This is a genomic window from Pseudomonas serbica (assembly GCF_028823535.1).
GTDB lineage: Bacteria > Pseudomonadota > Gammaproteobacteria > Pseudomonadales > Pseudomonadaceae > Aquipseudomonas > Aquipseudomonas serbica.
This window is the reverse complement of sequence record NZ_JAQIYM010000022.1, coordinates 1-55,827: the sequence shown is the minus strand read 5'-3', so window position 1 is coordinate 55,827 and position 55,827 is coordinate 1. Positions and strand designations below refer to the sequence as shown.

The window sequence follows — 55,827 nt, the reverse complement described above, 5'->3', positions numbered from 1 at the left end:
CATGCTCGGGCCGATCTTGCTGTTGGCAGGTTTTCTACAACTGGTCGCCGGTCGGTTGAAACTGGGCTGCTGGTTTCGCGTGACCGCACCCGCCGTTGTCTACGGCATGCTCGCCGGGATCGGGGTATTGATCGTCTTGTCACAAATACACGTGATGCTGGACGCCACGCCCAAACCCTCGGGGCTGGATAACCTGGCAGCTTTCCCGGCCGCAGTGGCTCAGGCGTTGCCATCCTTTGGCTGGCAGGCCGGTTTGCTCGGGCTGGGAACGATCGCAGTTATGTGGCTGTGGGAAAAGCTGCGCCCTCATTCCCTGCGCTTCGTGCCCGGCGCGCTGCTCGGCGTAGGGATGGCCACCGTCGTCAGCCTGGCCTTGGCGCTGCAAGTCAAACGAGTGGAAGTGCCGGCCAACCTGGCCGAGGCCATCGACTGGCTGAAACCTGCAGACTTGCTGAACCTGGCTGACCCCACGCTGCTGATCGCTGCCTTCGCGGTAGCCTTCATCGCCAGCGCCGAAACCTTGCTGTCCGCCGCCGCAGTCGACCGCATGCACAGCGGTCAACGTTCGGACTTCGATCGCGAACTGTCTGCCCAAGGCGTCGGCAACATGCTTTGTGGATTGCTCGGTGCGCTGCCGATGACCGGGGTGATAGTCCGTAGCTCGGCCAACGTCCAGGCCGGTGCCACCACCCGCTACTCGACGATTTTCCACGGATTGTGGCTGTTGGCCTTCGTGATGTTGCTATCGAGCGTGCTGCAGAGCATTCCGGTAGCGAGCCTGGCCGGTGTGTTGGTCTACACGGGTTTCAAACTGGTCGATCTCAAGGCTTTTCGCGGTTTGGGTCGCTATGGGCGGATGCCGATGTTCACGTACGCCGCGACGGCTCTGGCGATCATTTTCACTGACCTGCTGACTGGTGTGCTGATCGGCTTTGGCCTGACCTTGGCCAAACTGGCGTGGAAAGCCTCGCGCTTGAAGATCAGCCTGATCGACCTGCCGCAGGATGGGGAAATGGAATTGCGTCTGGTGGGTGCGGCGACCTTTCTCAAGGTCCCGGCGTTGACGCAGGTACTGGGCAGCATTCCAGCGGGTGTGACGGTGCATGTGCCGCTGAATAACTTGAGCTACATCGATCACGCTTGCCTGGAGTTGCTGGAAGAATGGGGTCGGGCGAATGCGGCCAAAGGGTCAAGACTGCTGATTGAGGCACGGGGGTTGAAACGCAGGTTGGAGGGCCGGGTGTGGACCAACACCGGCGTAGGCTCCACCACCTAGACCTTGTAGGAGCCGGCTTGCTGGCGATCCAGGCGACGCGGTGTGTGAGGTAGACCGAGTCGTCTGGATCGCCAGCAAGCCGGCTCCTCCAGGGATGGAGTCAGGCGACGGTTTGATCCAGCTCCAGGCCCACGCCCAGGCGTCGGGACATGCAAGGCCAGCGCTTCCATGCAGCACCGGTATCCGGGCTGCTGAGTTTCTCACGGTAGGCTTCTACCGATTCCAGCGCAAAACTTTCGTCGTTGAGCATCTCGTCGATGGTGTGATGCACCGCTTCATCGAGCTGATTGGCAAATTCCTCACCGATCAATTGATGAGCAATCAGGTTGGCAACAGTCATGTCCAAGGGGATCAGTGGCTGGCCAAGATGCTTGATGTACAGGTCGTTGACCTCTTCGACAAACCGGTGCGCCAGATACGCTTCGTCCAGCAAGCTGTCGAGCCCGACATGCCCGGCCATGATCGCTGGCGGCTGGAGGAAGTACTGTTCGGCAATCTTCAGTACCGGTTTGACCTGCGATTCGATACCCGCTTCCCTGGCGACTTCATTGGCTGCATCCAGCAGGTCCGGCACTTCTTCAATGTAGGCGGCGACAAAACGCGTCAGCACGCCATTGGCGTCCGCTTCCGGCAACTGGATCGCCGGGTGTAAATGAGGCAGCTTGGTTGCCAGCTGACGCGTCAGCAAGCCAGTCTCGGCTTCGTGTTGTTGGGCTTTTTGGATCTGCTCGCGCAATGCGGCGGTGTTCATGAAAACTCCAGGAAACAAGGCAATGAAATAGGGAAGACATAACTTAGCTGGCATACGAAAAATGCTAAGACGCATTTGTCATAATTATTTCATCCTTGAGACGGCATGGTTATATCCATTGGCCACCACTCGTCTGCATCCTTCTCCATTCGTGCCCTGCAACGCAAGTTAATGCTGTTTCAGTTCATTTACGCCAGCACATTGCGAGGTGGGAGTCGCTGTCTATACTCGGGTTGGAATGGAGTTAGCTGATGACGCCCGACTGCAACTGCAGCAAGGCCCGGCGATTCAAGTTCGTAGTCTGATGCAGCCGCTCCCTTGCCGCAGGTGAAAGCCGGCGGGATAACAAGAACGATAAGGGGAACCCGCAATGATGCGACATCCACATGTCTGGATGGGCCTCCTGTTGTGGTCGATTTTCAGTCAGGCACAAGCTGCCTGGACTGTGAATATGGCGCCTGGAGCGACTGAAATCAGTCACGCTGTGTTTGACCTGCACATGACCATTTTCTGGATCTGTGTAGTGATCGGCCTCATCGTCTTTGGCGCCATGTTCTGGTCGATGATCCTGCACCGGCGTTCTACCGGGCAGGTAGCGGCAAAATTTCATGAAAGCACCACCGTCGAGATCCTCTGGACGATCGTGCCCTTCCTGATTCTGGTGGCCATGGCGATTCCGGCGACCGCCACCCTGATCAAGATGTACGACGCCAGTGAGCCGGAAATCGATATCCAGGTCACCGGCTATCAGTGGAAATGGCACTACAAGTACCTGGGCCAGGACGTCGAGTTCTTCAGCAACCTGGCCACTCCCGCCGATCAGATCCACAACAAGGAAGCCAAGAGCGAGCACTACCTGCTTGAGGTCGACAAGCCCCTGGTGCTTCCAATCGGCGCCAAAGTGCGCTTCCTGGTGACTTCCGCCGACGTGATCCACTCCTGGTGGGTGCCGGCCTTCGCGGTCAAGCGCGATGCGATCCCGGGGTTCGTCAACGAAGCCTGGACCCGCATCGACAAGCCCGGCATTTACCGTGGCCAATGCGCCGAACTGTGCGGCAAGGACCACGGGTTCATGCCGATCGTGGTTGAGGTCAAGGAAAAGGCCGACTACGAAAAATGGCTGGGTGAACGCAAGGCCGAAGCCGCGCAACTCAAGGAGCTGACCAGCAAGGAATGGACCCTCGACGAGCTCATAGAGCGCGGCGACAAGATCTATCACACCTCGTGCGTAGCCTGTCACCAGGCCGAAGGCCAAGGTTTGCCGCCGATGTTCCCGGCGCTCAAAGGCTCGAAAATCGCTACCGGACCGAAAGAAGGCCACCTGAGCATTGTCTTCCATGGCAAGCCTGGCACCGCCATGGCGGCGTTCGGCAAGCAACTGTCGGAAGTCGATATCGCAGCGGTCGTGACCTATGAACGTAACGCCTGGGGCAACAACAAGGGCGACATGGTCACCCCCAAAGAAGTGCTGGAACTGAAACAGGCGGAAAGCAAATGACCCGGTCTATTGCTCATCCAAGGAACCGGTTGGGGCATCGCGCCCCGGCCTGCCCAGCCCATCTGTTTGCAGGAGACAGGCCATGAGCGCCGTTATCGATGACCACGGTCACGCCACCGACCATGCCCACGGCCCCGCCAAAGGCCTCATGCGTTGGGTGCTGACCACCAACCACAAGGACATCGGTACGCTGTACCTGTGGTTTGCGTTTTCCATGTTCCTGCTCGGCGGCTCGTTCGCGATGGTGATTCGCGCCGAACTGTTCCAGCCAGGGTTGCAGATCGTCCAGCCGGAATTCTTCAACCAGATGACCACCATGCACGGCCTGGTGATGGTCTTCGGTGCGGTGATGCCGGCCTTTGTCGGCCTTGCCAACTGGATGGTGCCGCTGATGATCGGCGCACCCGACATGGCGCTGCCGCGGATGAACAACTTCAGCTTCTGGCTATTGCCGGCCGCGTTCATCCTGTTGGTTTCGACCCTGTTCACCCCGGGAGGCGGACCCAACTTTGGCTGGACGTTCTACGCGCCACTGTCGACGACCTACGCGCCGGAAAGCGTGACGTTCTTCATCTTCGCCATCCACTTGATGGGGATCAGTTCGATCATGGGTGCGATCAACGTGATTGCCACCATTCTCAATCTGCGCGCCCCCGGCATGACGCTGATGAAAATGCCATTGTTCGTCTGGACCTGGTTGATCACCGCGTTCCTGCTGATCGCGGTGATGCCGGTACTGGCCGGTTGCGTGACGATGATGCTGATGGACATCCACTTCGGCACCAGCTTCTTCAGTGCCGCCGGTGGCGGTGACCCAGTGCTGTTCCAGCATGTGTTCTGGTTCTTCGGCCACCCCGAGGTGTACATCATGATCCTGCCGGCCTTCGGGGCCGTCAGCTCGATCATCCCGACCTTCTCGCGCAAGCCGCTGTTCGGCTACACCTCGATGGTCTACGCCACGGCGAGCATCGCGTTCCTGTCGTTCATCGTCTGGGCGCACCACATGTTCGTGGTCGGCATTCCACTGGTGGGCGAGCTGTTCTTCATGTACGCCACGTTGCTCATCGCGGTGCCCACCGGGGTCAAGGTGTTCAACTGGGCCAGTACCATGTGGCAAGGCTCGCTGACCTTCGAGACGCCCATGCTGTTTGCCGTGGCGTTCGTGATCCTGTTCTCCATCGGCGGTTTTTCCGGATTGATGCTCGCCATCGCCCCGGCGGATTTCCAGTATCAGGACACCTACTTCGTGGTCGCGCACTTCCACTATGTACTGGTGCCCGGCGCCATCTTCGGGATCTTCGCCTCGGCTTACTACTGGATGCCGAAATGGACCGGCCACATGTACGACGAAACCCTCGGCAAGCTGCATTTCTGGCTGTCGTTCATCGGCATGAACATGGCGTTCTTCCCGATGCACTTCGTGGGGCTGGCGGGCATGCCGCGGCGGATCCCGGACTACAACCTGCAGTTCGCCGATTTCAATATGGTGTCGTCGATCGGTGCGTTCATGTTCGGCGCCACGCAGATTTTCTTCCTGTTCATTGTGATCAAGACCATTCGTGGCGGGGAGCCAGCACCGGCCAAACCGTGGGATGGGGCCGAGGGCCTGGAGTGGAGCATTCCGTCACCGGCGCCGTATCACACGTTCACCACGCCGCCGGAAGTGAAATGAACACGCCTCTTGTAGGAGCCGGCTTGCTGGCGAATGTCGCGACTTGGTATGTCAGACACACCGCTTTCGCTGGCAAGCCAGCTCCTACAGGGATATGCGTAGAGGTTGGAAGCCATGGCTGATTCGATTTCGATGAAAAAGCTGGTCACGCGCCTGCTGCTGGTGGTGGTGGCGATGTTTGTCTTCGGTTTTGCCCTGGTGCCTATCTATGACGTGATGTGCCAGGCGTTCGGCATCAATGGCAAGACCGCAGGCCAATACGAGGGCTCGCAAACGGTCGACACTTCGCGGCAAGTACGCGTGCAGTTTCTGTCGACTAACTCCGCCGACATGTCCTGGGATTTCTATCCCAAGCAGGATGAATTGACAGCCAATCCCGGGGCTGTAAACGAGATGATCTTCATCGCGCACAACCCCACCGATCGCCCGATGAGCGCCCAGGCAGTGCCGAGCATCGCGCCCAGCGCGGCGGCGGCGTACTTCCACAAGACCGAATGTTTCTGCTTTACCCAGCAAGTGCTGCAGCCCGGTCAACAGATCGAGATGCCGGTACGTTTCATCGTTGACCGTGACATGCCCAAGGATGTGAAGCATTTGACGCTGTCCTACACGCTGTTCGATATCACCGCCCGACATCCACCGGTCGCAGTAAATACTGGCGGTTGAGCGTGCCCGATAAGGAGAACAATAAAATGGCAACTCATGAACACTATTACGTTCCCGCCCAGAGCAAATGGCCGATCATCGCCACGGTCGGGATGTTCGTCACCGTATTAGGCCTGGCCACCTGGTTCAATGACCTGAAGGCTGCGCGGCCGGAATCCCATGGCCCGTTGATCTTTTTCATTGGCAGCCTGCTGCTGGCCTATATGTTGTTCGGCTGGTTCGGCACGGTGATCAAGGAAAGCCGCGGCGGCTTGTACAGCGCGCAGATGGACCGCTCGTTCCGCTGGGGCATGAGCTGGTTCATCTTCTCGGAAGTAATGTTCTTCATCGCCTTCTTCGGCGCACTGTTTTACGTACGCCACGTTTCCGGCCCGGCACTGGGCGGTGAAGGCGCCAAAGGCATCGCCCATATGTTGTGGCCAAACTTCCAGTTCACCTGGCCGCTGCTCAACAACCCGGATTCCAAACTCTTTCCGCCGCCCAAGGAAGTCATCAGCCCCTGGGGCCTGCCGCTGCTCAATACCGTGTTGCTGGTGAGTTCCAGCGTGACTGTGACAATCGCCCACCATGCCTTGAAAAAGGGTCATCGCGGCGCGCTGAAAATCTGGTTGGCGATCACCGTGCTGTTGGGCTGTGCATTCCTCGGGTTTCAGGCCGAAGAGTACATGCACGCGTACCAAGAACTGGGCCTGACCCTGGGTTCAGGCATCTACGGCGCCACATTCTTCATGCTCACCGGGTTCCACGGCGCCCACGTGACGATCGGCACCATCATCCTGTTCGTGATGTTGATGCGGATCATGCGTGGACACTTCGACAATGAGCACCAGTTCGGCTTCGAGGCCGCTAGCTGGTACTGGCACTTCGTGGATGTGGTGTGGATCGGGTTGTTCGTTTTCGTCTATGTGCTCTAACCCCTACCAGGGGGCATGGGAAACCAGCTGACCGCTGAAAAAGCCCCAGGCAATCAAGCCGACGGTGATGGCGGCCAGCGCGACACGAACACTCAAGGCAATGACGAGGCGGTTCGAGCTGCTGTCGTCCTTGACCAGAAAGAACAGGCCGCTGAACAGGCTGACAACCGTGGCAATCAGCATCAGGACGATAGCTGCTTTGAGCATGGTGGGACTCCGGGGGACAAGCGATGCACTTGAGTATAGCTATCGCGACGACCGACTTTCTGGCGAAGCCATGAAGCGCTTTCGGCCGGGCATCATTCCGACATTGGTGGTTGCGCTACTGTTGCCGCTGCTGGTGTCGCTCGGATTTTGGCAATTGAGCCGAGGCGCGGAGAAAAGCGCGCTGCTGCAAAGCTACTCCGAGCGCCGGGCCGCAGAACCGATGGCCAGCGCCGAGCTGCTACACACACCAGATCCGGCCTTCCGCCGGGTTCACCTGCACGGTCGGTTCGACGCCGGCCACAGCCTGTTGCTGGACAACCGCCAGCGCGATGGCAAGGTCGGCGTCGAATTGTTGCAACCCTTTCAGGATCAAGCCACTGGGCTGTGGCTGCTGGTCAATCGTGGCTGGCTGCCATGGCCGGACCGGCGTACCCCGCCGCAATTCGACACCCCCGCCCAGGCCCTGAGTCTCGACGCCTGGGTCTACGTTCCCCCCGGTGCCACCTTCCAGTTGCACGCCGACCCGAGCACTACGGTCTGGCCCCAACTGGTGACCGCGGTTGAGCCAGCCAGGCTCTGGACAGCCCTCGAGCGTGATGGCTTTGCTTACGAAATACGCGCCGAAATGGGTCCTTCTACCTATCAGGCCGATTGGCCGGTGGTGGCCATGGGGCCGGAAAAACACATCGCTTATGCCGTGCAGTGGTTCGCCATGTCGATCGCCCTGTTCGGTCTCTACCTCTACCTCGGCTGGCACAACGCAAAGGAGAAACACCATGGGAGCGGCCATGAATCCACCCAGCATGTCTGAGGCCAAAACGCCGGCGAGTCGGCGCAAGGGTCGCCTGCAACTGCTGCTGATTCTGCTCGGGGTGATCGGTCCGATGATCCTCGCCACCGGCATGTACAAACTGCAGTTCTGGGTGCCGGAAGGCCGCAGTTATCACGGTGAGCTGATCGGCAACGGCCAGACCCGCGCCGACCTGGGCGTGCAGGCTGACGAGCAACGCTGGCAGCTGCTGGTGACCGCGCCCAAGGCATGTGCCGTGGACTGTCAGCAACTGGTGTATCTGGCGCGGCAGGTGCAGATCGGCCTGGGTCGCGATGCCGGGCGAGCCAGCCATGCCATTGCCGTGACACAACCGCTGAGCAGCGATTATGACGCCAAGCTGACCCGCGAATACCCGCAGTTGCAACGCTACCCGCTGGACCTCTCCACCTTCACCAAGACCCATGGCGACAAGACCGCACCGCAACTGTGGATCATCGACCCCCACGGCAACCTGGTATTGCGCTATGACCCGTCGGTGAAGGGCAAAGACTTGCTGAACGACCTGCGTCACCTGTTGAAACTGTCGAACATCGGATAAGGGCATCGTCATGGCCAAGCCTGGATTTCGCCTCGCGCTGTTTGCCACCTTGTTGGCACTGATTGTGGTGCTGCTCGGCGCCTACACCCGCCTGACCCACGCAGGCCTGGGCTGCCCGGACTGGCCCGGCTGCTACGGCTTTATCAGCGTTCCGAAAAGCGAGGCGCAACTGGCCCATGCCGAATTGCATTTTCCGGACACGCCTGTCGAAGCCCATAAAGGCTGGAACGAAATGATCCACCGCTACTTCGCCGGCACACTGGGGCTGCTGATCTCGGTGTTGGCCGGTCGGGCCTGGGTCCATCGCCGGCATCCAGGGCAACCGGTGAAGCTGCCGTTGTTCCTGCTGACAGTGGTGTTCGCCCAGGCGGCGTTCGGCATGTGGACGGTGACACTCAAGCTCTGGCCACAAGTGGTCACCGGGCATCTGCTGGGCGGCTTTGCGACCTTGAGCCTGCTGTTTCTGCTGACCTTGCGCCTGTCCGGAGTATTACCCGCACTCACGGTACCGCGACGCCTGCAGTACTGGGCGACTGCCGGATTGTTGCTGGTGATCGGGCAAATTGCCCTCGGCGGCTGGGTGAGTTCCAACTACGCCGCTGTGGCCTGTATCGACTTCCCGACCTGCCACGGTCAATGGCTGCCGCCTGCCGACTTCGCCAACGGTTTTCACCTGACCCAACATATCGGTCCGAACTATCTCGGCGGGCAGCTCGACAGCGATGCCCGCACCGCGATTCACCTGACCCATCGCATCGGCGCGCTGCTGGTGACCCTGGTGTTGCTCGGTCTTGCCTGGCAACTGAAGGTCGTCGGCATGACGCGCCTGGCCGGCTTGGTGCTGATCGCCCTTGCCGCGCAAATCACCCTGGGCATCAGCAACGTGCTGTTTCATCTGCCGCTGCCGGTGGCTGTCGCCCACAATGCGGGTGGCGCGGCGTTGCTGCTGACGCTGGTGCTGGTCAATTACCACGCCCGGACCAGCCTGGTTCGGGTCAAGCAGCCAACTCGCTGGCGCTTCAGCCCGCGTAAACATTCAGCCGGGCCCATAACAATAAAAGGAGAGATGCCATGGCGATTCTGATCGGCGCGCGTCACAGCCAGGCGATCTGGCGTGACTACCTGGAGCTGACCAAACCCAAGGTGGTGGTGCTGATGCTCATCACCTCGCTGGCGGGAATGTTCCTCGCGACCCGCGCCGGGGTGCCATGGACCGTGCTGGTGTTCGGCAATCTGGGGATCGCGCTATGCGCTGGCGGGGCCGCAGCCGTCAACCATGTGGTGGACCGGCGCATCGATGCAGTCATGGCGCGCACCCACAAGCGGCCGCTCGCCGAAGGCCGGGTATCACCGGCCGCCGCGCTGACGTTTGCCTTGATGCTGGCGTTGCTGGGCCAGGCCTTGTTGCTGGCCTTCACCAATCCACTGACCGCGTGGCTGACACTGGCCTCCCTGCTCGGCTACGCGGTGGTCTACACCGGTTTTCTCAAACGAGCCACGCCACAGAACATCGTCATCGGTGGCCTGGCCGGGGCCGCACCCCCCCTGCTCGGCTGGACCGCCGCCACTGGCCACGTCACCGCCGAACCGCTGCTACTGGTGCTGATCATCTTCGCCTGGACCCCACCGCACTTCTGGGCGCTAGCCATCCATCGCAAGGAGGAATATGCCAAGGCCGATATCCCGATGCTGCCGGTGACCCATGGCGAGCACTACACCAAGATTCACATCCTGCTCTATACCTTCGCGCTGCTGGCCGTCAGCCTGATGCCCTATGTGATTCACATGAGCGGCCTGCTTTACCTGGTCTGCGCCCTCGGTCTTGGCGCCAGGTTCCTGCAATGGGCCGTGGTGCTGTACCGTGGCACTCGGCCGCACGCGGCGATCAACACCTTCAAGTACTCTATTTACTACTTGTTCCTGTTGTTCATCGCCCTGCTCGTTGACCACTACTTATTGTTGAACCTATGACTCGAACCCAGAAAACCGTCTTCATCCTTGTCGCCCTGATCGCGCTGGTCCTGGGCCTGACCATCAACAAAGTGCTGTCCGGCAAAAGCCAGGGCGACCCGACGGCACTGATCGACGCCGGGATCATCCTGCTGCCGCAAAGCCGCAACCTGCCGAGCGTGACGATGACCGACCAGGACGGCAAGCCGGTGGCGATCAATGAACTCAAAGGTAAATGGTCGCTGCTGTTCTTCGGCTACACCTTCTGCCCGGACATCTGCCCGACCACCCTCGCCCAACTGCGCCAGATCAAGAGTGAACTGCCGCCCGAAGCGGTGGACAAGTTGCAGATCGTGCTGGTCAGCGTCGATCCCAACCGCGATACGCCGAAACAGCTCAAGCAGTACCTGGGTTACTTCGATCCACAGTTCGTCGGCCTGACGCCGACCTCTATCGAAGACTTGCAGAAGGTGGCCAACGCCGTGAGCATTCCATTCATTCCGGCCGATACCAGCAAGCCGAATTACACCGTCGACCACAGTGGCAACCTGGCGGTCATCGGGCCGGACGGGACGCAGCGCGGGTTTATCCGGGCGCCGTTGAACAATGTGAAGCTGGTGGCGCAGTTGCCGGTGATGCTCAAGCGTCAGTGAACACATCACAAAACCTGTAGGAGCCCGGCTTGCCGGCGAAGGGGCCCGCGAGATCGCCATCGCCAGCAAGCCTGCTCCTACAGGGCTCCGTATTTCAGGCGAAAAAAAGGGGCGCATTCAATGCGCCCCTTTTTCGTTGCGTTCAGCCAATCAGAACGCCGGCACGACCGCGCCTTTGTACTTCTCGAGAATGAAGGCCTTCACTTCCGGACTGTGCAGGGCAGCTACCAGCTTCTTCATCGCTTCGCTGTCCTTGTCGTCCGGGCGGGCAACCAGGATGTTCACGTAAGGCGAGTCGCTGCCTTCGATGAACAGCGCGTCCTTGGAAGGATCGAGCTTGGCTTCCAACGCATAGTTGGTGTTGATCAGCGCGAGGTCAACCTGGGTCAGTACACGCGGGATGGTCGCGGCTTCCAGCTCACGGAACTTCAGGTTCTGCGGGTTCTCGGTAATGTCCTTGACCGTCGACAGGATGTTGTTTGAATCCTGCAGCTTGATCATATCGGCCTTGGCCAACAGCAGCAGCGCACGGCCGCCGTTGGTGGCATCGTTGGGGATCACCACGGTGGCGGTACTTGGCAGCTCTTTCAGGGACTTGTACTTGCTGGAGTAAACACCCAGTGGCTCAAGATGAACGCCGGCTACCGACACCAGGTGGGTGCCCTTGGCCTTGTTGAACTCATCCAGATACGGCTGGTGCTGGAAGAAGTTGGCGTCCAGGCGTTTTTCCGCGACCTGCACGTTCGGCTGGATGTAATCGGTGAAGACCTTGACCTTGAGGTCCACGCCTTGCTTGGCCAGTGCCGGTTTAACGAATTCAAGGATTTCCGCATGTGGAACCGGGGTCGCCGCGACAGTCAGGGTGTCGGCAGCGTGGGCGGAAAAGGCTGCAACGGCAGCGAACGCGACGAGTAGTTTTTTCATTCAGCTAACTCCATGTGGGTACCCGCTTGCGGCGCCCGTTTGGCGCCTGCCAGCGAATGACCGGCTCATTTGTCATTTACGAGAACTGTTTATTTCCGGGAAAAATGCACAACCAGCTTGTCGCCGACGGTTTGCAGGACCTGCACCAGCACCAGCAGCAGCACCACCGTGACCACCATCACGTCAGTCTGGAAGCGCTGGTAACCGAACCGGATCGCCAAGTCACCCAAGCCACCAGCACCGACCACACCGGCCATGGCCGTGTAGGAAACCAGTGTAATGGCTGTGACCGTAATTGCCGCGAAGATGCCGGGACGGGCTTCAGGCAGCAAGGCATTGGTGATGATCTGCCGCGTCGTCGCGCCCATGGCCTGGGTCGCTTCGATGATGCCGCGATCCACTTCACGCAACGCGGTTTCCACCAGGCGCGCAAAAAACGGCGTAGCGCCCACTACCAGCGGTGGGATTGCACCGGCGACGCCGAGGGAGGTACCCGTGATCAACACCGTGAACGGGATCATCACGATCAGCAGAATGATGAACGGCAGCGAACGCAGGATGTTCACCACCAGGGACAACATCGCATAGACGCCTTTGGCTTCCAGCAACTGACGGGGGCTGCAGAGGAACAACAGCACCCCCAGCGGCAGGCCCAGCAGCACGGTGAACAACAGCGAACCACCGAGCATCAGCAGGGTGTCGCCGGTGGCCAGCCAGATTTCAAACCAGTCGATATTGGCGAAGAAACTTGTCAGGGCTTCCATTAGCGCAGCACCTCCATGTGGACGTCGGCCGCGGTGAAGCGGGCGAAGGCCGCTTCCATGTCACCGCCGGTCACGGCCAGGGTCAGTTGCCCGTAAGGGATGTCCTTGATGCGGTCGATACGACCGGCCAGGATGCTGTAGTCCACACCGGTTTCCCGAGCGACGGTACCCAGAAGGGGCGCGTAGGTCGCTTCACCCTGGAAGGTCAGGCGCACAATGCGGCCAGGCACGTGAGCGAAGTCGTCACGTTGTTCGCTTTCGTCGATTTGCTCGTCTTCTTGCACGAAGCGCTTGGTCGTCGGGTGTTTAGGATGCAGAAACACCTCGGCCACCGTGCCTTGCTCGACGATCACCCCGGCGTCCATCACCCCGACCTGGTCGCAGACCCGGCGGATCACGTCCATTTCATGGGTGATCAGCACGATGGTCAACTTCAGCTCGCGATTGATCTCGGCCAGCAATTGCAGGACCGACGCCGTGGTTTGCGGGTCGAGGGCGCTGGTGGCTTCATCGCACAGGAGAATTTTCGGCTTGGTTGCCAGGGCGCGGGCAATGCCGACGCGTTGCTTCTGGCCGCCGGACAACTGCGCCGGGTACTTGTTGGCGTGGTCGGACAAACCGACCCGGGCCAGCAACTCGGCGACACGCTGATTGATCTCGGCGCGGGACATTTCACCCGCCAGCGTCAGTGGCAGGGCAACGTTGTCGGCCACGGTCTTGGATGCCAGCAAGTTGAAGTGCTGGAAAATCATCCCGACCTGCTGACGGAAACGGCGCAAGCCGTTGGCGTCGAGCGCCGTGACCTCTTCGCCATCAACGATGATCTTGCCGCCGCTGGAGTTTTCCAGGCGATTGATCAGACGTAGCAGGGTACTTTTTCCCGCACCGGAATGGCCGATCAGGCCGAAGACCTGACCGTTCTCTATCGTCAGGCTGGTCGGATGCAGGGCGGGGATATCCTTACCGGCAACGCGGTAGGTTTTATGGACGTTTTGAAACTCGATCACGTAGCGAACCTTGTGGGGCGCGTTGGAAAAGGATCAGCGGTTAGCCGGGCGCGCATTTTAGCCTGTCCGTATAGCAGTTCTTAGCATTTATTTCGCATTCGACCAGTCATTTGGCAATAACGCGATCAAAGGTCAGATAAAAGGAACGCCGCAAAACACCATCAGTCACTAATAGGGCCACTCGAAAAAAAACCCGAGGAGACACGCCCGATGAGTACCAAGAAGCCTGCCGCCCCCAAGAGCGCACTGGCCGGGACCGATACCCTGGACCGCAGCAACACCAACACCAAACTCGATAGCCTGGAAAAATTCCGCTCCGACGCCACAGGCCAGGCCTTGCGTACCAATCAAGGCGTGAAGGTTGCAGACAATCAAAACACGCTGAAAGCCGGTGCCCGTGGGCCGTCGCTGCTGGAAGATTTCATCATGCGTGAAAAGATCACGCACTTTGACCATGAGCGTATCCCCGAGCGCATCGTGCATGCCCGCGGTACCGGCGCTCATGGCTTCTTCCAGTCCTACGAGAACCACTCCGTGCTGACCAAGGCCGGTTTTCTGCAGGATCCTGCGAAAAAAACCCCGGTATTCGTGCGTTTTTCCACAGTGCAGGGGCCCCGTGGGTCGGGCGATACCGTGCGGGACGTACGAGGCTTCGCCGTGAAGTTTTTCACCGATGAAGGCAACTTCGATCTGGTGGGCAACAACATGCCGGTGTTTTTCATCCAGGACGCCATCAAGTTTCCCGACTTCGTCCACGCGGTAAAACCCGAGCCTCACAACGAAATCCCTACGGGCGGCTCGGCACACGATACGTTCTGGGACTTTGTTTCGCTGCAACCCGAATCAGCCCACATGGTGATCTGGGCGATGTCCGACCGGGCCATCCCGAAAAGCCTGCGCAGCATGCAAGGCTTCGGCGTGCATACCTTCCGCCTGATCAACGCCGAAGGAAAGTCGCGCTTCGTCAAATTTCACTGGCGCCCTGCCGCCGGGACCTGCTCGCTGGTGTGGGATGAAGCGCAGAAACTGGCAGGCAAGGACACCGACTATCATCGCCGCGATCTCTGGGAAGCCATCGAGATGGGCGACTACCCGGAATGGGAACTCGGCGTACAGGTCATCGAGGAAGAAAACGAACACGCTTTCGATTTCGACATCCTCGACCCCACCAAGCTGATTCCAGAAGAGCTCGTACCCATTACGCCGCTGGGGAAAATGACGCTCAACCGCAACCCGGACAACTTCTTCGCTGAAACCGAGCAGGTGGCTTTCTGCCCGGGGCATATCGTGCCCGGGATCGACTTCTCCAACGATCCGTTGCTGCAAGGTCGGCTGTTTTCCTACACCGATACGCAGATCAGCCGACTCGGTGGGCCGAACTTTCACGAAATCCCGATCAATCGTCCGGTAGCACCGTTCCACAACGGCCAGCGTGATGCGTTGCATCGCACCACCATCGACAAGGGTCGCGCGTCCTACGAACCGAACTCGATCGACGGCGGCTGGCCGAAAGAGACGCCCGCCGCCGCCCAGGACGGCGGGTTCGAAAGTTATCAGGAGCGCATCGACGCCAACAAGATCCGTCAGCGCAGCGAGTCATTTGGCGACCACTTTTCCCAGGCCCGGCTGTTTTTCCACAGCATGAGCAAGCACGAACAGGAGCACATCATTTCCGCCTACAGCTTTGAGCTGGGCAAGGTCGAACGGGAGCATATCCGCGCGCGCGAGGTGAACGAGATCCTGGCCAACATCGATCTGGAACTGGCCAAGCGCGTGGCGCAAAACCTTGGCCTGCCAGCACCCAAAGCCGGAACGGTCGACGTACCGAAGATTTCTCTGGATCGTTCCCCAGCCCTGAGCCAGGCCAACTTGCTGCCGGGGGATATCAAGACCCGAAAAGTGGCGATTCTTGCGGCTAACGGCGTCGATGGCAATGCAATCGATGCGATGAAAAAGGCCCTGGAAGCTGAGGGTGCGCACGCCAAACTGCTTGGCCCCACCTCGGCGCCGGTCACGACCGCTGCCGGCAAGATGCTACCCGTGGATGCGTCCATGGAGGGCATGCCGTCCATTGCGTTCGATGCGGTGTTCGTTCCGGGGGGGGCTGCCTCGATCAAGGCGCTGAGCGGCGACGGCGTGGCGTTGCACTACCTGCTCGAAGCTTACAAACATTTGAAAGCGATCGCGCTGCATGGCGAGGCGAAGCAGCTACTGGATGTGTTGAAGCTGGAAGTTGATGCGGGTTTGATCGTGGGAGCGAACGGCCAATTGGCCAAGCCGTTCTTTGCGGCAATCGGGCAGCATCGGGTTTGGGACAGGGAGCCTAAGGCCAAGGCGATTCCGGCCTGAAAAGCAAAAGATCGCAGCGCCTACAGGGCTGCGATCTTTTTCTCAAGACTTGCGCGGGCTCAAAACCATCTGCGCCGGAACGCTGCGAATAATCTGCCGCTCCAGATTCAGCTCAAACTGCGGATCGAGCTTCTTCACCCGCTTGGTTAGCAAATTGGCCAGCCATGGGTAATCGTCGGTACGCGGCGCCTGAATGCTCACATCACACTGAAAGTTCACCACATCGGCGGCGATGGCGTCCAGTTGACGACGTAGCTTGGCCATATCGTTGATATTCAACGCAACCGTGGTGCTTTCAGCGGTCAGGTCGATGACCTTGGCTTTTGGTTGGGCTTCGGCAGCCTTGAGGGCCGCTTCGGCTTTTTCCAGTTCAGCCTTGCGGGCCTCGGCGATGGCACCATTGACCCCACCGGTCAGTGCTGGCGCCTTGGGCATCAGCACGCGGGCACGGCTCAGCGCGGTGGCGGCGGCGTTCACATCACCTTTTTGCAGCACGATCTGGCTACGCAACAGATAGGCTTCGGCGAGCTGACGCTGGTATTGCTCAAGGGATTGGTCGTTGGGCGACTCGGCCTGCAACGCCGCCAATTGACCCTCGGCCGTGGCCAGTTCGCTGCTGGCTAGGCTTTGTTCCAGCTGTGCAATGGCCGTGGCCCGCGCATCCGGGGCCTCGGGGGCTGGTGGCGTGCTTTGGCAAGCGCCCAGCAGCAAAGAAAATGCGACAAGGAGCAGATAACGGGAGGCGAACGACTTCATTCCTGCGACTCTCTATTTGCGCAAAAAACGAGCAAGTCTACACCCCTCGACGGGGCAGAACAAAACTCAGCAGAAACAGCGCGGCCGCCGCCACTACAATCGACGGGCCCGCCGGGGTGTCCTTGAACCAGGAAAGCGATAATCCGCCACACACGGCGAGTATGCCAAGCAGGCTCGCACCCAGTGCCATCTGCTCCGGTGAGCGGGCGTGACGTTGTGCCGCAGCCGCCGGAATGATCAACAACGAGGTGATCAGCAACACACCGACGATTTTCATCGCCACCGCAATGACCACGGCGATCAACAGCATCAGTGCCAGGCGCAAACCCGCCACCGGCAGCCCTTCGACCCTCGCCAGCTCCTCGTGCACGGTGATTGCCAGCAATGGCCGCCACAACGTCACCAGCAATGCCAGCACCGCTGCGCTACCCCCGAGGATCCAGGCCAGATCGGTCGGACTGATCGCCAGTAAGTCGCCGAACAGATAGGCCATCAGGTCGATCCGCACTTCGTGCATGAAGCTTAGTACCACCAAGCCTAAAGAGAGGGTGCTGGGTGCGAGAATTCCCAAAAGCGTGTCGGAGGCCAGCGGCTGGCGCTGTTGCAAGGTCACCAGCAACACCGCCAACAGTAAACAGCCGACCGTGACCGCAACTGTCGGGCTGACATCCAGCAGAAAACCCAGCGCCACGCCGAGCAATGCCGCGTGGGACAGGGTGTCGCCAAAATAGGCCATGCGCCGCCAGACCACGAAGGAGCCCAGGGGGCCCGCTACAACCGCCAGGGCCAGACCTGCAAGCAGGGCGTAGAGCAGAAAATCAGCCATGCTTGCAGCTATCTCCGTGAACATGGTTATGGCCCGAGGTGGGCGCCTTGACCACCGAGCCGTGCAAATCGTGGGCGTGGTCGTGATGGTGGTGATAAATCGCCAGGCTTTGGGCGTTTTTTCCGAATAGCTCGACGAATGCCGGATCACCACTGACCTGCTCGGGGTGGCCGGAGCAGCAGACATGGCGATTCAGGCAAACCACTTGGTCGGTAGTGCTCATCACCAGGTGCAGATCGTGGGAGACCATCAACACGCCGCAGCCGTGACGGTCTCGCAGGCGGGTGATCAGGCTATAGAGTTCGGCCTGACCCGCCACGTCGACCCCTTGTACCGGTTCGTCGAGCACCAGTAATTCCGGCTCGCGCAACAGGGCCCGGGCCAGCAGAACGCGTTGCATTTCTCCGCCGGAAACACTTTGCACGGGGCTATCGATCACCTGCTCGGCGCCGACTTCCTTGAGCGCGGCCAAGGCCATTGCACGGTCCACACCTGGCACCAGGCGCAAGAAACGCAGCACCGAGAGCGGCAGGGTCGGATCGACATGCAGCTTTTGCGGCATATAGCCCACCCGCAGTTTCGGTTTGCGCCAGACGCTGCCGCTGTCGGGTTTCAACAGGCCGAGCACGGCGCGCACCAGGGTGGTCTTGCCGGCGCCATTAGGGCCGATCAAGGTCACGATCTGCCCCGGCTCGACGCTCAACTCGATGTTATCCAGCACCGGTTGCCCGGCAAACGTGACGGCAACCTGCTCGAGACGGATCAGCGCGTTGCTCATCAAGCCCCCTGGCAGCCTGAACAGAGACCGATCACTTCAACGGTCTGACCTTCGACGACAAACCCGACGTCCTTGGCGCTGGCGATGATCGCGTCGCTGATGGACTTCTGTTCGAGTTCGATGGCAGCGTGGCATTCACGGCAGATCAGGAACTGCCCCTGGTGCGCGTGCGCCGGGTGATTACAGCCGATGAAGGCGTTGAGCGAGGAGATACGGTGCACCAGGCCGTTTTCCAGCAGGAAGTCCAGCGCGCGGTAGACCGTTGGCGGCGCAGCCCGGCGACCGTCCTGCTCACTGAGTACCGCGAGAATGTCGTACGCCCCCAGCGGTTTATGGCTTTGCCACACCAGTTCCAGCACCCGCCGACGCAACGCAGTCAGGCGCAAGCCCTGGCGTGCGCACAAGGCATCGGCCTCAGACAAAGCGCTGTGAACGCAATGAGAGTGGTCGTGGGGGCGACTTGCAATCGGTGTTTTAGGCATGAGCGGCGACGAATTTTGTGAGAGACGTTATTATATTACCCGTTCTCGCCTCCTCGAGTGGTCATCGTGTCCCGACTTTTTTCTATCTTTGTCGCATTTATCGCAAGTTTTCTACTGATCGGATCGGCGCAAGCCGAAGTCAGGGTCCTCACCAGCATCAAGCCGCTACAGCTGATCGCTGCTGCCGTGCAGGACGGCGTGGCGATTCCGGAGGTCTTGCTGCCACCCGGCGCCTCGCCGCATAACTATGCCCTGCGCCCTTCCGACGTACGGAAGGTGCAATCGGTGGATCTGCTGTACTGGATCGGGCCGGACATGGAAGGTTTCATGCCGCGGGTGCTCAACGGTCGTACATTGCCAAGCGTTGCCGTGCAGGACCTGCCTGGCCTGAAATTGCGACATTTCGCCGAAGACAACCATTCCCACGCTGAAGAAGCCGACGAACATGACCACGATCATCGCCCAGGCACTCTGGATGCGCATTTGTGGCTATCGCCGGCGAACGCCAGGGTAATCGCGGCGAAAATAGCTGCGGATCTGGGTGCAGCCGATCCCGCCAACGCGGCGCACTACCAGCGTAACCTCAAGGCCTTTGATGAGCGCCTGGATGCGTTGGATGCTCGCTTGAAGAAACGTCTGGCGGGTGTTGAAGGCAAACCTTACTTCGTGTTCCACGAAGCCTTCGACTACTTCGAAGACGCCTACGGCCTCAAGCACGCCGGGGTGTTCAGCGTCGCGGCTGAAGTACAACCCGGCGCCCAGCACGTCGCAGCGATGCGCGCGCGGTTGCAGGAAGTCGGCAAGACCTGCGTATTCAGCGAACCGCCGCTGCGTCCACGCCTGGCGGAAACCCTGGTGGCGGGCCTGCCGGTGAAACTGGCGGAGCTGGATGCGCTAGGCGGGTACACGCCGGCGACTGCCCAGGGGTATGAGCAGGTATTGGAAAAATTGGGCAATGATTTGGCGGGATGCCTGGAGTCGTTGTAATTCAAACATTGCGTCGCCCTATTCGCGAGCAGGCTCGCTCCCACAGGGGATCCTTGGTGAACACAAAATCTGTATTCACACCGGCCACCTGTGGGAGCGGGCTTGCCCGCGAAGCTTTTAGAGGGCGAAAGGCAACGGCGTGCTGACCTTCTGCCGCTGCGCCAACCGCAACTCGAACTCCATCGGATCGTGAATCAACACGTCCTGCCCGGCAAACGACTCCGCCGCGATCAAGCGTGACAACCAGAAGCGCACGCACGCCACCCGTAGCATGGTCGGCCACAGCTCGGCTTCGGTCGCGGTGAAAGGACGTAGCGCCGCATAAGCACCGAGCAACGCCCGCGCCCGTGCCCCGTCGATCAGGCCGTCATCGTCGGAGCACCAGTCGTTCAAGGCAATCGCCACGTCGTAGAGCATCGGCCCCGAACAGGCGTTATAGAAATCGATCAGCCCGGTCAGGTGCGTGCCTTCGAACATCGCGTTATCGCGGAACAGGTCAGCGTGGATGTTGGCGCGTGGCAACGCGAGGATTTTCTCTTTCTGCTCGGTGATTTCTTCCAGTGCCCGCTGCAGCAGATCTTTCTGCTGGGGTTTCAGGTGCGAGAGAAACTGCGTGCCTTCTTCCAGCATCCAGTCCAGGCCACGATCGGTCTTGCGCTTGATCATATTGGCTTGGGTTGCCAGGTGCAGGTGAGCCAGCAACTCGCCCACCTGGGCGCAATGCTGCGCGTTGGCCTGCTTGATGTGCTTGCCAGCCAGGCGCGGTTGCAACAGCGCAGGCTTGCCGGCCAGTTCGCGCAGGGCCACGCCGTCGGTGGTACGCAGGGCGTAAGGCACTGGCAGGTCGGCCTGGTGCAGCACGTCGAGCAATTCGATGAAGAACGGCATTTCCTGCACCGGGCCACGCTCGATCAGGGTCAGGACAAATTCGCCCTGCTCCAGGCTGATAAAGAAATTGGTGTTTTCGCTACCGGCGGCAATCCCCTGGAAATCAAGCAGGCGGCCGAGGCCATAAGGGGCGAGAAAAGCTTCCAGCTCAGGCCGAGCCAGGGGGGTAAACACAGACATGGTTAAAACTGCCAGTACGAGGCGCTGCTCTTGAGCCAACGCCGGTTGAAATTAAGAAACTACTTCCACTCGAAGATCTTCCACGACGGTATCAGCATATCCGGCTGATCCGAGCGGATGAAGTTTGCATCGGTCCCGTCTGCGCGCACCAGAAAATACGGCGGCGCGCCCTTAGGCGTGACCTTGATCGCATACAGGAAGCCGTTTTGGCGGTATTCCTGGATGACTTTGTCACCTTCCGTGCGGATCGTAACTTCCGGCTCGGGCGTGGGCGCATCGTCCGCCGCCATGACGGCCAACGGTGTGATTGCAAACAAGCCAGCCAGCAACAGGCGATTTAGTGTGCGCATGATAACCTTGTCCCTTTGTCGTCAACGGTCCCGCTATTCTAGCGCCGGACCCGCCGAAAAGGTTGATCCTGCTCATGAGCCAAGCCCCCCTCGTCCTGGTGGACGGTTCTTCTTACCTGTACCGCGCCTTTCACGCGCTGCCACCGCTGACCACGTCCAAAGGCCTGCCGACCGGCGCCGTAAAGGGCGTGTTGAACATGCTCAAGAGTCTGCGCAAGCAGTACCCGGACAGCCCCTTCGCCGTGGTGTTCGACGCCAAGGGTGGGACATTTCGCGATGACATGTACGCCGAATACAAGGCTAACCGTCCGAGCATGCCCGACGATATGCGCGTGCAGATCGAGCCCCTGCATCAAAGCGTGATCGCCCTGGGCTTCCCGCTGTTGTGCGTCGAAGGCGTCGAGGCCGATGACGTGATCGGCACGCTGGCCCGCAGCAGCGCGGCCGCCGATCGCCCAGTGATCATCTCCACCGGTGACAAGGACATGGCGCAACTGGTCGATGGCCACATTACCTTGGTCAATACCATGACCGGTAGCAGCATGGACGTAGAGGGCGTGAAGGAGAAATTCGGCGTCGCTCCCGAGCAGATCATCGACTATCTGGCACTCATGGGCGATTCGTCCGATAACATTCCGGGCGTTCCGGGCATAGGACCAAAGACCGCTTCCGGCCTGCTGGTGGGCGTAAATGGCGGCCTGACGGAACTCTACGCGCAGCTCGATATCGTCCCGACCCTGCCGATCCGCGGCGCCAAGACCCTGCCGGCCAAGCTCGAAGAGCACAAGGAGATGGCATTCCTCTCCTATCAACTGGCGACCATCAAGGTGGATGTACCGTTGGACATCGGTCTCGATGACCTGCGGATGGGTGAGCAAGATCCAGCCAAACTCTACGAGCTCTATACCTTGCTTGAGTTCAAGAGCTGGCTGAACGATCTTGATCGGGACGCCAAACGCCTTGAACTGAGCGGCGCTGCCCCCGAGCCTGAGCCGGCAGTCGATCTGTTCAGTGCCGCCGAGGCCGAAGCGCCAGCAGTAACGACCCAAGCCCAATACGAAACCATTCTCGACCAGGCACGGTTCGATGCCTGGCTGGGAAAACTCAACGACGCCAAACTGTTCGCCTTCGACACTGAAACCACCGGCATCGATGCGCAACAGGCTCAATTGGTCGGCCTGTCTTTCGCGGTGCAAGCCAACGAAGCGGCCTACATCCCGCTGACACACTCCTACATCGGCGTGCCGCAGCAACTGGATCGCGATACCGTCTTGCGCGCTCTCAAGCCGATCCTGGAAGACCCGGACAAACTCAAGATCGGCCAGCATGCCAAGTTTGACATGAACATCCTGGCCAACTGCGCCATCGGAGGCGATCAGGCCAACGGCATCACCGTGCGTGGCATTGCCTTCGACACCATGCTCGAATCCTATGTGCTCAACTCCACGGCTACCCGCCATGACATGGATAGCCTGGCGTTGAAGTACCTGGATCACACTACCGTGAGTTTCCAGGACATCGCCGGAAAAGGCGTGAAGCAGCTGACGTTCGATCAGATTGCCCTTGAACAGGCCGGGCCTTACGCCGCCGAGGACGCCGATATCACCCTGCGCCTGCATCAGGCGCTGTTCGAGAAACTCAACGCCATTCCGAGCCTGGCCAGCGTTCTGACCGACATCGAAATGCCCCTGGTACCGGTGCTCGCACGTATCGAACGCCAGGGCGCGTTCGTGGATGCTGCCCTGCTGGGTGTGCAGAGCATCGAACTGGGGGAAAAGATGGTGGCGCTGGAGCGCGAAGCCTTCGAGATTGCCGGTGAGGAATTCAACTTGGGTTCGCCCAAGCAACTCGGCGTCATCCTCTACGAGAAACTCGGCCTGCCCGTACTGAAGAAGACCGCCAAGGGCCAGCCTTCCACCGCCGAAGAGGTGCTGGCCAAACTGGCCGAGGACGACTACCGACTGCCTAAAGTGCTCATGGAATACCGTTCCATGAGCAAGCTCAAAAGCACCTACACCGACCGTCTGCCGGAACAGATCAACCCGCGCACCGGACGGATCCACACCTCGTACCACCAGGCAGTTGCCTCCACCGGGCGCCTGTCCTCCAGCGATCCGAACCTGCAGAACATCCCGGTGCGCACGGCTGAAGGGCGGCGCATCCGCCAAGCCTTCGTCGCCCCGGCCGGATACAAGCTGCTGGCCGCCGACTATTCGCAGATCGAACTGCGGATCATGGCGCACCTGTCCCGGGATGAAGGCCTGATGAATGCCTTCCGCCACAACCTGGACGTGCACACCGCAACCGCCGCCGAAGTATTCAAGGTCGAACTCACTGACGTCACCTCCGACCAGCGCCGCAGCGCCAAGGCGATCAACTTCGGCCTGATCTACGGCATGGGTGCGCAAAAGCTCGGCAAGGACATCGGCGTCGATACCAAGACGGCCAAGGCCTATATCGATACCTACTTCGCCCGTTACCCCGGCGTTCGTGAGTACATGGACCGCACCCGCGCCCAGGCCGCAGATCAAGGCTACGTGGAAACGTTCTTCGGGCGGCGGCTGTACCTGCCGGAGATCAATTCCAACAAGCCGCAAGAGCGTGCCGCAGCCGAACGCACGGCGATCAACGCGCCGATGCAAGGCACGGCGGCCGACATCATCAAGAAAGCCATGGTCGCGGTGGATAACTGGCTGAGCGCTTCCGGCCTCGACGCCAAAGTCATCCTGCAAGTGCACGATGAACTGGTGCTTGAGGTGCGTGAGGATCTGGTGGAACAGGTCAGCGAAGAAATCCGCCTGCACATGAGCGGCGCGGCGAAACTGGATGTGCCGTTGCTGGTCGAGGTCGGGGTGGGCAACAACTGGGATGAGGCTCACTAAGCCGAGAATTCTGCTGCGGCATGATGCCGCGGCAGACCGCGCAAAGACTGCTTAGTCCGAAAGGTGCTTGGGATTATTCCAAAGCTCGCGAAATAAAATTGAACTAATTGCGCTTCCAGCCACTCAGATTTACTGAATGGCTGGTGAAGCCCTTCGATGCTCCTATGTTGTGTTAAGTGTTGGCAGATATCTGGACCCCGCCCTAGCGGTCTAGAACTTGAACCCCGGAACTTCCCCCTCCCCATAGAAGTCCGGGGTTTTTTTTGCCTGTAGAAAACCGCCTGCTGCGGTCATGCCGCGCTGGCTTGACCGCACCTCAGACGATTTTTTACACACTTATCCGGTAACTTCTTCGGCGCCCTTGTCCGCCAGTTCCATCCAGCCTGCCAATACAGTGTAGGCGTCTTCCAGGCCCATGCGTTTGGGCGCCGAAAACAATTGGATCGTCACGGCATCGCCCCAACCCTTGCGGATTTCCGACTGCACCTTGAGCAGCGTGTTCTTGGCCGCACCGTAGGTCAGCTTGTCTGCCTTGGTCAGCAGGATGTGCATCGGCATGCCGGCGGCGACCGCCCAATCGAGCATCAGCAGGTCGAAGTCGGTCATCGGGTGACGGATGTCCATCATCAGGATCAAACCCTTCAAACTCTCGCGACCACCCAGGTAGGCCTCGAGGTGACGCTGCCAGTGTTGCTTGAGCGGGATCGGTACTTTTGCATAACCGTAGCCCGGCAGGTCGACCAGACGGCGTTCATCGTCTAGCTTGAAGAAGTTCAAGAGTTGCGTGCGCCCCGGCGTTTTCGAGGTGCGCGCCAGGCTGGCGTGCGTCAGGGTGTTCAGGGCGCTGGACTTGCCGGCGTTGGAACGACCGGCGAAGGCGACTTCAAAGCCCTCGTCATCCGGACATTGGTCGACTTTGGCGGCGCTGAGCATGAAGGTGGACTGTTGGCACAGACCGAGGATGGGATTCTTGAGTTGCATGGGATTTCCGATGTGGGCGGCGCCAGGAATGGGTGCGGCAAGCAGTGTCGCTTCCGTTTCAGTGACGCCAGTATATAATGCCGCAGATTTTGTGTGCGCTTTGTCCCGACGCAGGATGAAGTTCGCGAGAGCGACAGACCTTGATTGCGCATTAGAACGCAGATCGCTCTCAACCCTGAAAAGGTCGTTTTATGACGAAATGGCTGCTAGCTGCCGGAGTCTTGATACCGCTTTACAGCGCTCAGGCTACACAGGATCCGGAAGCAGTGTACAACCGTGTTTGTGGTGCCTGTCATTCCGGCCAACTACCCATGGCGCCCCGCAAGGGCGATCAGGAAGCTTGGACGCCGAGGTTGGCGAAAGGTATGGAGACGCTGGTGCAACACGTGACCCAGGGTTTCAAGGCGATGCCGCCGCGTGGTTTGTGCATGGACTGCAGTGCCGAGGATTACCAAGCCATCATCCAGTGGATGAGCGAGTAAACCCGGTCCATAACTTAACCCTTAGCCGTAGTTGGATTAGCTGATGAACAAATTGATCGTGAGTCTGCTGTTGACCGTGGGGATCTCCGGCATTGCCCATGCTGCAGGTGAGCCAGTCAAACCTGGTGACGCCGCCGCAGGCCAGGCAAAAGCCGCCGTATGTGGTGCCTGTCATGGCCCGGATGGCAACAGCATGGCGCCTAACTTTCCAAAACTGGCCGGCCAGGGTGAACGCTACCTGACCAAGCAATTGCACGACATCAAGTCGGGCAAGCGCACCGTTCTGGAAATGACTGGCCTGCTGACCAACCTGAGCGACCAGGATCTGGCGGACATCGCCGCCTACTTCGCCAGCCAAAAGGGCAGTGTCGGCGCCGCCGACCCGAAAGTCGTGGCTCGCGGTGAAGCACTGTTCCGCGGTGGCGACCTGGCCAAGGGCCTGCCAGCCTGCACCGGTTGCCACTCGCCAAACGGCGCGGGTAACGCAGCAGCAGGCTTCCCGCACCTGGGCGGCCAGCATGCTCAATACATCGGCAAGCAACTGACCGATTTCCGCAAGGAAGAAGGCGGCCGTACCAATGACGGCGATACCAAACCGATGCAAAGCATTGCCAAGAAGCTGAGCGACGAAGACATTGCCGCAGTGTCCAGCTACATCCAGGGCCTGCACTAAGACCGGCAAATCGGGCGTTGATCGGGGTCTGCATCTCCTGCAACGTTAACGCTCCATTAATCCGTCACAGCAAGTATGAAAAGGGTGGCCTTGGCCGCCCTTTTTTGTGGCCGCTGCCGTTACACTACAGAACTCGGGCCCGCCATGACCTGTCTTAATCCAGGTCCCGCGAGGCGATAAAATTTGTCCAGGAGTAAAGCATGCGTAATCTGATCATCAGCGCCGTTTTTGCCGCTGCCAGCCTGTTCGGCATGACTGCCCAAGCCGCTGAAGCCCCCGCTGCACCTTATGTCGAGCTGAGCAATCCGGTGCCGGTCGCCGTGCCTGGCAAGATCGAAGTGGTGGAGCTGTTCTGGTACGGTTGCCCGCACTGCTACGCCTTTGAACCGGTGATCAACCCATGGGTTGAAAAGCTGCCATCCGACGTTAATTTCGTGCGTATTCCTGCCATGTTTGGTGGCCCGTGGGACGCTCACGGTCAGATGTTCCTGACCCTCGAAGCCATGGGCGTCGAGCACAAGGTCCACGCTGCAGTGTTCGAAGCCATCCAGAAAGAACACAAGAAACTGACCGACAAGAACGACATGGCCGACTTCCTCGCCACCCAGGGCGTCGACAAGGACAAGTTCCTGGCTACCTTTGACTCTTTCGCCATCAAGGGCCAGATCAACAAAGCCAAAGAACTTGCGAAGAAATATGAAATCACCGGCGTACCCACCATGATCGTCAACGGCAAATATCGTTTTGACGTGGGCTCCGCCGGCGGTGCCGAACAAGCCCTGCAACTGGCCGATAAACTGGTCGACCAAGAGCGAGCGGCTAACAAGGCTGCCGCCAACTAAGCGAGGCGCCTGCCATGCGCCGCTGGGGAACCGAACGTGTCGTTGGCCTGCATGATCCGCGGGTCAACGAGCATCACCTGGAGTCGACGGGCCTGCCCGCAGACAGCCGTCTGCGCTTGCTCAGCTTCAATATCCAGGTCGGCATCAGCACCGAGCGGTATCGGCATTACCTGACCCGGGGCTGGCAACACCTGTTGCCGCACACCGGGCGTGCCGACAATCTGCAAAAGATCGGCAATCTGCTGGGCGATTTCGATCTGGTCGCCCTGCAGGAAGCCGATGGCGGCAGCCTGCGCTCAGGCTACGTCAATCAAGTCGAACACCTGGCCCAGCTCGGCGCCTTCCCTTACTGGTACCAACAACTCAATCGCAACCTCGGTCGCCTGGGCCAGCACAGCAACGGCGTGCTCAGCCGCCTGCGGCCGTGGGCGATCGAGGACCATCCGTTGCCAGGACCGAAAGGTCGCGGGGCGATACTGGTACGTTTCGGTGAAGGCCCGGAAGCGCTGGTGGTGGTCATGATGCACCTGGCACTCGGTGCTCGTGCCCGCAGCCTGCAACTGGCGTACATCCGCGAGCTGATCGGTGGCTACAAGCACCAGGTATTGATGGGTGACATGAACACCCATGCCAGTGACCTGTTGCAAAACTCCCCATTGCGCGACCTGGGCCTGCTGGCCCCGCAACTGGATGCGACATTCCCCAGCTGGCGCCCGCAGCGCTGCCTGGACCATATTCTGCTGAGCCCGAGCCTGACCCTGGAAAAGGTCGAGGTGCTGGCGCAACCCATTTCCGATCACCTGCCGGTCGCGGTAGAAATTCGTCTGCCGGGTTCGCTCACGGCCGATGCATTGCCCGCGTTGAGTCCTGCCCCCCGCGGATCCCATGAATGAGCGACGAAGCACAGCGCTGGAAAGAGAAGTACCTGCATAGCATCGAACAACAGGAAAAGCTCGAACGTCGCTGGGACGCCCGGCTCGACTTGCTGCGCCGGGGCCTGGTACGCAGCACGCTGGCAGCAGAGGGCACCGATCGAGTCGTTGACCAATGCATGAAGGAGATGCGCGACGTCGTGCGCACCGACGACATGGACGCCGGTCTCGCCGCCCTGCTGCCACGCCTGGAAAAAGCCGTACTCGACTCCGAGCAGCGTCGGGAAACCCGGATCAACCAGACCAGCGCCGCCCTCACCGCCCTGGTCACGCAGTTGCAGACGTTGCCGCTGCCCCGGGAAGTGAGTCGCCCCCTCAAGCACTTCGCCAAACAACTGGACAGCCGCGTCAGCCAAGCGCGTGAGATCCCGTTGCTGCTCGGCGAACTGAGCGGGCTGCAAGGCAAGGCCCTGAGCCAGCTGGAGAGCCCGGCGGAACCCGAGCGCCCAGGACTGCTGCAGCGGCTGTTCGGGCAACGTGAAGTCGACGAAGCCTCCCCTGCAGAACAAGCACTTTTCGCGCACACGGGCGAAACCGTTTTGGCGCCTGTGGTCGCGAGCCCGTCAGTCACCGCTGACAGCGCGCCGCACGCAACCCCGCAGATACCGGCTGCAACCCAACCAGTTGCTGTTACGCTAATCCTTGAGCCGCCACAACTGACCGTCCAGCCTGTCGTCACACCCATGGCCCAGGCTGAACAGGCACTCAATCCCGACGAATTGAAGCCGGCGCTGTTGCTCGACACCCTGCCGCTGCCCTCGCCCATGGCCAAGGCCCTGGCAGCCGTCGATCCACAGCAGCCCGAGCAGGACATACTCTACGCCCTGCCCGACTCGCCCGAACCGTCCTACAGCTCGGTGGCCAAACACATCGAAGAGACTTTGTTAGGCCTGCTCGATGACCTGACGCTGCCCGAACGTCATCGCCCGCAAGCCGAATCCATGCGGGAGCGACTGAAAAACGGTTTGAACTGGTACGAATTGCTGCCGATCCTCGACGATCTGGCGACTTTGATGCTGGCAATCTCTGACAGTGGCCAACATGAATTCGAAGCCTATCTGCAGCGGCTCAACGAACGCCTGGAATCGTTCCAGAGCAACCTGCAGGCCGCCAGCGCCGGTCATGCCGACAGCCGAACTGCCGCCCATGCGATGGACACGCAGATTCGTGAACAGGTCGACGGCTTGCAGAGCAGCGTGCAGGAAGCAGCCGACCTGGATGACCTCAAGCACATCCTGGAAAATCATCTGGAAGGCTTGCTCGGCACCATGGACCAGCACCGTCAGCAGCGCGATGAGCGTGAACAGGAGGTGGCAGCCCGCCTGCAGAGCCTGGCCGAACGGGTTGCCCACATGGAACAGGAAGCCCAGGGCTTTCGCGAGCATCTCGAAGAGCAGCGCCAGAAAGCCTTGATCGACCCGCTGACCGGCCTGCCCAACCGCGCGGCCTGGAGCGAACGCCTGGAACATGAAATCGGCCAGTGGCAGCAGCACGGCAATACGCTGATGCTGGCCATGCTCGATCTCGATCACTTCAAGCGCATCAATGACAATTACGGGCACCTGGCGGGTGACAAAGTACTGAAAATCATTGCCAGCGTGCTGCGCAAACGCCTGCGCGGAACGGATTTCATTGCGCGCTTTGGCGGAGAAGAGTTTGTCCTGCTGATGCCGTCCACGGCCCCGGCGAGCGGCCTGAAACTCCTGGAAACCCTGCGCGCCTCGATCGAAGCCTGCCCTTTTCACTTCAGGGGTGAACCGGTCACCGTCACCCTCTCCATGGGCCTGGCTGCGTTCAAACCTGGCGAGCACAGCGATCTGGTGCTGAAAAGAGCCGATCAGGCGCTCTACCGCGCCAAAAATGCTGGGCGCAACCGGGTAGAGATGGGCTGAGGGCTGGTCGCTCCATTTTGTTCAAATCGTTGCGATGGGCCAACACGCACAAGCCAGTACGTTACACTGTTGCATTACTGTCTTTAGCGTGTTGGCTTCCCCATGAAATATCTTGCTCTCATCGTGTCGCTGATCCTCTTGGCCGGCTGCGCCAGCGGTCCCCGCTACGACACCAGCCATGCTTCCGCCAATCACGACAGTCGCATTCAATTCGTCGTGCTGCACTACACCTCGGCTTCGCTGGAGCGCTCGCTTCAACTGCTCACCCATGGTGAAGTCAGCAGTCATTACCTGATCGGCGACAACAAGAGCGCGACCATCTACAAGCTGATGGATGAAAACCTGCGTTCCTGGCACGCCGGGGAAAGCCAATGGCAAGGCCGCACCTGGATGAACTCAAGCTCTATCGGCATCGAAATCGTCAATCCGGGCTTCAAGGACACCCCGACCGGGCGCCTGTGGTACCCCTACACCGAAGCGCAGGTCCAATCCCTGATCGTCCTGCTCAAGGACATCAGCCAGCGCTACGCAATCAACCCTCGTAACATTGTCGGCCATAGCGACATCGCCCCCTTGCGCAAACTCGATCCCGGCCCCCTGTTTCCCTGGAAGCGCCTGGCTGAGCAAGGGATCGGAATATGGCCGAACGAGCAAGCCGTAGCCCGCCAGCAAACCCGGTTTGAAACGCAGCTGCCGAGCATCAGCTGGTACCAGACGCAACTGGCACGCTTCGGTTATGACACGCCGCAAACCGGCGAACTGGACGTCGCAACCCGCCATGTACTGGCGGCTTTCCAGATGCATTTCCGACCGGCGCGCTATGACGGCACGCCGGACGCACAAACGGCTGCGATGCTTCAGGTTTTAAATCAGACAAAATAATGACGATCGCCCGACGGTCAGCACGTTTCTCAAACAGCAGCTATAACTCATTGGTAATTCTTCGGATATTCCATAATGACTGCTGCTCGAGAGACACTCGGAAGTTGGTTCTATCGCCCTTGGTTCCTGGCGATGCTGGCTGCTGTCTTGAGCGCTGCATTGATGATGGCCGGCAGCTACCTCGTGGCCATCCACCAGGTTGAGCAAAACGAAAGCTGGGAAATGAACGCCCAGGGCGAACGTTTTCTCGCCCGGCTGGAGCAGTTGTTCGGGCAGTTGCGCGAAAGCCTCGATGACCTGGAAGCCCAACCACTGCGTAGCTGCGACGACGACATGATCGCGACTCTGCAGCAGGTCAGCTTCAATTATCGCTTCGTCTATGAAGCGGCCTACATGGACGACTCGCGAATCTGCTCCAACCGCCCGCGCCAGGGAGGCTTGTCCCTGATACGCCCCCCGGACATCAAGGGCCCCACCTACAGTTACTGGTTGAACACCACCACCGAGCCCGATGAAAACCGTGCCGCGCTGATGCTCGGTCGCGGCAACTTTCGGGTTGCGACCTCCCGCGGCCATTTGACCGACATGGTCGACCTGTCGCCGGGTAGCAGCCTGCTTGTAGTACTCGACCATGGCACCCGCGCAATTCCGGTACTGGGTGTCGCACAAGCCTGGCCCCCGACTGGAGATTGGCCCCCGAAAACCCGCGATGCACTGCAAGTCACCCAGACTAGCCTGATCTATCGCATGCCCACCGATAACCCGGTATACCAGTTGGTGCTGATCAGCCCGCGCAGTGGCACCCATATACCGCCCGTGTGGTGGTGGCTGCTGCCCGCCTGTGTGTTGTTGGCAGTGTGCGTAGGTTTCCTGGTGTTTCTGCTGGTGCGTCAGCGCCAATCACTGGATGCCGAACTGACCGGCGCCATCCGTCGAGGTGAGTTGCAAGTGCTGTATCAACCGATCTTCGACCTCGACAGCCGCAACTGTGTCGGGGCTGAAGCCTTACTGCGCTGGCGCCGGCCGGATGGCACCCTGACCAGTCCCGACCTGTTCATCCCAATGGCCGAGAACACCGGGCAGATCCGCCAGATGACCGACTTTGTCCTGCAACGCCTGCTCGAGCAGTTGGGGCAACTGCTGCGGGCCAATCCGCAACTTTACATCTCGGTCAACCTGGCGGCCTGCGACGTCATGGTCCCGCGGATCGGCCAAGTGATGGCTCGGCTGTTGACCCTGCACCGGGTCGCGGCCAAGCAGATCGCCTTCGAAGTCACTGAACGCGGATTGATCGACGTGGTGGTGGCCCGGGAAAACCTGCAAGCCTTGCGGGATGTCGGGCATCAGGTACTGATCGATGACTTCGGCACCGGTTATTGCAGCCTCGCCTACCTGCAAACCCTGCCGGTGGATTGCCTGAAGATCGACAAGGCGTTCATCGATGCCCTGGGCCATGACGCGGCGAGCAGCGGCGTCGCCCCGCATATCATCCACATGGCCCAGTCACTGCATTTGAAGGTGATTGCCGAGGGTATCGAGCATGAAGCCCAGGCGGCACTCCTGAGCAGTGAGGGGGTGAAGTTCGGCCAGGGCTGGCTGTTCGCTCATGCACTGAGTGCGGTGCAGTTTATCGAGCTGATTACCCGCGGTCGCCGGATCGCCGGTCGACGCCTGGATGACGAGGCGTAGAAGCGCCTACACAGCCAACGTCATATAGAACTGAGTTCCCTGCCCCGGTCGCGAGTAAACGCCCATCCGGCCACCGTGCAGTTGCACGATTTCCTTGCACAACGCCAGACCGAGCCCGGCCCCGCCTTTCTTGCGGCCGACCTGGACAAAGGGCTCGAAGATCCGCCCCTGCTGCCCATAGGCAATGCCTTCACCGTTATCTTCGACGCTGATGATGACCCGGTCCCCATGCCGCCTGGCTTGCAAGCGAATCAGCCCGCCGGCGGCCGTGTGGCGCAGTGCATTATCGATCAGGTTGTCGAGCACCCGGTCCAGTTGCGGCTGATCGGCTTGCAAGTGTGGCAAGGGGCCCTGGACTTCGACCAACAGCTCGACGCCCTTCTCTTGCGCGCCGTCGGTAAAGCGAATCCGCGCTTGCTCCAGCAAATCATCGATGGAACATGGCGTAAGGGTGAGCTTCTGCAAGCCGTTCTGGTAGCGAGAGAAATTCAGCAAGTCGTTGATCAGTTGCATCAGCCGCTGCATTTCTTCATTGACGGTATCCAGCAGGTCGGCTTCACGGGATTCCTGCGGAAAATGCGCGCGCTCGCGGAACAGGCCGAAGGCCATGTGCATGCCGGTCACGGGGGTGCGCAGTTCGTGGGAGGCACGCAAGACGAACTCGCTGCGCACCCGCTCGAAAGCACGCTGTTCAGTCACATCGTGCAGCACCATCACCGCGCCGAGAATCTGCCCTTGGGTATGAATGACCGGCGTGAGGCTATATGTCAGCAACCGCGTTTCACCATCAACCTCGATATTCAGGTCATCCGGCACCCGCTCCAGTGTGCCGCCACGTAGAACCAGCTGCAGTTGTTCATCAAGCTCGGGGTGCTCCAGCGCCTCCCCCAGGCCTCGCCCGAGTCGATCGGTGTCCCAACCCAACTGACGCTGAGCAACCGGGTTGAGGTGCTCCAGGTGCCCCTGGCGGTCGATCATCAGCAATCCGTCGTCGATGCCATCGAGCACCGCCTGCAAACGCTGCTGTCCCGCCAGCAACTCATCTACGTTGGTGGCCTGATGCTGGCGTAGCGCTTCAGCCATGATCCCGAAGCGCCGGGTCAGCTGATTCAGTTCCACGGCCGACGACACCGGCAGCGTGACGTCGAAATTACCCTGGCCGATATGGTCCGCTGCCTGCGCCAGCGCCTCGATAGGCTCGCCGAAGCGCCGAGCGATGGCGTGCGCGGTCACGAAGCCGATGATCAGTACCGCCAGCCCGACCAGGCCAAGCAGCCCGGCGATCAGCAGCGCACGCTCACGGGCCTCGCGTTCGATGGTGCTGATGCCTTCCAACGCCCGCTTGTGGTCGGTGATCAGACCATTGCGCAGTAAATTGAATTTTTCGGTCAGCTCATCGTTGCCGCTGAGCACGCGCGTTGGGTCAGCGGAATCCTCATACGCACGAATGAAGCTCAGATAGTCGGCCTTGGCCTTTTTGAAACCGTGTCCGAGGCTTTCGTCCGACGGCTCCAGCGCAATGCCCTCCTCCAACAATTCAAGGTAATGCTGTCTGGATGCTTCGAAGGCGGCGCGATCGTTCTTTTCGCTGAGCATGATGATCAACTGGTCGCCCAGCGTCTGACGCAACTTGAGTCCCAGATCCAGGGTGACAAAGTTGTTGCGCACCAGCGCTTCCTGGCTCCCGGCCATCTGCAGCACACTGACCAGCCCGAGCAGCAGACCAAGCAGTGCGACGGTGATCAGCGCGGAAATGCTGAGGAAAAGACGAGTCTGCAACTTCATCGGCAGTTTCATCGCCGCAGACTCACAGGTTGTACTGCTTGCGCTTGCGATACAGTGTCGATGCGTCGATGCCCAAAGTCTTGGCGGCTTGATCCAGGGTACCTGCGGTGGCGAGGACGGCACCGATATGGGCTTTTTCCAGCTCATCAAGACTCAATGGGGCACCAATACGCGGGGCGTTATTGATGGGTGCTTCGGACATGCCCAGGTGGGTGATCTCGACCCTTTCCTGCGGGCAAATGATACTTGCCCGTTCAACCACGTTACGCAGTTCGCGAATGTTACCTGGCCAGCGGTAACCGAGCAGCGCTTCACGGGCCTCGTCGCTGAAGCCCCGAGCCGGACGGGCGTATTCCTTGACGAACCGGGCCAAAAAACGGTCGGCGAGGGTGAGAATGTCTTCACGGCGTTCACGCAGCGGCGGCAGGTGCAACGTGATGACGTTGAGGCGATACAGCAGGTCCTCGCGGAAACGGCCGTCGCGGACCATGTCTTCGAGGTTCTGGTTGGTGGCCGCGAGAATGCGCACATCGGCCCGACGGGTGACGGGATCACCTACCCGCTCGTACTCTTTGTCTTGAATGAAACGCAGCAATTTTGGTTGCAGAACCAAGGGAAAATCGCCGATTTCGTCGAGAAACAATGTACCGCCATCTGCTTGATTGACGCGACCCAACGTACTTTCACTGGCACCGGTAAAAGCTCCGCGGCTATGGCCAAACAGTTCGCTTTCCATAAGCTCGGCAGTGAGCGACGGGCAGTTGATAGTGATGCAGGACTTCTTCGCGCGCTTGCTCCAGCCGTGAATTGCCTGCGACAGCTCGCCCTTCCCCGTTCCGGACTCCCCGAGGATCAGGATGTTGGCATCGGTACCGGCCACCTGGCGAGCCGTCTCGAGCACGACTTTCATCGCCGGGCTGTGGGAGTCCAGTCCGTCCTTGGGTTTACGTATCTCACCTTCCAGCGCCTCCAGACGCGCCGATAGCTGCCGTACTTCCAGTTGCTTGGCCGTGGCCAGGCGTAACTGATCGGGGCTGCATGGCTTGACCAGATAATCGGCGGCACCCGCCTGGATCGCATCCACGGCAGTGTCCACGGCCGAATGCGCAGTGACGATCACTACGCGCATCCACGGCGCCTGGATGCGCATCTGCGCCAGAACGTCCAGGCCGTTGTCCTCTCCCAGGCGCAAATCCAGAAAGCACAGGTCGAAGACTTGGCGCTGCAGCAAGGCTTCCGCTTGCGCGGCGCTGTTAGCGGTCGCCACGCTGTAGCCTTCATCTTCAAGGCAATAGCGGAAGGTTCGCAGGATGGCAGACTCATCGTCCACCAAAAGAATGCGGCCTTGGTGCTCAGTGGCGGATTCCATTTTCCTACGCTCCTTAATGAATGATCTTGGTTAGTCACGGAAAAATCGGGCAAGTTGCATGGTTTATTCTGATCCATTCCTGCCCTGTCAGGGTAGCTATCTCCTGTCCCCTCGCTTCAGATCCGTGTTTGCGCGTTTTTCATAGCAAACCCGCATCAGAGATGCCTTGCGTCCATTTCTGACAGCTGCGCCCTCTTCTCAATTCAAAAATATTGCGAAGTCTTTGCGTCCAGTCGTGCATTACGCACGACCGCACGAGGGCCCATCGTGCAGGATGCGTCAGGTCACCTTTGAGGCATATCTATAAGTAATTGTTTTTTAACGATTTTTTAAAGGAAAAAAGCTGGCATGCAGGCTGCAATAACCTGATTAACGCAGGGCAACAACAAACGCCCTCAACCCGATATCCCCAGCGTGGGAGGAGCTTCAGGATGAATCGTCAACGTGCCGCCCAATTGCATCTCTCGCCACTGCATGTTCAGCAAGGCCTGTTTGCGGTACTTGCACTGTTGATCACCCTGTTCGCCGGTCAACAGTTTCTTCTTTGGGAACAGAGCCAGCAGCCAGAAGCCCCGAGCGTATCGTTTGAACATCCGACCCAAACCCACTTCAGCGCGGCAGGCAGCGGTTTGGCAGATAACGCCCCGATGAGAATGATGGACGTCGATCAGGCACAACCGGCCGATGAGATGCCCCGTCAGGAACGTTGGGTGTTCTAAGCACATTCGACTTGGTGCGCTCGTCGCGCCGGGAATGCAGCACCTTTAAATAGAAACGTAAGGAGAATCACCATGTTGAGCTGGGCAATCACATTCTTGATCATTGCCATTGTCGCCGCAGTCCTGGGCTTCGGTGGTATCGCGGGCACCGCCACGGGTATCGCCAAGATTCTCTTTGTCGTGTTCCTGGTGATGTTCATCGCTTCCTTCTTCTTTGGCCGCCGCGGCCGAGGGTGAACATGAGCGTTTCGTTAAAGACACTGGCAGCCGCCCTGCTTCTGGGCGGTAGTGCCATGGCAACCGCTGCCAATGATGGGCAGGCACGGGTCAACGAGCTCTTGAACGCTGACCCGCAGTATCGCGAAACCTGGCAAGGCGTTGTGAAAAAGGAAGAACGCTTGCCGGAATGGGTGATGAACCTGTCTGGCGATGCCGAACAAATGAACGCCGTTGAAGAGGATGGCGACAAGTATCTGGTGGGACCGCTGTGTCATTCCCAGGCCAGTTGCACCACCGAACGCTTGATCGTCGCCGTCAGTTTCGACAAAAAGGAAGCCTACGCCATGCTGGTCGAAGTACCGGCAGGTTTACCGGCCGACAAGTCACCGACGAGGCACGCCAACTACCGCTTCCTCGGAAAACCGGACCAGGGTATGCAGAACTTGTTAATGGAACAGCTGAAAAAAGATCCAAAGTGGTACTGATTTCCAGACGCGAAAGAAGCACACCGCTTCTTTGCCGCTGCGCCACCTGAGGAAGGCAGGCGCATGACCAAGGGGTCGGGACGTTCTGCCTGTTTCAGGGGCGGAGTGACCTACGGGTACAGGGAGTGCCTGCGCGAGGGCCGGGTCAGGGTGAACCAGCCACGCAAGTTCGCCGGCCACAGGCGGCTCGACGGACTTGCGTAGAGCTTTACTGCTGAGTGCGTTTGATTGGAACAGGCCGTTGGTTTCGTTAGCGGCGCTTCAATTGTGACCGTACATCGAGAAAAATCGCCTTTCTTTTCCCCCCGGATCTCGGCGCGCATCAGAGGTTTTTCCTTCTTTTCAGTCCCCCTCCCCCCTGATCAAAAAACACCCAACCTGCTCTGTGATGGCCGGTTCACGGCACTTATGCCTGCCAATATGTCGCATTCGAACCGGTTGGGACGCGCGTTTCACACAAAAAACCTCATGCCGATTCGGCATAGGGTAGGCGTTTACGGCATTAGACGCCGCATCCTTGCATCGGAATAGTTGCGCCTTTTTTCGCCTGCCAGAGAGCCACTAACAAGCGCTCCGGGGCTCCTTATACGGGGGCAAGTGCTCTGTCGTTTTCGCCACAAGCGGAGCCGGTCGTGCATCTGCCCGAGTCAAACTGAAGTAAGGGTAAAGATATGAAGAAGGCAAAGCTTAGCCTCGCCTGGCAGATCCTCATCGGTCTGGTATTGGGGATTGCAATCGGTGCGCTGCTCAACCATTTCAGTGCCGAAAAAGCCTGGTGGATCAGCAACGTCCTGCAACCAGCGGGCGATATCTTTATCCGTCTGATCAAGATGATCGTGATCCCGATCGTCATCTCTTCCCTGATCGTCGGCATTGCTGGCGTGGGTGATGCCAAGAAACTGGGGCGCATCGGCTTCAAGACCATCGTCTACTTCGAGATCGTCACCACCATCGCCATCGTGGTCGGTCTGCTGCTGGCCAACCTGTTCCATCCAGGTGCCGGCATCGACATGAGCACCCTGGGTACTGTGGACATTTCCAAGTACCAGGCCACCGCGGCCGAGGTTCAGCATGAACACGCGTTCATCGAAACCATCCTCAACCTGATCCCGTCGAACATCTTCGCGGCCATGGTTCGCGGCGAAATGCTACCGATCATCTTCTTCTCCGTGCTGTTCGGTCTCGGCCTGTCGAGCCTGCAGGCGGACCTGCGCGAGCCGCTGGTGAAGATGTTCCAGGGCGTTTCGGAAAGCATGTTCAAGGTCACCCACATGATCATGAACTACGCGCCAATCGGCGTGTTCGCCCTGATCGCGGTGACTGTCGCCAACTTCGGCTTCGCGTCGCTGATTCCGCTGGCCAAACTGGTGATCCTGGTTTATTTCGCCATCGCTTTCTTCGCCTTCGTGGTGCTGGGCCTGATTGCTCGCCTGTTCGGCTTCTCGGTGATCAAGCTGATGCGCATCTTCAAGGATGAGCTGGTACTGGCCTACTCCACCGCCAGTTCCGAAACCGTGCTGCCGCGTGTGATCGAGAAGATGGAAGCTTATGGCGCGCCAAAAGCCATTTGCAGCTTCGTGGTGCCAACCGGTTACTCGTTCAACCTGGACGGCTCGACTCTGTACCAGAGCATTGCAGCCATCTTCATTGCCCAGCTGTACGGCATCGACCTGTCGATCAGCCAGCAATTGCTGCTGGTACTGACCCTGATGGTCACCTCCAAAGGCATCGCCGGCGTACCGGGCGTGTCCTTCGTGGTGCTGCTGGCGACCCTGGGCAGCGTCGGTATCCCGCTCGAAGGCCTGGCTTTCATCGCCGGTGTCGACCGGGTGATGGACATGGCGCGTACCGCTCTGAACGTCATCGGCAACGCCCTGGCCGTGCTGGTCATCGCTCGCTGGGAAGGCATGTACGACGATGCCAAGGGCCAGCGCTACTGGAACTCCCTGCCGCACTGGCGCAGCAAGGAAAAGCTGCCGGCTGGCGAAACCTCCAGCAACTGACACACAACCTGCAGGAGCTGGCTTGCCAGCGAAGAGGCCTTCGAGCCTTGCATCGCCAATGAGGATGCCTTCGCCGGCAAGCCGGTTCCTACAGATGTTTAGCGCATAGACAAACCCCGGAGAAATCCGGGGTTTGTCGTTTCTGGTCACCCCGCTATCATTCGCGCATCTTTTGGGGGATTTGACTGATGCTTAATGGCCTGTGGCTTGGCTTCTTCATCGTGGCGGCCGTGTCGGCGCTGGCGCAATGGCTGATCGGCGGCAACGCCGGGATCTTCGCGGCGATGGTGGAAAGCATCTTCGCCATGGCCAAGTTGTCGGTGGAGGTCATGGTCCTGCTGTTCGGCACGCTCACCCTGTGGCTGGGCTTTCTACGGATCGCCGAGAAAGCCGGGATCGTCGAATGGCTGGCCAAGGCCCTTGGCCCCTTGTTTTTGCGCCTGATGCCGGAAGTCCCGGCCGGCCACCCCGCCATCGGCCTCATTACCCTGAACTTCGCCGCCAACGGCCTGGGCCTGGACAATGCCGCCACGCCCATCGGCCTCAAGGCCATGAAGGCCCTGCAGGAGCTCAACCCCAGCGCAACGATCGCCAGTAACGCGCAGATCCTGTTCCTGGTGCTCAATGCCTCTTCACTGACCCTGCTGCCGGTGACGATCTTCATGTACCGCGCCCAGCAAGGCGCGCCCGACCCGACACTGGTGTTCCTGCCCATCCTGCTCGCTACCAGTTGCTCGACCATTGTCGGCTTCCTGTCCGTGGCCTTCATGCAGCGCCTGCGGGTCTGGGACCCGGTCGTGCTGGCATATCTGATTCCCGGCGCACTTGCCCTCGGTGGTTTCATGGCACTGCTGGGGACGATGTCCGCCGCTGCGCTGGCGGGATTGTCTTCAATCCTCGGTAATTTGACGTTATTTGGACTGATCATGGTGTTTTTGCTGATCGGGGCGCTACGCAAGGTAAAGGTCTACGAGGCGTTCATCGAAGGCGCCAAGGAGGGCTTCGATGTAGCGAAGAACCTGCTGCCGTACCTGGTGGCGATGCTCTGCGCCGTGGGCGTGCTGCGTGCGTCCGGCGCCCTGGATTTCGGCCTGGACGGCATTCGGCACCTGGTGGAGTGGGCTGGTTGGGACACGCGCTTCGTCGATGCGCTGCCGACCGCGATGGTCAAGCCGTTTTCCGGCAGTGCCGCCCGCGCCATGCTGATTGAAACCATGAAAACCTCTGGTGTGGACAGCTTCCCGGCGCTGGTGGCGGCTACGGTTCAAGGCAGTACCGAAACCACGTTTTATGTGCTGGCGGTGTACTTCGGCGCGGTGGGTATCCAGCGCGCGCGGCATGCGGTGGGGTGTGCGTTGTTGGCTGAGTTGGCCGGCGTGCTGGGGGCGATCGGGGTTTGCTACTGGTTCTTCGGATAACCACAACCCCCTGTGGGAGCGGGCTTGCTCGCGAAGGCGTAGTGTCAGGCCACCTGTATTTTGCATGACACACTGCCTTCGCGAGCAAGCCCACTCCCACATTTGGATTTGTATGGCACTTCAAGGTCTCGCGGGCGGCGCTAATTTTTGTCCTTGCTCAACCGCCCAATTCACCACCTGCGCCGTCAGCTGATCACTGGCCTGGCCGAACCCGGCCACCACCGCCGGCACCTGCACATCGCTCAACGGCTGACGCACTTCAAAGCGTTTGCTGGCGAGGATTCGCTGGTCATAACCGCGCACCAATAAGGCGTCCAGGCGCACGACCACGCTGGTGCTGCTGCCCTGATATTCCGTCTGGAATGCCTGCAAACTGCCGCCCATTTCCATATCCGCCTGGAAGTTGCTGTCATCGGTACTCAGCAATGTCACCCGACCATCGCGCTGGAAACCATCGAGCAGGCGATTGCGCAGCAATACCGGCGCCGGGTCGCTCCAGCGCGAGCCCTTGTAGCTGCTGATCACGTCGCCTTGGGGGATGACGGCAATGTTCGGGCTGTTCAACGCTTCGCTGGCCTGGGGTTTGTTCAGGCGCAACGACCAGCGCTGGGGCGTGACGTGACTGGCCGAAGCGCTGCTTTGCACCGATGGCAATCGATAGAGATCGAAGGGTTCCGACTTGGGCAGGATCGAGCACGAACTGATCAAGGTGAAGCTGGCGAGGAGGGCGAGGCAGGTTAGCTTCATGGGGTGAATTCCTTGCTCTTGTCACTGCCCAGCAGGTAGCCGCTGGGGTTGGATTCCAGGCGCTGAGAAATGGCCCGCAACGAGGTGAGGGTTTCCCGCAGTTCACGCACCGCCGGCGCCAGGCCATTGAGACCTTGCATGCCGTTGTTGAGTGATTCCTGATTGGTGCTCAGCAGCTGGTTGATCGTCGCGGTGCTCTGTTCCAGCGACTTCATGGCCTGTCCGGCGCTGCCGAACATCTGCTTGCCCTGGTCATTGAGCAAGCCGTTGGCGTTACGCATCAACGCCGACGTCTGTTCCATCATGGTGCTGGCCTGCTTGCCGACCGAGGACAGTTGCTGCATGGCCTGGCGAATATCGCCGCGCTGGTCGGCAATGACCCCGGTGGTTTGCTCAAGATGCTCCAGGGTCTTGCTGATGCGCTCGATGTTTTCCGTGGAAAACATCAGGTTCGCGTTGTGCATCAGCGTATTCACCCCGGCCATCAGGTCGTTGCTGTCATTGAGCAGGCGGGCGATGGGCGAGGGTGACGCGACGATAGTCGGCAATTTGCCATCCTTGCCTTTGAGCGACGGGCTCTGTGGCGTACCGCCACTGAGCTGGATGATCGAGGTGCCGGTGACGCCGGTCAGCGCCAGTTTGGCCTGGGTGTCTTCCTTGATCGGGGTATCGCCGCCCAGGCGGATCCGCGCCAGCACCCGACGCGGGTCTTTCGGGTCCAGGCGCAGGGACACCACGTCACCGACCTTGATCCCGCTGTACTGCACCGAACTGCCCTTGGACAGGCCGCTGACCGCCTCGTTGAACACGACCTCGTAATCCTTGAACTCGGTGTCGACGCTGGATTTGGCCAACCACAGGCCGAAGAGCAGGGCGCCGGTCACCACGATCACGGTGAACAGGCCGATCAATACATGATGGGCTCGGGTTTCCATGTCAGACCTCGTTGAGCTGTTGAGCGGCACTCAGCGCCGCGCGGCCGCGAGGGCCATGGAAGTATTCGTGTATCCACGCGTCGTCAGTTTCCGAGACCACATCAATGGCATCGGCCACCAGCACTTTCTTCTGCGCCAGCACTGCCACCCGGTCGGTGATGGTGTAGAGCGTGTCGAGGTCGTGGGTCACCAGGAAAACGCTCAGGCCCAGGGCATCACGCAGGGTCAGGATCAGTTGATCGAAGGCGGCGGCACCAATCGGATCGAGGCCGGCGGTGGGTTCGTCGAGAAACAGGATGTCCGGGTCCAGCGCCAGGGCCCGCGCCAGGGCCGCACGCTTGATCATGCCGCCGGACAGAGACGCGGGGTACTTGTCCGCCGCCGACAGCGGCAGGCCGGCGAGGGCCAGTTTTACTGCCGCCAGATGCTCGGCATCGTCACGGCTCAGGCCGGCATGTTCGATCAGGGGCAGCGCTACGTTCTCGGTCACGGTCAACGAAGAGAACAGGGCGCCTTTCTGGAACAGCACGCCGAAGCGCCGTTCGATCAGCGAGCGCTCGTGCTCGGGCAGGGCCGGCAGGTTTTTCCCGAAGACCTTCACCATACCCTCGCTGGGCTGGCGCAACCCGACAATGCTGCGCAGCAGTACCGATTTGCCGCTGCCGGAACCGCCGACCACGGCAAGGATTTCGCCTTTGTACAAATCCAGATCGAGGTTCTCGTGCACGCTCTGGCTGCCAAAACGATTGCACAGCCCACGCACTTCGATCACCGCCTCGGCGGGGGCTCGGGGTACACGACTCACCAGCTCATCTCCATGAAAAACAGCGCGGCCACGGCGTCGAGCACGATCACCACGAAAATCGATTGCACCACGCTCGAGGTGGTGTGGGCGCCGACGGACTCGGCGCTGCCGCTGACCTTGAAGCCTTCCAGGCAACCGATCGCGGCAATCAGAAAGGCGAAGATCGGCGCTTTGACGATCCCCACCAGAAAGTGCTGGACGCCGATGTCCGACTGCAGTAACGCCAGGAACATCGCTGGCGAAATATCCAGCGATACCGCGCAGACGACGCCGCCGCCGACAATCCCCGAGACCATCGCCAGGAAGGTCAACATCGGCAACGAGACCAGCAAGGCCAAAACCCGCGGCACCACCAGCAACTCGATCGGGTCGAGGCCCAGGGTGCGGATGGCGTCGATTTCCTCGTTGGCCTTCATCGAGCCGATCTGCGCGGTGAACGCGCTGGCGGTGCGCCCGGCCATCAGGATCGCGGTCAGCAGCACGCCGAATTCACGCAGGAAGGCAAACGCCACCAGGTCCACCGTGAACACGCTGGCGCCGAACGTGGTCAGCACCGTCGCCCCGAGAAACGCCACCACGGCGCCCACCAGAAAGGTCAGCAGGGCAACGATGGGCGCGGCGTCGAGGCCGGTCTGTTCGATGTGCGCCACCATCGGCGTGATGCGCCAGCGGCTGGGACGCAACAGGCCACGGACGATGGTTTCCAGGATCAGGCCGACGAACCCCAGCAGTTGCAGGGTGTCCTGCCAGACCGTGTCCACCGCGCGACCAATGCGGGTCAGCAATTGAATGCCGACGCTGATTTCCGGCTCCTTGAGCGGCACGCAGAAATCCGTCAGCGACTGATAGACGGTTTGCAACAACGCGCGGTCGGCAGAGGAGAGGGTGCAATCGGGATGTTCGGCGGAGCGGCCCAGGCGCTCCGAGCCCAGCAGCTCCACCAGCAGCGAGGCACCGGCCGTATCCAGGGCGCCAAGGCCGTTGAGATCGATGCGGGTGCTGTCGTCGTACTGGCCTTCGAGCTTTTCGCTCAGGTGCTTGAGGTCGGCGTAATGGGCGAGCGTCCAGTCTCCCGTCACCCGAATCTGCGGCGGGGAGTGCGAGGAGTCCAATTGGGCATTGCCGGCCGTTGTGCTGCTGGTCATAAGCTCCGTGCTTTTTCGGCTGTTACGCAGAGCTACGTAATAGCACGAACTGCCTTACTTTTCTTTGACCGGTGTGCTGTCCGCCACCTTGAAGCGCAATACGCCGATCAATTGACCGTCTTCGGTCAGCACCCGAACTTGCCATTTGCCCGCCGGGTTGCCCGGGAAATTCTGCTTGTGGGTCCAGGCCCGGTAGCCTTCCTTGCGTCCACCGTGAATATCGAGAGGGATGCGATCGACCTCTTTGCCGTTGAATTGCCAGACGTGATAGATCCGCTCGTCCAAGCCGCGCGGCGCGTTGATCGCCGTGTAGGCATAGAGGCCGCCACCGCGAATCTGCTCGGCGCTGACTTCTTCGAGGCTGGCACCGGGGGTGCGATCCTGCATCTGCGTGCTGATGGCCACGTCGGTCATCCACAGGGTTGCCGGCGGCACCCATGAACGCATCACCCAGCCGACACCGCCGATACCTACGGTAATACTCAGGATCGCCAAAGCGTTGCGTACGGTGCGGATCGGAAAGATCGACGCCAGGCTCGGAAATGACAACAGCACGGCGATGCCCAGTGCCCACTTGAAACTCTGCGAGGTGGTCAGGTGCATGATCACCGGCAACGCGGTGAGCAGGGCGGCGAACAGGGTCAGGGTGTGCAGCGCCAGGAATGCCCAGCGCCGGGGCGCCAGCCATTTGTAGTAGAGCGGGTCGATGATGGAAATCAGCGCGGCGATACCCAACAGCCCGGTAAAGAACAACTGGCCGCTGTTCCAGGTCGTGGTGATGAAAAAGAACGGCAGGACGAAGAACAGGCTTTCCTGGTGGATCATCTGCGTCGCATAGCGCAGCAGGGGCTGGGGAATTTCCCGCTTGAAGATTCTGGCGAACAGCTTGGTCAGGCTGTTTTCCAGCATCAGCCATACCCAGCTGATCAGCATGATGGTGGTGATCCAGCTCGCCAGACCCTGCTGGCGATCCACCAGGATGAAGCTGCTGATCCCGGAGATGAAACCACCGAGCGCAATGACCCCGGGATAGCGCTTCATCAGTTCGAGGATGCGCTGGACGAAAAGGGGCAGGGTCGGCATTCGGCGGTTCACAGTAGTTGTAGGAAAAATCCCTGTCAGATTACCGCCTCATCCATGAAAGTGCTTACTTTCTGCGATGAAAACGCCATACCGCCAGGCTCAACAGCAAAACCCCGAACAGTCCGGCAAACGCCCACATCAATTGGTCATAGCTGACCAGGGGTTTTTCGATCCGCACATAGCCCGGCTGCAGGAGCAGTTCGCGCATGGCCTTGTTCGCTTGCGCCAGCGTGACCGCTTGCAACTCCCTGACCGGGTTGGCGAAACGCCCGTTTTCGTAGTCGCCCAGGGCACTCCAGTAGTAATCGGCCAGTGCGCTGTTGCCTTGCACCGCCCAGGACTGGCGGGCGATGGACGCCTGCTTGAGGCGATTGAAGGTCTCGGCATTGAGACCGTCCTTGAGCAAACCGGCCTTCAAGTCATCCAGCACTGTCAGCGCTTCGTCCACGTCGTCGCGCTCAAGGTCAGCATTCAGGCTCATGAAGCCAACGCCGCCAAACACCTCGCGCTCGGCATAAGGGCCATAGGACAGGCCGTGCGCCAGGCGCAGCTGGCGATAGAGCGCCCAGTCCAGGTAGTCCTTGAGCAGGTCGAAGGTTTCATCGTGCTGATCGTCCAGCACGGGTTCCGGCACCAGCCAGTGCAGCTTGGCCCCGCCACCGACGAAGCCATGAATCAGGTTGCGCTCATGAGCGGCGCTGGCCTGGATTTGTGGCAGGGGCGGGTGCTCTGTCGGAGTGATGGGGGCAAGCTCGCCATACGTGCGGTCCAGATAGGCCGGCAGCAAACGGTCGAGGTCGCCGACGACGACCAGCGTCATGTTATTGGGCGCGTACCAGTCCTTGCGCACGTTCTCCAGCTGTTCGCGGGTCAGGTGATCGACTTCCGCGCGCTCCGGGCATTTTAGGCCCAGCTCCACCGCCAGTTGATTACTGGCGGTATGGCCCAGGTCCTGGCGATCGAGCCAGCGTTGCAGGTGCGTGTAGTGGCCGCCGTCTTCACGCTCGACCACTTGCTTGGCGGCATTGATGGCGTCATCGTCGAAATGGGTCTGGGTCAGCAGCGCCAGCAGCAAATCCAGGACCTTGCGCTGGTTTTTCGCCGGGGCTTCGATCACGAAGGTGGTGTCGGCGTTGCTGGTGAAGGCGTTCCACTCGCCACCCAACTCCTGCATGCGCTCCTCCAGGCCGCCTTCGCCGCTGGCGTCGATGCCGCTGAACAACAGGTGTTCGAGCAGGTGCGGCAGTTCTTTATCGGCGCAACCGAAATCATCCAGGCCGACCCCGACCACCAGCCTAATCGCCACGTGCCCGCGCTCGGTGCCGGGCTTGAGCAACATCTGCAAACCGTTGCGCAGGGTGTAGCCCTCGACCTGGAAGCGATCCAGGGCAAACGATGGGAGTGAGCCAAGCAACAGACAGGCGAACAACAGACAACGCATAACGAGCTTCCCGGCAACCAATCGGAGATCCGTTTCGTCCTTCAATCCGCTATCGCGAGCAGGCTCGCTCCCACAGAGGGTTCTCAAATCAACTGTGGGAGCGGGCTTGCTCGCGAAGACGGCCTGGAGGCTGAACCAATGTTACTGACTGATCACCTTGCCAGACGTTCAAGGCGAATGCGTGATATCAGTCAAATCGTCCACCGCCAGTGCGCCGGTGTCGGACGTTTCCAATACGGCGTAGGCACTGCTGCAAAACAGCGAATTCAGACGTTTCATGTCGGCAATCAACTCCAGGTGCAGCGAACTGGTCTCGATACTCTGCACGATCTTACGTTGCAAACGGCTGACATGCGCGTGGGCCAGGCGGCGTTCCTGTGCGCGAAAACGACGTTTTTCTCGCAACAGTTGGCGGGCACTTTCCTTGTCGGAACTGAGAAATACCGACAAGCCCAGGCGCAGGTTGGAAATCAACTGGCTGTGCAGTCCGGCCAGCTCTTCCAGCCCCACTTCGGAAAACGACCGGCGCTGGGAGGTTTTCTGCTGCTGGACTTTGCGCAGCATGCGTTCGATCAGGTCGCTGGCGAGTTTGAGGTTGATCGCCAGCTCGATGATTTCCGCCCAGCGCCGGCTGTCCTGGTCACTGAGGTCCTCCCGGGGCATTTGCGCCAGGTATAGCTTGATCGCGCTGTAGAGCGCCTCGACATCATCGGTCAGCCGACGCATTTCCTGGGTCACGGCAGTTTGTTTGCCGTGCAGTACGTCGAGCATGGCCTCCAGCATGTTGTCGATCAGGTCGCCGATGCGCAGGGTCTCCCGGGCCGCGTTGGCCAGCGCCAGGCTTGGCGTGACCAAGGCCGTCGGGTCAAGGTGGCGGGGCTTGGCCATGCCGTTGGTTTGTGGGCGCTCCGGCAGTATCCACGCGCAGAACCTGGCCATCGGTCCGACGCTGGGCAGCAGGATCAGGCAACGCGCGGTGTTGTAGAGCAGGTGGAAGCCGATGACCATCTCCTGGGAGCTGTAGTCTAGGCTGTCGATCCAGTGCACCAGGGGGTCGAGCACCGGAATGATCAGCAACAGACCAATCAGTTTGTACAACAGGCTGCCCAACGCCACCTGGCGGCCGGCCGCGTTCTGCATGCTGGTACTGAGAAACGCGAGAATGCCGCTGCCGATGTTGGCCCCGATCACCAGGCCGATGGCCACCGGCAGGCTGATCACGCTGGCGCCGGCCAGGGTGGCGGTCAGCAGGACCGCCGCCAGGCTCGAGTAGGAAACCATCGCAAACAATGCGCCGACCAGGGCGTCGAGCAGGATATCGCCGGTCAGCGAGGCGAAAATCACTTTCACCCCCTGGGCGTGGGTGATCGGCGCGGCCGCCTCGACGATCAGTTGCAACGCCAGGATGATCAAGCCCAGGCCGATGCTGACGCGGCCCATTTGCCCGAGCCGCGTCTGTTTGCGCGACAGGAAGAAAATCACCCCGAGAAAAATCAGCAATGGCGAGAGCCATGACAGGTCGAAGGTCAGCACCCGTGCCATCAAGGCCGTGCCGACATCGGCCCCGAGCATGGTTGCCAGGGCAGGCGTTAGCGCCATCAGGCCCTGGCCGACAAACGACGTGACCAGCATGGCCGTGGCGTTACTGCTCTGGACCATTGCGGTTACGACGATCCCCGCGATGAACGCCAGCCAGCGTTTGGACATGTTCTGGCCAATGACATGGCGCAGGTTGGAGCCGTACACCCGCAGGATGCCGGTTCGGACGATGTGCGTGCCCCAGATCAGCAAGGCCACGGCTGAGAGCAAATTGAGCAGGGTGAGCATGCAGGCCCCCTGTGGTGGTAGCGCCCCAGAGGGGCAAGTTAGCGGTGCCGCGCGACGTTCTACGTTCTGTACTTAAGCTGTAGTTGGCTAACGGTCTGGGCGCCAGCATCGCATAGCTAAAGTGCTGATTGAAACAAAACCGTCATGAAACCAATGTGGGAGCGGGCCTGCTCGCGAAAGCGGTGTATCAGGCAACAATGATGTCGACTGACACTCCATCTTCGCGAGCAAGCCCGCTCCCACAGGTTTTGCGTACATACCGCTTACGGGGTTACTGCCCCGGAATGTCCTTGCGCAGTTTCACTGGGTCCTGCTGCTTCTTCTTTCTCGCAATCGCGGTGCGCATCTTGATGTTGATCGCTTCCACCGCCAGCGAGAACGCCATGGCGAAGTAGACGTAGCCTTTTGGCACGTGTACGTCCAGGGATTCGGCAATCAGCACCATGCCGACGATCAGCAGGAACGACAGCGCCAGCATCTTCAGCGAAGGGTGCTTGTCGATGAACGCGCTGATGGTGCCCGAAGCCAGCATCATCACCAGTACTGCCACGACGATTGCCGCAACCATGACCGGTACGTGGGACACCATGCCGACCGCGGTGATCACCGAGTCCAGGGAGAATACGATGTCGATGATCGCGATCTGGATGATGGTGTACAGGAAGTTGCCGCCCTTGAGGTTTGGCTCGTCGTCGCTTTCGTCTTCACCTTCCAGCGCGTGGTACATCTCTTGCGAGCTCTTCCACAGCAGGAACAGGCCACCAAAGAACAGGATCAGGTCACGCCCGGAGATACCCTGGCCGAACACTTCGAACAGGTCGGCGGTAAGGCGCATGACCCAGGTGATCGACAGCAGCAACAGGATCCGCGTGACCATGGCCAGCGCCAGGCCGAAAATCCGGGTGCGCTGTTGCATGTGCTTGGGCATGCGGCTGACCAGGATCGAAATCATGATGATGTTATCGATACCCAGGACGATTTCCAGGGCGGTCAGGGTAAAGAAGGCAACCCAGATTTCAGGGTTGGTCAGCCATTCCATGTGTATTCCTTTGAGCGATTGTTAAACCAAAAAGGGCCCCGACTTCAAACCGCGAAGCCTGGACCCGAAATGGTGAGTCTTGGGCTTATAGAGTGCTGAACAGCGGAAAAATCCCCATCAGCAATGCGGCAACCAGTATGCACATGCACACCAGCACTGCCCACTTCAGGGTGAAGCGCTGGTGATCACCAAAGTCGATACCGGCCAGGGCCACCAACAGGTAAGTCGATGGTACCAGCGGGCTCAACAAGTGGACGGGCTGACCGACGATCGAGGCACGTGCCATTTCCACTGCAGTAATCCCGTAATGGCTGGCGGCTTCGGCCAGTACCGGCAACACGCCATAATAAAACGCATCATTGGACATGAAGAAGGTGAACGGCATGCTCACCAACGCCGTGATCACCGCCAGGTACGGGCCGAGGAAATCCGGAATCACCGACAGCAGGCTCTTGGACATGGCATCGACCATGCCGGTGCCCGACAGGATACCGGTGAAAATGCCAGCGGCAAAGATTAGCCCGACCACCGCCAGCACGCTACCGGCGTGGGCCGCGACGCGATCCTTCTGCTGTTGCAGGCAAGGGTAGTTGACGATCATGGCGATACTGAACGCCACCATGAACAGCACCGGCAGCGGCAACAGGCCGGCGATCAGGGTGCACATCAGGGCCAGGGTCAGGGCCCCGTTGAACCAGATCAGTTTCGGACGGCGGGCATCCGGAAATTGCGAGACGGTGATCTCGCTGTGGTCGATCTCATCGCCCACCAGGTGCAATTCACCCAGGCGCGCACGTTCACGTTTGCCGTAGAAGTAGGCAATGGCGAGGATGGCCAGCACACCGGCCGCCATCGCTGGCACCATCGGCACGAAGATGGCCGACGGGTCCACGTGCAGCGCACTGGCGGCACGGGCGGTCGGGCCACCCCAGGGGGTCATGTTCATCACGCCACCGGCGAGGATGATCAAGCCGGCCATGATCCGCGGGCTCATGCCGATGCGGCTGTAGAGCGGCAGCATGGCGGCCACGCAGATCATGTAGGTGGTCGCGCCGTCACCATCCAGGGACACGACGAGCGCCAGTACCGCAGTACCGACCGACACTTTCAACGGGTCGCCCTTGACCATCTTGAGGATCTTGCGCACGGCCGGGTCGAACAGGCCGGAGTCGATCATCAGGGCGAAATACAGGATCGCGAACATCAGCATCACGCCGGTTGGCGCGAGCTTGGTAATGCCTTCGAGCATCATCGGGCCGATTTTCGGGCCGAAACCGCCGAACAGGGCGAAAACGATCGGGATGATGATCAGGGCGATCAACGCGGACAGGCGCTTGGTCATGATCAGGAACATGAACGTGATGACCATGGCGAAGCCAAGGAAAGTCAGCATGGGAATACTCCAGGCGTAGCGCGGCTAGGGAATGGGCGGATCGGACGGGATCAGCGCAGAACGGGAAGCACGAGGCGTACGGGCGGAGTTGCAGCGAAGCGGCGGATAGAAGAGGACATCAGGATCACCATTGTTGTTGTTAAATGGGCCGTGCGAGCAGTCGAACACTCGCTGTAGCCAACCGGTCTGTTGCCGGCAGTGAGGGCGATCCTAATCGGGGAAGCTTTCAGCCAGCTTTCGCCGATGAAAGCGATGACCGGAAGCACAACCGGTCGTCGGACGGGTTTGAAGTGGTCGATTTACTGGCGACCGATCAGAAAATAGACAAGTCCAGCGGCCGGATCGCGCCCATCCAGATCGCGTGCTCGCTGTGGTCCAACAAATCGTTGCCGGTATCCGGGTGCAGGAATACCACCAGCCCCTTGCGGTTGAGCGCCAGCCACGGCAGCACATCGCCGATCAGCTCGGGGTCGAACGCCAGTTGGCAGCTCCAGTCCGGATGCGGGCCGACCGGGCGCTCATGTACGCGGCCCATCTTCAATGGGAACAATTGTGCGGCTTGCTCACACAGGGCGCGCGCCTGGTCGATGGTGCTGGCGTCGAAATACACATGGGCGTGATAGCCCTTGATCCGTTGCATCTGAATCCCCCCTGAAACCGAGTCGAACCCTCACCGTTGCCCGCAGGTCACACGCCATATAACCCCGAAAGCAACGGAGCCAGCCATGAAAAATGCCGAAACCCCAGTAGTGAAAGTGGTGCTTTATGGTGCCATGAGTAGCCTGGGCAGTGCGCTGATGGCTGAAATGCTGCGGCGCCAGCATGAAGTGATCGCCATACTCGATGACCTGACGGCGCTGGCGCCACGTCCGGGTTTGCGCACCAAGACCGGCGACCTGTTCGACGCGCAACGGGTCAAACAAAGTGTGGCCGGCAGTTCGGCGGTCATCTGTTTATTAGACGCCCCGGGGTTGCCATTCAACAGTGAACATGTGGAAAAAACCATTGTGCCCGGCCCGGTCGAGCAGGTGCTGGCGGTGGACGCGCTGATCGATGGCATGCAGGCGGCGGGCATTGCGCGGCTATTTCTGGTAGGTGATTTCGAGATTCTGGACGAACCGGAGTTCGAGGACGAGTTGCAGCTGCACGCCGCCGAGGAAATCCGCGAAGCGCTGCAAAGCAGTGCCTTGCACTGGACACTGGTGAACGCGCCGCGCGGGGTGCCGGGGCTGACCATTGAGCACTTCAGCCAAGTCAGCAGCAGCCTTGAACCGGGGCTAGCGGAGCCGCTTGCACGCCTGGCCCGTACAGCGGTGGGGATCGCCGATGAGCTGCAGCTAAACCTGCATATCGGCGAGCACGTCAATTTCATCGCGACCGACAGCTAAACCGCAATGGAGGGCAGTGCCATCCCGCTCAACGATTGCGCACTGCTGGCCTGCTCGGCCATCAACCAGTCGACAAACTGCTGGATCAGGGCGCCACGCCGTTTGCGCTGTGGCAAAACTACGTAATAGCCCAGCCTGGAAATCACCGTTTCGGCAATCGGCCGGCTCAACAAGCCTTGGGCCAGCAAGTTATCCACAAGGTGCCGCCAGCCAATGGCCACGCCCTGACCGCCAATGGCGGCCTGGATCAGCAAGGTGTAATTATCGAAACGCAATTGGCCCGGCGCGGGAGGCGAGGTGATTCCCAGCTCGCGAAAGACACCGCTCCAGTCAAACCAGTGACTGCTGTTTTCGCTCCTCAGGTGCAGGAGTGGAAATTCCAGCAACGACCTGGCAGGCAAGGGCAGGGCACGATCATTCAACAGCTGCGGGCTGCACACGGGGAACACTTCCTCGCTGAACAGCCAATGACTCTCGCCCTGCTTGAAGCGGCCATCGCCGAACAGCACCGCTACATCGATATCGCTGCGCAGCATGTTGTGACTGCGCTCGCTGGTCACCAGGCTGACGTCAACCTGTGGATTGGCCGCATGAAATCGATGCAACCGGGGCATCAGCCAATAGGCCGCGAAGGCGAAATCCGTCGCGACCTGCAGCACTTCATGCTGATGCTGTGCGCTGATCGCGCTCAACCCTGCGTCGATATTCTGCAAACCCAGCTGAACCTGTTCGAAAAGGATGGCCCCGGCCTCGGTCAGTTCGATGCCGCGATAGATGCGATCGAATAGTCGAGTCGCCAGTTGCTCCTCCAGGCGCTTGATCTGTTGGCTGATTGCCGGCTGTGTGGTGCCCAGCTCGACTGCCGCCGCCGTGAAGCTGCGCTGGCGTGCCGCCGATTCGAAAGTACGGAGCAAATCCAGAGAAAGGTCACCAAGCGCGTCATACATAAGCTGTGCTTATCCTAGTCATTGCCGGCCATGGGCTTTACCACAAAGTGCGGGGGTTACATCCTCGGTCCCAGCACTCTCGCATAAACATCCACTATGGAATGCCGCGAACACATGAAGCGCAAGAACATTCTTTTCATCATGGCCGATCAAATGGCCGCGCCAATGTTGCCGATCTACGGTCCTTCGCCCATCAAGCTGCCTAATCTGAGCCGTCTGGCCGCCGGGGGTGTGGTATTCGACAGCGCTTACTGCAACAGCCCGCTGTGCGCGCCCTCACGCTTTACCCTGGTCAGCGGCCAGCTGCCGAGCAAGATCGGCGCTTATGACAACGCGGCCGATTTCCCCGCCGATGTGCCGACCTATGCCCACTACCTGCGCCGCCTGGGCTATCGCACCGCGCTGTCGGGCAAGATGCATTTTTGCGGTCCGGACCAGTTGCACGGCTATGAAGAACGCCTGACCAGCGATATCTACCCGGCCGACTATGGCTGGGCGGTGAACTGGGATGAACCGGACGTGCGTCCGACGTGGTACCACAACATGTCCTCTGTGCTGCAGGCAGGCCCCTGCGTGCGCACTAATCAACTGGATTTCGACGAAGAGGTGGTGTTCAAGGCCCAGCAGTACCTGTTCGACCACATCCGCGAGGACGGCGACCAGCCGTTTTGCCTGACCGTCTCGATGACGCACCCCCACGACCCGTACACCATTCCCAAGGCATTCTGGGATCTGTACGACGACGCCGACATCCCGCTGCCTGTCACTCCGGATCAAGCAGGACTCGACCCGCATGCCCAGCGCTTGCTCAAGGTCTATGACCTGTGGGACAAGCCGCTGCCTGTGGATAAAATCCGCGACGCGCGCCGTGCCTACTTCGGTGCATGCAGCTATATCGACAGCAACGTCGGCAAACTCCTGCAAACCCTTGATGATACCGGGCTGATCGATGACACCATCATCGTATTCTCCGGGGACCACGGCGACATGCTCGGCGAGCGTGGCCTTTGGTACAAAATGCACTGGTATGAAATGGCCGCTCGAGTGCCCCTGCTGATCAGTGCTCCCGGGCAATTCGGCGCCGCACGGGTCAGCGCGTCGGTCTCCACTGCGGATCTTTTGCCAACCTTTGTCGAACTGGCCGGCGGCTCCCTCGAACCGGGCTTGCCGCTCGATGGCCGTTCGCTGGTGCCCCATCTGCAAGGGCAGGGCGGACATGACGAAGTGTTCGGCGAGTACATGGCCGAAGGCACCATCAGCCCGCTGATGATGATTCGCCGTGGCGCCTACAAATTCGTCTACAGCGAAGACGACCCTTGCCTACTCTTCGATGTACAGAATGACCCGCGGGAACTGGAAGAGCTCAGCCAGTCGCCGCAACATCAACAGCTGTTCGAAGATTTTCTCGCCGAAGCGCGTGCCAAATGGGACATCCCGGCGATCCATCAACAGGTGCTCGCCAGCCAGCGGCGTCGGCGTTTCGTCGCCGATGCCCTGACCATCGGCAAGCTGAAGAGCTGGGATCACCAGCCTCTGGTGGACGCCAGTCAGCAATATATGCGCAACCACATCGACCTCGACGATCTGGAACGTAAAGCACGTTATCCACAACCCTGCCAAAACCAATAATGTTAAGGGGAAGTCCATGCAAAGGTTATCCACAGTACTGACGGTCGGGCTCCTGGCCCTGGGCAGTGCATCGGTGTACGCCGATCAGAGTTGCGAGACGGTGAAAATGGCCGACCCGGGTTGGAGCGACATCGCCGCGACCAACGCCATCACCGGATTTCTGCTGGATGGCATGGGCTACAAGGCCAAGGTCGATACCCTCGCGGTGCCGATCACCTTTGGTGGGCTCAAGGACGGCCAGGTGGACGTCTTCCTCGGTAACTGGATGCCGGCGCAGCAGGGCTTCTACGACAAGTTCGTCGCCACCGGAGACGTCACGCAACTGGCGAAAAACCTCGACGGCACCGAGTTCACCCTCGCTGTACCGGACTACGTCTGGGACGCCGGTGTGCGTAACTTTGCCGACCTGAACAAATACGCCGACAAGTTCGACCGCAAGATCTATGGCATCGGCTCAGGCGCCCCGGCCAACATTTCGCTGCAAGAGATCATCAAGAAAAATGACTTCGACATGGGCCAGTGGAAACTGGTCGAATCCAGCGAGCAAGCCATGCTGGCGGAAGTGTCCCGAGCGGTGAAGAAACAGAAGTTCGTGACCTTCCTCGGCTGGACGCCGCATCCGATGAATGTGCAGCTGAAAATGCATTATCTGAAGGGCGGCGAAAAATATTTCGGCGACACCGGCAGCGTGCACACCCTGACCCGCAAAGGTTATGCACAGGCCTGCCCGAACGTGGGCAAGCTGCTCACCAATTTGAGCTTCACCCAGGAGATGGAGAACAGCATCATGGCGGAGGTGGTGAACAAGAAAGTCAGCAATGCCGATGCGGCCAAGGCGTGGATCAAGGCCAACCCGGCCGTGCTCGACAAATGGCTCGATGGCGTGAAGACCGTGGATGGCAAGGATGCGTTACCGGCGGTGAAAGCCAGGCTCTAATCCATGTGGG

At 60.0% G+C, this 55,827-nt stretch carries 53 protein-coding genes (1 of these 53 only partly in view); 28 read left to right on the top strand and 25 right to left on the bottom strand.

Features of this window, described 5'->3' with window-relative positions:
- Nucleotides 1-1,276: the 3' portion of a SulP family inorganic anion transporter gene (locus NQL71_RS27775; protein WP_248686045.1), read on the top strand. Its footprint begins 251 nt before the window's first position; 1,276 of the gene's 1,527 nt are visible here — the last part of the coding sequence; its start codon lies beyond the left edge, outside the window; its stop codon occupies nucleotides 1,274-1,276.
- A gap of 100 nt (nucleotides 1,277-1,376) precedes the next feature.
- Here NQL71_RS27775 and NQL71_RS27770 read toward each other — a convergent pair whose 3' ends face one another.
- Nucleotides 1,377-2,027: a hypothetical protein gene (locus NQL71_RS27770; protein WP_046818686.1), complete on the bottom strand. Its 651-nt coding sequence runs from the start codon at nucleotides 2,025-2,027 to the stop codon at nucleotides 1,377-1,379.
- A 370-nt stretch (nucleotides 2,028-2,397) separates the two neighbouring features.
- Between NQL71_RS27770 and coxB the strand changes: the two genes are divergently transcribed.
- From coxB to NQL71_RS27750, 4 genes are all read left to right on the top strand, one after another.
- Entirely contained in the window at nucleotides 2,398-3,525 is a 1,128-nt protein-coding gene (gene coxB, locus NQL71_RS27765; RefSeq protein ID WP_046818685.1) for a cytochrome c oxidase subunit II, read from the top strand.
- Nucleotides 3,526-3,607: 82 nt separating this feature from the next.
- Entirely contained in the window at nucleotides 3,608-5,197 is a 1,590-nt protein-coding gene (gene ctaD / locus NQL71_RS27760) for a cytochrome c oxidase subunit I (protein WP_046818684.1), read from the top strand.
- Between the two features lie 114 nt (nucleotides 5,198-5,311).
- A complete protein-coding gene (locus NQL71_RS27755; protein ID WP_046818683.1) occupies nucleotides 5,312-5,863 on the top strand; it encodes a cytochrome c oxidase assembly protein in 552 nt (183 codons plus the stop codon).
- 26 nt (nucleotides 5,864-5,889) lie between these two features.
- Nucleotides 5,890-6,777 (top strand): cytochrome c oxidase subunit 3, encoded by an 888-nt coding sequence (locus NQL71_RS27750; RefSeq protein ID WP_046818682.1) that lies wholly within the window; start codon nucleotides 5,890-5,892, stop codon nucleotides 6,775-6,777.
- A 3-nt stretch (nucleotides 6,778-6,780) separates the two neighbouring features.
- On the opposite strand, the gene NQL71_RS27745 is transcribed toward NQL71_RS27750, so the two are convergent.
- Nucleotides 6,781-6,984, bottom strand: coding sequence for a twin transmembrane helix small protein (locus NQL71_RS27745; RefSeq protein WP_008064738.1), 204 nt, complete (start codon nucleotides 6,982-6,984; stop codon nucleotides 6,781-6,783).
- A gap of 70 nt (nucleotides 6,985-7,054) precedes the next feature.
- Here NQL71_RS27745 and NQL71_RS27740 point away from each other — a divergent pair, with 70 nt between their 5' ends.
- The 5 genes from NQL71_RS27740 to NQL71_RS27720 are packed head-to-tail and all read left to right on the top strand — an operon-like array spanning nucleotide 7,055 to nucleotide 10,957.
- Complete coding sequence (locus tag NQL71_RS27740) at nucleotides 7,055-7,795, top strand: SURF1 family protein (protein ID WP_274643671.1); 741 nt, start codon at nucleotides 7,055-7,057, stop codon at nucleotides 7,793-7,795.
- Entirely contained in the window at nucleotides 7,761-8,354 is a 594-nt protein-coding gene (locus NQL71_RS27735) for a PA_0111/PP_0108 family redox-active disulfide protein (protein ID WP_046818680.1), read from the top strand. The genes NQL71_RS27740 and NQL71_RS27735 overlap by 35 nt, the downstream gene beginning before the upstream one ends.
- Nucleotides 8,355-8,364: 10 nt before the next feature.
- Nucleotides 8,365-9,438 carry a COX15/CtaA family protein gene (locus NQL71_RS27730; RefSeq protein ID WP_046818679.1) on the top strand — a complete coding sequence of 358 codons (1,074 nt, stop codon included), beginning with the start codon at nucleotides 8,365-8,367 and terminating at the stop codon, nucleotides 9,436-9,438.
- Nucleotides 9,426-10,325, top strand: a complete 900-nt coding sequence (cyoE, locus tag NQL71_RS27725; protein WP_046818678.1) for a heme o synthase — start codon at nucleotides 9,426-9,428, stop codon at nucleotides 10,323-10,325. The genes NQL71_RS27730 and cyoE overlap by 13 nt, the downstream gene beginning before the upstream one ends.
- Nucleotides 10,322-10,957: an SCO family protein gene (locus tag NQL71_RS27720; protein ID WP_077185121.1), complete on the top strand. Its 636-nt coding sequence runs from the start codon at nucleotides 10,322-10,324 to the stop codon at nucleotides 10,955-10,957. The genes cyoE and NQL71_RS27720 overlap by 4 nt, the downstream gene beginning before the upstream one ends.
- Nucleotides 10,958-11,107: 150 nt before the next feature.
- On the opposite strand, the gene NQL71_RS27715 is transcribed toward NQL71_RS27720, so the two are convergent.
- The 3 genes from NQL71_RS27715 to NQL71_RS27705 form a co-directional block, all read right to left on the bottom strand.
- Nucleotides 11,108-11,881 (bottom strand): MetQ/NlpA family ABC transporter substrate-binding protein, encoded by a 774-nt coding sequence (locus NQL71_RS27715; protein ID WP_046818676.1) that lies wholly within the window; start codon nucleotides 11,879-11,881, stop codon nucleotides 11,108-11,110.
- 89 nt (nucleotides 11,882-11,970) lie between these two features.
- A complete protein-coding gene (locus tag NQL71_RS27710; protein WP_008002212.1) occupies nucleotides 11,971-12,645 on the bottom strand; it encodes a methionine ABC transporter permease in 675 nt (224 codons plus the stop codon).
- Nucleotides 12,645-13,652, bottom strand: a complete 1,008-nt coding sequence (locus NQL71_RS27705; RefSeq protein WP_166620466.1) for a methionine ABC transporter ATP-binding protein — start codon at nucleotides 13,650-13,652, stop codon at nucleotides 12,645-12,647. Before NQL71_RS27705 ends, NQL71_RS27710 begins: the two co-directional genes overlap by 1 nt.
- 171 nt (nucleotides 13,653-13,823) lie before the next feature.
- On the opposite strand from NQL71_RS27705, the gene katE reads away from it, so the two are divergent.
- Nucleotides 13,824-16,001, top strand: a complete 2,178-nt coding sequence (gene katE, locus NQL71_RS27700; RefSeq protein ID WP_166620476.1) for a catalase HPII — start codon at nucleotides 13,824-13,826, stop codon at nucleotides 15,999-16,001.
- A 42-nt stretch (nucleotides 16,002-16,043) separates the two neighbouring features.
- Here katE and NQL71_RS27695 read toward each other — a convergent pair whose 3' ends face one another.
- Genes NQL71_RS27695 through zur form a run of 4 tightly spaced genes read right to left on the bottom strand, consistent with a single transcriptional unit; the run spans nucleotide 16,044 to nucleotide 18,843 of the window.
- Nucleotides 16,044-16,757, bottom strand: coding sequence for a PA5502 family lipoprotein (locus NQL71_RS27695; protein ID WP_046818673.1), 714 nt, complete (start codon nucleotides 16,755-16,757; stop codon nucleotides 16,044-16,046).
- Between the two features lie 37 nt (nucleotides 16,758-16,794).
- Nucleotides 16,795-17,583, bottom strand: coding sequence for a zinc ABC transporter permease subunit ZnuB (gene znuB, locus NQL71_RS27690; RefSeq protein WP_046818672.1), 789 nt, complete (start codon nucleotides 17,581-17,583; stop codon nucleotides 16,795-16,797).
- Nucleotides 17,576-18,361 (bottom strand): zinc ABC transporter ATP-binding protein ZnuC, encoded by a 786-nt coding sequence (gene znuC, locus NQL71_RS27685; RefSeq protein WP_046818671.1) that lies wholly within the window; start codon nucleotides 18,359-18,361, stop codon nucleotides 17,576-17,578. Before znuC ends, znuB begins: the two co-directional genes overlap by 8 nt.
- Complete coding sequence (zur, locus tag NQL71_RS27680; protein WP_046818670.1) at nucleotides 18,361-18,843, bottom strand: zinc uptake transcriptional repressor Zur; 483 nt, start codon at nucleotides 18,841-18,843, stop codon at nucleotides 18,361-18,363. Before zur ends, znuC begins: the two co-directional genes overlap by 1 nt.
- A gap of 66 nt (nucleotides 18,844-18,909) precedes the next feature.
- Here zur and znuA point away from each other — a divergent pair, with 66 nt between their 5' ends.
- Nucleotides 18,910-19,830, top strand: coding sequence for a zinc ABC transporter substrate-binding protein ZnuA (znuA, locus tag NQL71_RS27675; RefSeq protein ID WP_248686043.1), 921 nt, complete (start codon nucleotides 18,910-18,912; stop codon nucleotides 19,828-19,830).
- A 117-nt stretch (nucleotides 19,831-19,947) separates the two neighbouring features.
- Here znuA and NQL71_RS27670 read toward each other — a convergent pair whose 3' ends face one another.
- Both NQL71_RS27670 and NQL71_RS27665 read right to left on the bottom strand, forming a co-directional pair.
- Nucleotides 19,948-20,898 (bottom strand): homoserine kinase, encoded by a 951-nt coding sequence (locus NQL71_RS27670; protein WP_046818668.1) that lies wholly within the window; start codon nucleotides 20,896-20,898, stop codon nucleotides 19,948-19,950.
- A gap of 59 nt (nucleotides 20,899-20,957) precedes the next feature.
- Nucleotides 20,958-21,248: a DUF2782 domain-containing protein gene (locus tag NQL71_RS27665; protein WP_046818667.1), complete on the bottom strand. Its 291-nt coding sequence runs from the start codon at nucleotides 21,246-21,248 to the stop codon at nucleotides 20,958-20,960.
- A 74-nt stretch (nucleotides 21,249-21,322) separates the two neighbouring features.
- Here NQL71_RS27665 and polA point away from each other — a divergent pair, with 74 nt between their 5' ends.
- The gene (gene polA / locus NQL71_RS27660; RefSeq protein WP_077185117.1) at nucleotides 21,323-24,130 is read left to right on the top strand and encodes a DNA polymerase I; all 2,808 of its coding nucleotides are present in this window, start codon (nucleotides 21,323-21,325) and stop codon (nucleotides 24,128-24,130) included.
- A gap of 336 nt (nucleotides 24,131-24,466) precedes the next feature.
- Here polA and yihA read toward each other — a convergent pair whose 3' ends face one another.
- On the bottom strand, nucleotides 24,467-25,111 hold the full coding sequence (yihA, locus tag NQL71_RS27655) for a ribosome biogenesis GTP-binding protein YihA/YsxC (RefSeq protein WP_046818665.1): 645 nt from the start codon (nucleotides 25,109-25,111) through the stop codon (nucleotides 24,467-24,469).
- Between the two features lie 191 nt (nucleotides 25,112-25,302).
- Here yihA and NQL71_RS27650 point away from each other — a divergent pair, with 191 nt between their 5' ends.
- From NQL71_RS27650 to NQL71_RS27620, 7 genes are all read left to right on the top strand, one after another.
- On the top strand, nucleotides 25,303-25,593 hold the full coding sequence (locus tag NQL71_RS27650; RefSeq protein WP_046818664.1) for a c-type cytochrome: 291 nt from the start codon (nucleotides 25,303-25,305) through the stop codon (nucleotides 25,591-25,593).
- A 43-nt stretch (nucleotides 25,594-25,636) separates the two neighbouring features.
- A complete protein-coding gene (locus tag NQL71_RS27645) occupies nucleotides 25,637-26,266 on the top strand; it encodes a c-type cytochrome (RefSeq protein WP_046818663.1) in 630 nt (209 codons plus the stop codon).
- A 200-nt stretch (nucleotides 26,267-26,466) separates the two neighbouring features.
- Nucleotides 26,467-27,108 carry a thiol:disulfide interchange protein DsbA/DsbL gene (locus NQL71_RS27640; RefSeq protein WP_046818662.1) on the top strand — a complete coding sequence of 214 codons (642 nt, stop codon included), beginning with the start codon at nucleotides 26,467-26,469 and terminating at the stop codon, nucleotides 27,106-27,108.
- 14 nt (nucleotides 27,109-27,122) lie between these two features.
- A complete protein-coding gene (locus tag NQL71_RS27635) occupies nucleotides 27,123-28,001 on the top strand; it encodes an endonuclease/exonuclease/phosphatase family protein (protein WP_274643670.1) in 879 nt (292 codons plus the stop codon).
- Complete coding sequence (locus NQL71_RS27630; protein ID WP_274643669.1) at nucleotides 27,998-29,932, top strand: diguanylate cyclase; 1,935 nt, start codon at nucleotides 27,998-28,000, stop codon at nucleotides 29,930-29,932. Before NQL71_RS27635 ends, NQL71_RS27630 begins: the two co-directional genes overlap by 4 nt.
- A gap of 102 nt (nucleotides 29,933-30,034) precedes the next feature.
- Nucleotides 30,035-30,814 (top strand): N-acetylmuramoyl-L-alanine amidase, encoded by a 780-nt coding sequence (locus tag NQL71_RS27625; RefSeq protein ID WP_077185111.1) that lies wholly within the window; start codon nucleotides 30,035-30,037, stop codon nucleotides 30,812-30,814.
- A 75-nt stretch (nucleotides 30,815-30,889) separates the two neighbouring features.
- A complete protein-coding gene (locus tag NQL71_RS27620; RefSeq protein ID WP_046818658.1) occupies nucleotides 30,890-32,503 on the top strand; it encodes an EAL domain-containing protein in 1,614 nt (537 codons plus the stop codon).
- Nucleotides 32,504-32,509: 6 nt separating this feature from the next.
- Here NQL71_RS27620 and NQL71_RS27615 read toward each other — a convergent pair whose 3' ends face one another.
- Nucleotides 32,510-34,300, bottom strand: coding sequence for a KinB sensor domain-containing domain (locus NQL71_RS27615; protein ID WP_046818657.1), 1,791 nt, complete (start codon nucleotides 34,298-34,300; stop codon nucleotides 32,510-32,512).
- A 10-nt stretch (nucleotides 34,301-34,310) separates the two neighbouring features.
- Nucleotides 34,311-35,657, bottom strand: a complete 1,347-nt coding sequence (gene algB / locus NQL71_RS27610) for a sigma-54-dependent response regulator transcription factor AlgB (protein ID WP_046818656.1) — start codon at nucleotides 35,655-35,657, stop codon at nucleotides 34,311-34,313.
- Between the two features lie 431 nt (nucleotides 35,658-36,088).
- On the opposite strand from algB, the gene NQL71_RS27605 reads away from it, so the two are divergent.
- The 5 genes from NQL71_RS27605 (at nucleotide 36,089) to NQL71_RS27585 (ending at nucleotide 40,501) form a co-directional block, all read left to right on the top strand.
- The gene (locus NQL71_RS27605) at nucleotides 36,089-36,376 is read left to right on the top strand and encodes a hypothetical protein (protein ID WP_046818655.1); all 288 of its coding nucleotides are present in this window, start codon (nucleotides 36,089-36,091) and stop codon (nucleotides 36,374-36,376) included.
- A 72-nt stretch (nucleotides 36,377-36,448) separates the two neighbouring features.
- Nucleotides 36,449-36,613, top strand: a complete 165-nt coding sequence (locus NQL71_RS27600; protein ID WP_003170804.1) for a DUF1328 domain-containing protein — start codon at nucleotides 36,449-36,451, stop codon at nucleotides 36,611-36,613.
- A gap of 2 nt (nucleotides 36,614-36,615) precedes the next feature.
- Nucleotides 36,616-37,080 carry an inhibitor of vertebrate lysozyme family protein gene (locus NQL71_RS27595; protein ID WP_046818654.1) on the top strand — a complete coding sequence of 155 codons (465 nt, stop codon included), beginning with the start codon at nucleotides 36,616-36,618 and terminating at the stop codon, nucleotides 37,078-37,080.
- Nucleotides 37,081-37,751: 671 nt separating this feature from the next.
- Nucleotides 37,752-39,083, top strand: a complete 1,332-nt coding sequence (gene gltP / locus NQL71_RS27590; RefSeq protein ID WP_046818653.1) for a glutamate/aspartate:proton symporter GltP — start codon at nucleotides 37,752-37,754, stop codon at nucleotides 39,081-39,083.
- A gap of 188 nt (nucleotides 39,084-39,271) precedes the next feature.
- Nucleotides 39,272-40,501 carry a spore maturation protein gene (locus tag NQL71_RS27585; protein WP_077185102.1) on the top strand — a complete coding sequence of 410 codons (1,230 nt, stop codon included), beginning with the start codon at nucleotides 39,272-39,274 and terminating at the stop codon, nucleotides 40,499-40,501.
- 120 nt (nucleotides 40,502-40,621) lie between these two features.
- On the opposite strand, the gene NQL71_RS27580 is transcribed toward NQL71_RS27585, so the two are convergent.
- The 10 genes from NQL71_RS27580 to NQL71_RS27535 form a co-directional block, all read right to left on the bottom strand.
- Nucleotides 40,622-41,248: an ABC-type transport auxiliary lipoprotein family protein gene (locus NQL71_RS27580; RefSeq protein WP_077185099.1), complete on the bottom strand. Its 627-nt coding sequence runs from the start codon at nucleotides 41,246-41,248 to the stop codon at nucleotides 40,622-40,624.
- Complete coding sequence (locus NQL71_RS27575) at nucleotides 41,245-42,183, bottom strand: MlaD family protein (RefSeq protein ID WP_046818650.1); 939 nt, start codon at nucleotides 42,181-42,183, stop codon at nucleotides 41,245-41,247. Before NQL71_RS27575 ends, NQL71_RS27580 begins: the two co-directional genes overlap by 4 nt.
- 1 nt (nucleotide 42,184) lies before the next feature.
- Nucleotides 42,185-42,988 carry an ABC transporter ATP-binding protein gene (locus NQL71_RS27570; protein WP_046818649.1) on the bottom strand — a complete coding sequence of 268 codons (804 nt, stop codon included), beginning with the start codon at nucleotides 42,986-42,988 and terminating at the stop codon, nucleotides 42,185-42,187.
- Nucleotides 42,985-44,133, bottom strand: a complete 1,149-nt coding sequence (locus NQL71_RS27565) for an ABC transporter permease (protein ID WP_077185096.1) — start codon at nucleotides 44,131-44,133, stop codon at nucleotides 42,985-42,987. Before NQL71_RS27565 ends, NQL71_RS27570 begins: the two co-directional genes overlap by 4 nt.
- Before the next feature lie 54 nt (nucleotides 44,134-44,187).
- Nucleotides 44,188-45,216 (bottom strand): DUF5924 family protein, encoded by a 1,029-nt coding sequence (locus NQL71_RS27560; protein WP_046818647.1) that lies wholly within the window; start codon nucleotides 45,214-45,216, stop codon nucleotides 44,188-44,190.
- Between the two features lie 64 nt (nucleotides 45,217-45,280).
- Nucleotides 45,281-46,657, bottom strand: coding sequence for a M16 family metallopeptidase (locus NQL71_RS27555; protein ID WP_046818646.1), 1,377 nt, complete (start codon nucleotides 46,655-46,657; stop codon nucleotides 45,281-45,283).
- 168 nt (nucleotides 46,658-46,825) lie between these two features.
- Nucleotides 46,826-48,484 carry a Na/Pi cotransporter family protein gene (locus tag NQL71_RS27550; RefSeq protein ID WP_046818645.1) on the bottom strand — a complete coding sequence of 553 codons (1,659 nt, stop codon included), beginning with the start codon at nucleotides 48,482-48,484 and terminating at the stop codon, nucleotides 46,826-46,828.
- Between the two features lie 271 nt (nucleotides 48,485-48,755).
- On the bottom strand, nucleotides 48,756-49,523 hold the full coding sequence (locus NQL71_RS27545; RefSeq protein ID WP_046818644.1) for a TerC family protein: 768 nt from the start codon (nucleotides 49,521-49,523) through the stop codon (nucleotides 48,756-48,758).
- 85 nt (nucleotides 49,524-49,608) lie between these two features.
- Nucleotides 49,609-50,916, bottom strand: coding sequence for a CitMHS family transporter (locus NQL71_RS27540; RefSeq protein ID WP_077185093.1), 1,308 nt, complete (start codon nucleotides 50,914-50,916; stop codon nucleotides 49,609-49,611).
- A 313-nt stretch (nucleotides 50,917-51,229) separates the two neighbouring features.
- Nucleotides 51,230-51,556: a DOPA 4,5-dioxygenase family protein gene (locus tag NQL71_RS27535; protein WP_077185090.1), complete on the bottom strand. Its 327-nt coding sequence runs from the start codon at nucleotides 51,554-51,556 to the stop codon at nucleotides 51,230-51,232.
- A gap of 85 nt (nucleotides 51,557-51,641) precedes the next feature.
- On the opposite strand from NQL71_RS27535, the gene NQL71_RS27530 reads away from it, so the two are divergent.
- Nucleotides 51,642-52,304, top strand: coding sequence for an NAD(P)-dependent oxidoreductase (locus NQL71_RS27530; RefSeq protein WP_077185087.1), 663 nt, complete (start codon nucleotides 51,642-51,644; stop codon nucleotides 52,302-52,304).
- Here NQL71_RS27530 and NQL71_RS27525 read toward each other — a convergent pair.
- Nucleotides 52,301-53,251, bottom strand: coding sequence for a choline sulfate utilization transcriptional regulator (locus NQL71_RS27525; RefSeq protein ID WP_046818640.1), 951 nt, complete (start codon nucleotides 53,249-53,251; stop codon nucleotides 52,301-52,303). The two genes, NQL71_RS27530 and NQL71_RS27525, sit on opposite strands and share 4 nt — an antisense overlap.
- A 114-nt stretch (nucleotides 53,252-53,365) precedes the next feature.
- Between NQL71_RS27525 and betC the strand changes: the two genes are divergently transcribed.
- Both betC and choX read left to right on the top strand, forming a co-directional pair.
- Nucleotides 53,366-54,880: a choline-sulfatase gene (gene betC, locus NQL71_RS27520; protein WP_046818639.1), complete on the top strand. Its 1,515-nt coding sequence runs from the start codon at nucleotides 53,366-53,368 to the stop codon at nucleotides 54,878-54,880.
- 16 nt (nucleotides 54,881-54,896) lie between these two features.
- Nucleotides 54,897-55,817 carry a choline ABC transporter substrate-binding protein gene (gene choX / locus NQL71_RS27515; RefSeq protein ID WP_046818638.1) on the top strand — a complete coding sequence of 307 codons (921 nt, stop codon included), beginning with the start codon at nucleotides 54,897-54,899 and terminating at the stop codon, nucleotides 55,815-55,817.
- Nucleotides 55,818-55,827: the final 10 nt, after the last annotated feature.

What these genes read in the sequence shown, in the direction of transcription:
- NQL71_RS27770 (WP_046818686.1), bottom strand. Translation starts at nt 2,027, where the DNA reads ATGAACACCGCCGCATTGCGCGAGCAGATCCAAAAAGCCCAACAACAC.
- coxB (WP_046818685.1), top strand. Translation starts at nt 2,398, where the DNA reads ATGATGCGACATCCACATGTCTGGATGGGCCTCCTGTTGTGGTCGATT.
- ctaD (WP_046818684.1), top strand. Translation starts at nt 3,608, where the DNA reads ATGAGCGCCGTTATCGATGACCACGGTCACGCCACCGACCATGCCCAC.
- NQL71_RS27755 (WP_046818683.1), top strand. Translation starts at nt 5,312, where the DNA reads ATGGCTGATTCGATTTCGATGAAAAAGCTGGTCACGCGCCTGCTGCTG.
- NQL71_RS27750 (WP_046818682.1), top strand. Translation starts at nt 5,890, where the DNA reads ATGGCAACTCATGAACACTATTACGTTCCCGCCCAGAGCAAATGGCCG.
- NQL71_RS27745 (WP_008064738.1), bottom strand. Translation starts at nt 6,984, where the DNA reads ATGCTCAAAGCAGCTATCGTCCTGATGCTGATTGCCACGGTTGTCAGC.
- NQL71_RS27740 (WP_274643671.1), top strand. Translation starts at nt 7,055, where the DNA reads ATGAAGCGCTTTCGGCCGGGCATCATTCCGACATTGGTGGTTGCGCTA.
- NQL71_RS27735 (WP_046818680.1), top strand. Translation starts at nt 7,761, where the DNA reads ATGGGAGCGGCCATGAATCCACCCAGCATGTCTGAGGCCAAAACGCCG.
- NQL71_RS27730 (WP_046818679.1), top strand. Translation starts at nt 8,365, where the DNA reads ATGGCCAAGCCTGGATTTCGCCTCGCGCTGTTTGCCACCTTGTTGGCA.
- cyoE (WP_046818678.1), top strand. Translation starts at nt 9,426, where the DNA reads ATGGCGATTCTGATCGGCGCGCGTCACAGCCAGGCGATCTGGCGTGAC.
- NQL71_RS27720 (WP_077185121.1), top strand. Translation starts at nt 10,322, where the DNA reads ATGACTCGAACCCAGAAAACCGTCTTCATCCTTGTCGCCCTGATCGCG.
- NQL71_RS27715 (WP_046818676.1), bottom strand. Translation starts at nt 11,881, where the DNA reads ATGAAAAAACTACTCGTCGCGTTCGCTGCCGTTGCAGCCTTTTCCGCC.
- NQL71_RS27710 (WP_008002212.1), bottom strand. Translation starts at nt 12,645, where the DNA reads ATGGAAGCCCTGACAAGTTTCTTCGCCAATATCGACTGGTTTGAAATC.
- NQL71_RS27695 (WP_046818673.1), bottom strand. Translation starts at nt 16,757, where the DNA reads ATGAAGTCGTTCGCCTCCCGTTATCTGCTCCTTGTCGCATTTTCTTTG.
- znuB (WP_046818672.1), bottom strand. Translation starts at nt 17,583, where the DNA reads ATGGCTGATTTTCTGCTCTACGCCCTGCTTGCAGGTCTGGCCCTGGCG.
- znuC (WP_046818671.1), bottom strand. Translation starts at nt 18,361, where the DNA reads ATGAGCAACGCGCTGATCCGTCTCGAGCAGGTTGCCGTCACGTTTGCC.
- zur (WP_046818670.1), bottom strand. Translation starts at nt 18,843, where the DNA reads ATGCCTAAAACACCGATTGCAAGTCGCCCCCACGACCACTCTCATTGC.
- NQL71_RS27670 (WP_046818668.1), bottom strand. Translation starts at nt 20,898, where the DNA reads ATGTCTGTGTTTACCCCCCTGGCTCGGCCTGAGCTGGAAGCTTTTCTC.
- NQL71_RS27665 (WP_046818667.1), bottom strand. Translation starts at nt 21,248, where the DNA reads ATGCGCACACTAAATCGCCTGTTGCTGGCTGGCTTGTTTGCAATCACA.
- polA (WP_077185117.1), top strand. Translation starts at nt 21,323, where the DNA reads ATGAGCCAAGCCCCCCTCGTCCTGGTGGACGGTTCTTCTTACCTGTAC.
- yihA (WP_046818665.1), bottom strand. Translation starts at nt 25,111, where the DNA reads ATGCAACTCAAGAATCCCATCCTCGGTCTGTGCCAACAGTCCACCTTC.
- NQL71_RS27650 (WP_046818664.1), top strand. Translation starts at nt 25,303, where the DNA reads ATGACGAAATGGCTGCTAGCTGCCGGAGTCTTGATACCGCTTTACAGC.
- NQL71_RS27645 (WP_046818663.1), top strand. Translation starts at nt 25,637, where the DNA reads ATGAACAAATTGATCGTGAGTCTGCTGTTGACCGTGGGGATCTCCGGC.
- NQL71_RS27640 (WP_046818662.1), top strand. Translation starts at nt 26,467, where the DNA reads ATGCGTAATCTGATCATCAGCGCCGTTTTTGCCGCTGCCAGCCTGTTC.
- NQL71_RS27635 (WP_274643670.1), top strand. Translation starts at nt 27,123, where the DNA reads ATGCGCCGCTGGGGAACCGAACGTGTCGTTGGCCTGCATGATCCGCGG.
- NQL71_RS27630 (WP_274643669.1), top strand. Translation starts at nt 27,998, where the DNA reads ATGAGCGACGAAGCACAGCGCTGGAAAGAGAAGTACCTGCATAGCATC.
- NQL71_RS27625 (WP_077185111.1), top strand. Translation starts at nt 30,035, where the DNA reads ATGAAATATCTTGCTCTCATCGTGTCGCTGATCCTCTTGGCCGGCTGC.
- NQL71_RS27620 (WP_046818658.1), top strand. Translation starts at nt 30,890, where the DNA reads ATGACTGCTGCTCGAGAGACACTCGGAAGTTGGTTCTATCGCCCTTGG.
- NQL71_RS27615 (WP_046818657.1), bottom strand. Translation starts at nt 34,300, where the DNA reads ATGAAACTGCCGATGAAGTTGCAGACTCGTCTTTTCCTCAGCATTTCC.
- algB (WP_046818656.1), bottom strand. Translation starts at nt 35,657, where the DNA reads ATGGAATCCGCCACTGAGCACCAAGGCCGCATTCTTTTGGTGGACGAT.
- NQL71_RS27605 (WP_046818655.1), top strand. Translation starts at nt 36,089, where the DNA reads ATGAATCGTCAACGTGCCGCCCAATTGCATCTCTCGCCACTGCATGTT.
- NQL71_RS27600 (WP_003170804.1), top strand. Translation starts at nt 36,449, where the DNA reads ATGTTGAGCTGGGCAATCACATTCTTGATCATTGCCATTGTCGCCGCA.
- NQL71_RS27595 (WP_046818654.1), top strand. Translation starts at nt 36,616, where the DNA reads ATGAGCGTTTCGTTAAAGACACTGGCAGCCGCCCTGCTTCTGGGCGGT.
- gltP (WP_046818653.1), top strand. Translation starts at nt 37,752, where the DNA reads ATGAAGAAGGCAAAGCTTAGCCTCGCCTGGCAGATCCTCATCGGTCTG.
- NQL71_RS27585 (WP_077185102.1), top strand. Translation starts at nt 39,272, where the DNA reads ATGCTTAATGGCCTGTGGCTTGGCTTCTTCATCGTGGCGGCCGTGTCG.
- NQL71_RS27580 (WP_077185099.1), bottom strand. Translation starts at nt 41,248, where the DNA reads ATGAAGCTAACCTGCCTCGCCCTCCTCGCCAGCTTCACCTTGATCAGT.
- NQL71_RS27575 (WP_046818650.1), bottom strand. Translation starts at nt 42,183, where the DNA reads ATGGAAACCCGAGCCCATCATGTATTGATCGGCCTGTTCACCGTGATC.
- NQL71_RS27565 (WP_077185096.1), bottom strand. Translation starts at nt 44,133, where the DNA reads ATGACCAGCAGCACAACGGCCGGCAATGCCCAATTGGACTCCTCGCAC.
- NQL71_RS27560 (WP_046818647.1), bottom strand. Translation starts at nt 45,216, where the DNA reads ATGCCGACCCTGCCCCTTTTCGTCCAGCGCATCCTCGAACTGATGAAG.
- NQL71_RS27555 (WP_046818646.1), bottom strand. Translation starts at nt 46,657, where the DNA reads ATGCGTTGTCTGTTGTTCGCCTGTCTGTTGCTTGGCTCACTCCCATCG.
- NQL71_RS27550 (WP_046818645.1), bottom strand. Translation starts at nt 48,484, where the DNA reads ATGCTCACCCTGCTCAATTTGCTCTCAGCCGTGGCCTTGCTGATCTGG.
- NQL71_RS27545 (WP_046818644.1), bottom strand. Translation starts at nt 49,523, where the DNA reads ATGGAATGGCTGACCAACCCTGAAATCTGGGTTGCCTTCTTTACCCTG.
- NQL71_RS27540 (WP_077185093.1), bottom strand. Translation starts at nt 50,916, where the DNA reads ATGCTGACTTTCCTTGGCTTCGCCATGGTCATCACGTTCATGTTCCTG.
- NQL71_RS27535 (WP_077185090.1), bottom strand. Translation starts at nt 51,556, where the DNA reads ATGCAACGGATCAAGGGCTATCACGCCCATGTGTATTTCGACGCCAGC.
- NQL71_RS27530 (WP_077185087.1), top strand. Translation starts at nt 51,642, where the DNA reads ATGAAAAATGCCGAAACCCCAGTAGTGAAAGTGGTGCTTTATGGTGCC.
- NQL71_RS27525 (WP_046818640.1), bottom strand. Translation starts at nt 53,251, where the DNA reads ATGTATGACGCGCTTGGTGACCTTTCTCTGGATTTGCTCCGTACTTTC.
- betC (WP_046818639.1), top strand. Translation starts at nt 53,366, where the DNA reads ATGAAGCGCAAGAACATTCTTTTCATCATGGCCGATCAAATGGCCGCG.
- choX (WP_046818638.1), top strand. Translation starts at nt 54,897, where the DNA reads ATGCAAAGGTTATCCACAGTACTGACGGTCGGGCTCCTGGCCCTGGGC.